This window comes from Bacteroides finegoldii DSM 17565 (assembly GCF_000156195.1).
Taxonomy (GTDB): domain Bacteria; phylum Bacteroidota; class Bacteroidia; order Bacteroidales; family Bacteroidaceae; genus Bacteroides; species Bacteroides finegoldii.
Genome location: NZ_GG688323.1, coordinates 148,527 through 206,197, shown reverse-complemented (window position 1 = coordinate 206,197; position 57,671 = coordinate 148,527). Strand labels below are relative to the sequence as shown.

The following is a 57,671-nucleotide window of genomic DNA, read 5'->3' as shown; positions in this document are numbered from 1 at the left end:
GGTTGCGGCGGGCGTAGAGCAGGCGGTTGCGGGTCAGATAATAGGTACGCAGCCGACTGAGTTGTCCGGTACTCTGGCTTTCTTTGTGGAAGACCGTGCAACGGGGCTCGTACCATAGCTCGTAGCCGACACGTGTCATGCTTGTGCTCCAGTCCAGCTCTTCGTAGTACAGGAAAAAGATCTCAGGCATCATCCCCGCTTTCTCGACTACCTCACGTTTGATCATCATGGCTGCGCCATGCAGGTAGGGAGTGGGGTGGGGAGTGTCGTATTTCCCGTCATCGGGACAGCCGAACCCCAACATATGGTTACGTAACGTGATTCGCGACAAGGGGGTGAAGCCTGCGAACTGTATGTGCTGCGGCGGGAAAGCGAAACGTATTTTCGGCGATACGCCTCCGATTTCGGGACGGCTTTCCAGCCGTTCTACCAGGCAGGAGATTGCGTCTGACTCGATATAGGTGTCGTTGTTAATGAAGAAGAGGTATTTTCCTCTTGCCGCACGGATTCCGATGTTATTGCCGCCGGAGAATCCTCTGTTTACCTCGCTGCGGATGGCGATGACTGAGGGGTATAGTCTGGATATCTTGGCAGCCTCGTCCTCGTGCGAGGCGTTGTCTACCACAATGATCTCGTAGGTTACGGAATGCAGTTTCTCCTGTAACGATTCTATCAGCTCGCAAGTGTCTTTGAAACCATTGTAGCAGATCGTGATAAATGATATGTCCGTCCGGTGGCTGTCTGTCATTTTTTTATTCGTTTGGTTCTTTAATCAGGTGCGGTTCTTGTTTCTCACTTTCCTCCGGATTTTTACTTTCCTCCGGCTCCTCACCGATGTGTTTGTCTATATAAGGTGCGGCGAGGCAGAGGGCGAAGCCTGTGTATACAGTCAGTTGGTTGGGATATTGCATCACGTCGTTGACGTAGGCGGCAATGAAGAGTCCGGCATTCATGCAAAGCCATGCCGCCGCCAGTCCTCGTAGATTCTTATTGCGTACTTTGAACATCAGGAGCCATGAACACCAGGCGAAGAGAGTGCCGTGTATGGCAAGATAAAGTATCAGCCCTACAATTCCGGTTTCCACCCAGACGGCAATCAGCCACGAGTCGGGTGGATAAGGCATTTGTTCTTTCGAATCGAAGTTTCCCGCTTTGGCCAGCCCGATTCCATAGCCTATCGGTTTCCTTGCCATCAGCTCCTTCATCCGCTGGCGGTTTTCGACACGCACGAGGTAGGAGGCGTCTTCGGTGGGATGGAAGGAGGAGCGCATCTTATGGATATACTGGTTGCCGCTCCCGATATTGGTGTAATAGAAAAATACGAAAATGCCGATAGATATGAATATTCCCCCTAGCAACGCTTTCCAGTTCTTGGCTATGATAGTAATCATCAGCATACCGCCCATGAGCACTCCCATAGCGGAACGGGTTCCGGAAATACCCATGCCGTAGATACCGCACAAGGCTATAAAAAGGAAATAGAGGCGCTTCCATCTGGAGTCGACAAAGAATGCGGAGATGGAGAAGGTGACGGCTGCCATCGCTGAGTGCACACCGTAGTTTGCCGCGTCCGAAAAACAGGAAAAGTATCGTATGCCCGACCAGATGATGTGGGTTCGCGCACCGCCGAGAACGTGCAGGAAGTAAAGGTCTTTGGTGCTGAAACCGTGATTTTTCTGCCAGTATCCTTTGAGGGTGAAGATGATGACGAACACGGACCATACGAGCAATAGCAGTTCTATGTCTTTCCTGGTACGTATGACGACCGGAACGACAAATGCGCATATCAGGGGAATGAGCGCGTAGGGCGTGATGTTGATGTTCCATGCCTCCAACACGCAGTTGGGGTTCATGATCTCCATGATATAGTACAACAGCCAGACGATGAACAGCCAGGTCATGATGTTTTGCCCGCGCTTCCATTCGGTGGACTTGCCGTTACTGAGCTGTATCAGGCAAACGGTAGTGAGCAACAAGATAAGAACCATTGAGAACAGTCCTGTCTTGACGTTTACAAGCATACTTACCGCTATTAGCGCGAATTGTGCGGCAAGCAGGATATGGAAAGTAGTGTTCCTATTCGTCATCGTCCTCGTCTTCTGCTTCCTTTGCTTTTCTTCTGAGGTTGAATATGATTTTTTCTGTCAATGACAACTGGCTGAAGTGATAACTGAACCTGCGCAACAGGGTATATGGCGGCAACTGTCCGGTGAAGTCTTCGGCGGCTTCACGGCTGGCGTTGGTCAGGCAGATACGGAAAGGCACATTGCTCTTGCCCAACTGCAACATGAGCTGCTCGCATAGTTGCTTGTCTATCGTTTTCCATCCGCGATTGGCCGGAGTCACCAGTATATTGGCGTTGGTGTCATGCAACAGGGCACTCGATATGCTGCTCTTTGACAGAGGAGGATAGGCGACGATCAGTACGTCTTCTCCTTGCGGCGTATAGAAATCCGTGACGCTCCTTGCAAGCAGGTATTGGGTGGATGCAATGTCAAAATCTTTATTGTAGCAGATGAACTTCGTGTTCAGTTTGCGGCTTTGCATGAATCCGCAGATCAGTGTCCCGATTATGTCTTCTCCGGAATCCTCGCTAGTGCTGAACAGGTTGATGATAAACACACCGGGGGATTTCCGCTTGGTCAGGAAGCGGAGCAGGGAGTTGGTCAGCTCTCTTACGGAAAGTTGTATGTACGTTCTGGTCAGTCCTCCGTAGCGGGCGGTCGAAAGGCTGGGAACGGCACCTATCACCTTATATCCCGTCACCCGCAGGGTGCGGCTGGCGTCACGCAGTGTTCTGTCAAGCAATTCTACCAATACCAGCAAAGCTATGATAATCACGAAGATGGCAATACAGGCTGCTATGACGATCTGTTTCCGGTTGGTTGAGTTGGCTCCGATCGGATAGGTAGGCTCATTGAGGACTTTCAGCGTGGCGGAGGTCATCTCCAGATTCTTTTTCCTCAATAAAGCTTCGTTGTAACTTTGCAGGACGGTCAGGTAGCTGCGTTCCGTGAAGTTGATGCTACGTTCTTTCTGCTTGATGGTGGTACCCACAGGTGCGAAGAATACGTAACGGTTGTTCAAGTCGCGACGGGCGCTTTGTACGATTTTCAGTTCGGCTTTCGCCTTCTCGTAGAGCAATGTCTGTTCCAGCCATTGGTCGATGATATTGGTGCGCGACGCACCTTCTTTGGTATATTTGTGACCTACGTATGAGGTAGTCAGGGCGTTCAGTTCTTGTTTAAGCTCGTTCAACCGCTTTTTGTCTCCTTCCAGCGAATGGAGGTCTTTCTTGCTGGAATCGGTCATTGCTTCGGCTTCCGATATCTTGCCGGTGATGTTGGAGGCTTCGCGCAGCTTGTCTACGAATTCCATGTTTTTCAGTACTTGCCTGGCGTTGTTGTCCATGTGTTTTTCCAACTCTTTGAGCATGGACGCGGTGCTGTTGAATGCGAAAAGCGCATCCTGTTCTCTCAGCTCGAATTCCTTGCTGATGGCGGCTATTTCCTTGGTCTCGTCGAGGTAGTTGATAATGCGTTTTTGTACATTATACTTCGTCAGGTCTTCTTCTTCCGCTCTCAGTTGCTTGCCGATACGTTTCAGCTCTTCTTCGAAATACTTGATCACTTTGTCCGTCTCTCCGTAACGGATACGGCGGTATTCCTCGACAAACTCGTGCATCAGGATACTTACGGTGTTGTAGGCGATACCCGGATCACCGGAAGTATAGCTGATGTCCAGCAGGTCACTGGTGAGGCGGCGCTGTACCTTTACGTTTTTCAGAGCACCGTAGCTGTAATAGGGATGGGAATAATAAAAGAGCCCGTAGATGTAATTGTCCTTGTGCGGGCGCATATATGCTTCCAGATTGGCTACTGTCTTATCTTCGCTCGATTTGTCGATCAGTTTCAGTATCTCGTCTCCCGGAGGGCTGTTTTTCAGATGGTTGTATGTGTAGTTGTAGCTGGCAGGGGTGATTCCGTCATTCTCTTTTTCAGGATTCCCTTTGATCAGTATGCGGGCGAACAATCGCAGACTGACTCTTTTCAGCGTACTTTCGGCCTGCATGATACTGATGAGGTTGTCCATGGAGTTCTGCACGGTTGCCCAATCGGTGCGTTTGTCACTTTCGAGGTTGTAGCCCGAAGCAACTCCTGTGTAAAGGGTTGCTTTCACATCATACCCGCCTCGCATATGGCGTGTGTAATAAATGACCAGTAATGTGAAGAGAGTGGTCCCTATCAGTATCAGCCAACGATGCCGAAATAGGGTCCGTATGATGGAAATGATGAGATTCATATCTTAGTCTTTTATTTTCGTATAATGGGCGTGCGTGAAATAATTTCAAGCATCATGAGACTCTTGGTTAACTCGAACTTGCTCTTTTCATATGCTTCACGGGCTTGCGACTGCCTTTCCTTGTCTGTCGCCAAGTCGATGGATTCGATGGTTCCGTTAGCAAAATTCTTTTCGGAAATCTCATATTGCACGTTCGCCAGCACCAGACCCTCGCTTCGCATCTGAAGGACTTTGATCTGTGATGTAGCCATCGCGTACATTTCGATTATGTTCTTCTTGATCTCATCGTATTTGATTTCCCGCTCAAGCTCCGCGCTTTTCAGATTGAGCTTCTGACGACTGACACGCGCTTTGAGGTCAAACAGGTCGTCCAATGGGATGCTGACTCCCGCTCCTACCGTATATCCGTTCTGGGCTTGGGTGGAGTAGGTGGGGTATGGCTCTACGTAAACGTCCGTATAGGTGGATTCATTGCCGAAAGTACCGTATTGGTAGCTTCCCCGCAGACTGAAGAATCCGAGAAATGCACGCTTTTCTTTCGCCAGCAGTTTGCGCTCTACCGCCGCTTTGACATCTGCCATCTCATAGATGGGATTGTCTTTGGCATTCTCAAACAGGACGGAGAGTGGGGGAAGAGTGATATTGCTGTAATCTTCTTCGCTTAATTGAGTATAATCACTGACCTCTTGCGCAACAATCGGTGTGTTGGAGGTGAATAGAAGGAGTAATCCTAAACAGATATATATAATTTGTTTCATAAAATAACCCTGTTATTTGCTTCTGCTGTGTTTTGTTGTGACATAGCTTGCGCAAATATAAGGATTAATTTCATTTATGAACAGTCTTTTGTTGTCTATTTTGCATTCTTTCTTGCTAATTTGTGCTAGAAGGGCCCTGACATTGGAACTAGAAGGCCTCTGTTACGTTGAACTAGAAGGCCTCCGTCATGTTGAAATAGAATAAATTCTGCTTGTTCACCATGTCTCTTCCCAAGTCGAGACGAACGTTCATGCGGGGCTGGACTTCAATACGCAGGCCGACTCCGAGATTAGGCAGGACGCCTTCTATCTTTCCCGGTGTGGGTCCCATGAATCCGCAGCCTCCCCAGGCCACATATCCTATGTGGCTCAACATCTTTTTGATCCATGTGCTTTTGTCTGTATTTATCATCTGGCGGTATTCAGCCATCATTACATGAGAGGACTTGTCGCGGAACTGTCCCATGTAATAGCCGCGAAGGTCGAAAGGGGTTCCGCTCAATACATATTTCGTCAAAGGAACGTCTCCGAATGCGTTTTTGCTTTGTACGGTCCAGGCGAGAACTTTCCGTTTTCCGACCGTTTTGTATTGACGGTAGTCTATCTCCAGACGGTAAAAATTGTCGTCACCTCCGAAAGCTTTGCTGTACATCATCCCCCGAAAGTCGAGGTAAGTGCCCTGATAGGCATTGGCGGGCACATCGCGTGTGTCGTAGGTCAGCAGGAATCCGAGTCCCGAACTGAAATTGGTGTATCCATGCTCCGTACCCCCTGCTGCGATATATGACGGTTGCTCAATCATTCCCGCCGCAGGTTTGGTAATCTTGTCGTAGTTCAAGTCAACCTGAGGACCTGCGAAGAGATCGCTTTCCCCCAACCGGAACAGAAACCACGGATTCACCTGAATACCGCTATATCGGTATTCACTCGTATCTTCCCCTCGCGGATAGTCCTTGTTTGTGTTATATCCGATACCGTAGAAGTTTTCGATGGTGTTTTTGTAGGAGAAAGTGCCGAATATGCGGAAACGGTCGCCTTTGAAGAAGAGTTGCGGCTTTGTCATGAGATTGAGCCCTCCTTTGAATATCAACGCGATGGACATGGGTACGACGGAACGTCTCTGGGTGGTGTCGCTCGGATTCATCCGGAACGTCATCAACGCGCTACCACCCACCAGAAAACCGAAATCGGGTGTGTAGCTGGGACCTCCCAGAATGTTGTAATGCAAATTCCGCTTCGCCACACGCTGGCGGCGTAACTCGCGTTTGGTATCTTTTACCGTCCTTGTACTGTCTGTCTGTGCCAGCATGACACCGATAGGCAACAACGCCATCCATATACCTATTATATATTTCTTCATCTTGTAGAGCTTCGGCTGTTTCATATTCTTTCTTAATTTCAGGATACAAAGAAAACGCTTTTATTCTGATTAGTTTTCATATTCATAGATAATAAATGTAAATTCGCTCTTTTTCTTTGCTTTCGGGAGAAAAGAAAGATGGGGTACGTGTGCGAGCACGAAGATAATTACGGAAAAATCTCCGTAATTACTCCCTTTTTTCCTCCCGAATCCCAATCTTATTTATTACTTTTGCGGCAAATTTATGAAACCATTATTTTATATAGCATGGCAAATGTAATAAAGTTACGCAAAGGCCTTGACATAAACCTGAAAGGTAAAGCTGCTGAAACGTACACAACAGTGAAGGAGCCGGGTTTTTACGCCCTCGTGCCCGATGATTTTCCTGGTGTGACACCGAAGGTGCTTGTAAAGGAACAGGAATATGTGATGGCCGGTGGACCCTTGTTTATCGACAAGTATCATCCTGAAATTAAATTTGTTTCGCCCGTGAGCGGCGTAGTGACGAGTGTAGAGCGTGGAGCTCGTCGTAAGGTGTTGAACATCGTGGTAGAAGCTGCTACTGAGCAGGACTACGAGGAATTTGGCAAGAAGAATGTGGCAACGATGGATGCGGAGGCTGTAAAGAACGCTTTGCTGGAAGCCGGTCTTTTCGCATTTATCAGACAACGTCCTTATGACATTATCGCAGATCCGACGGTGACTCCGAAAGGTATCTTCGTTTCTGCTTTCGATACCAATCCGCTGGCACCCGATTTTGAGTTTGCGCTGAAAGGTGAAGAAGCAAATTTCCAGACAGGACTCGATGCGCTCGCCAAACTGGCAAAAACTTATCTGAGTATCAGCGTGAAACAGAATGCTGCCGCTCTGACGCAGGCCAAGAACGTTACAATCACCGCATTCGACGGACCGAACCCCGCCGGTAACGTGGGCGTTCAGATCAACCATCTCGACCCTGTCTCTAAAGGAGAAACGGTATGGACTATTGATCCGCAAGCTGTTATCTTCATCGGCCGTCTTTTCAATACCGGTCGTGTGAATTTCACCCGTACGGTGGCAGTGACAGGTTCCGAAGTGCTGAAACCTGCTTACTGCAAACTTCAGGTAGGGGCGCTGCTCACCAACGTGTTTGCCGACAATGTCACCAAGGACAAGGACTTGCGCTATATCAGCGGTAATGTGCTGACTGGAAAGCAAGTGTCTCCGAACGGATTCTTGGGAGCGTTCCACAGCCAGTTGACGGTGATTCCCGAAGGGGATGATATTCATGAAATGCTCGGATGGATCATGCCGCGTTTCAATCAGTTCAGTGCCAACCGCTCATACTTCAGTTGGCTGATGGGCAAGAAGGAGTATACATTGGATGCCCGCGTGAAAGGTGGCGAACGCCATATGATCATGTCCGGTGAGTACGACAAGGTATTACCGATGGATATCCTGCCCGAATTTCTGATTAAGGCTATCATCGCCGGTGATATCGACCGTATGGAAGCGCTTGGTATCTACGAAGTCGCACCCGAAGATTTCGCCCTCTGCGAATTCGTCTGCTCTTCGAAGATGGAACTGCAACGCATCGTTCGTGCCGGACTCGATATGCTGCGAGCTGAAATGGCATAATCGCCCGACTGTCGGCAAATAGTAAATTGTAAATAGTAAAATAGTAAATATATTAATGAAAGCGTTAAGAAATTATCTCGATAAGATAAAGCCGAACTTTGAAGAAGGCGGCAAATTCCACGCATTCCAGTCGGTGTTCGACGGCTTCGAAACATTCCTGTTCGTGCCCAGCAAGACTGCGAAAACGGGAACGCACATACACGACGCAATCGATAGCAAACGCATCATGTCGATTGTGGTTATTTCGTTAATACCGGCTCTCTTGTTCGGTATGTACAACGTAGGTTATCAGCATTTCACTCACACGGGCGCTACCGGTAGTTTCTTTGAGATGTTTATCTACGGATTCCTGGCAGTGTTGCCGAAAATTATCGTATCATACGTGGTAGGTCTGGGTATTGAGTTCGTTGTGGCTCAATGGAAGAAGGAGGAAATTCAGGAAGGATTCCTCGTTTCCGGTATCCTGATCCCGATGATCGTTCCGGTAGACTGTCCGCTGTGGATTCTTGCCGTAGCTACCGCATTCTCTGTGATCTTCGCAAAAGAGGTTTTCGGCGGTACAGGTATGAATATCTTTAATGTGGCATTGATCACTCGCGCATTCCTGTTCTTCGCATATCCGACCAAGATGTCCGGTGATGCCGTTTGGGTGTCGGGCGACAGTATCTTCGGTTTGGGACAGACGGTGGATGGATTGACGGTTGCCACTCCGCTCGGTGTGGCCGCTACGACAGGCGCTGCTCCTGAGTTCAGTATGGACATGGTGACAGGGCTGATTCCCGGTTCGATCGGTGAAACCAGTGTGATCGCTATTCTGATTGGTGCGGTTATCTTGCTTTGGACAGGCGTTGCTAGTTGGAAGACAATGATTTCCGTATTTGTAGGTGGCGCGTTCATGGCATGGGTATTCAACGCGATCGGCATGGAAGGCAATGCTATGGCAAATATGCCGTGGTACGAACATCTTGTGCTCGGCGGTTTCTGTTTCGGCGCCGTATTTATGGCTACCGACCCCGTAACGTCCGCACGTACTGAAAAAGGCAAGTATATCTTCGGATTCCTCATCGGTGTGATGGCTGTTGTCATCCGTGTGCTGAACCCGGGTTATCCGGAAGGTATGATGCTCGCCATCCTGTTGATGAACATCTTCGCTCCGTTGATCGACTACTGTGTGGTACAGGGCAATATCAGCCGTCGTGAAAAACGTGCTATCAAGTCTAACCAATAAATACCGAATGAAAATGAATACAAATAGTAACAGTTATACTATCATTTATGCTTCGGTAATGGTTATTATCGTTGCATTCCTTCTGGCATTCGTCAGCTCTTCACTGAAAGCTACGCAAGACAAGAATGTACAGTTGGATACGAAGAAGCAGATTCTTGCCGCATTGAATATTAAGAATGTGGAGGATGCGGATGCTGAATATAAGAAATATGTGAAAGGCGATATGCTGATGAACGCTGACGGTACGTTGACCGAAAACACAGGAGACTTTGCTACGAACTATGAGAAAGAAGCGAAAGAGAAAAAACGTCTTCATGTGTTTGTCTGCGAAGTGGACGGACAGACGAAATACGTAGTTCCTGTTTACGGTGTAGGTCTTTGGGGCGCTATCTGGGGATATGTCGCACTGAATGAGGACAAAGATACTGTATACGGTACTTATTTCTCTCATGCGAGTGAAACTCCGGGGTTGGGTGCTGAGATCGCAACTGACTGGTTCCAACAGGAATTTGTGGGCAAGAAAACATTGGCGAATGATAGTGTTGCCTTGAGTGTGGTGAAACATGGTAAGGTGGAGAAAGCTGATTATCAGGTGGATGGTATCTCCGGTGGTACAATCACTTCGGTAGGCGTGGACACTATGCTGAAAAAGTGTTTGAAAGAATACGTGAAATTTTTAACTAAATAATGAGGAGGAGAAAAATAGAATATGGGACAATTGTTTTCGAAGAAGAATAAAGAAGTATTCTCTGCTCCGTTGGGAATAGACAATCCGGTAACCGTACAGGTGCTCGGTATCTGTTCCGCACTTGCCGTTACCGCAAAACTGGAGCCTGCTATCGTGATGGGACTTTCGGTTACGGTTATTACGGCGTTTTCTAACGTGGTGATTTCATTGTTGCGCAAAACCATTCCTAACCGTATCCGTATCATCGTTCAGTTGGTTGTGGTAGCTGCGTTGGTGACTATCGTAAGTGAGATTCTGAAAGCATTTGCATACGATGTAAGCGTGCAGCTTTCTGTATATGTAGGTCTGATCATTACCAACTGTATCCTGATGGGACGCCTGGAAGCATTTGCCATGCAGAACGGCCCGTGGGAATCTTTCCTGGATGGTGTAGGTAACGGATTGGGTTACGCCAAGATTCTTGTTATCGTTGCGTTCTTCCGCGAACTGCTGGGTTCGGGAACATTGCTCGGTTTCAACATCTTGAACTACGAGCCTATTCAGAAAATCGGATACGTGAACAACGGTCTGATGTTGATGCCTCCGATGGCGCTGATTATCGTCGCTTGCATTATCTGGTACCAACGTTCACGTCACAAAGAACTGCAGGAAGAAAGTAATTAATTCTTCATTCTTAATTCTTAATTAAAAGATATGGAACATTTATTAAGCTTATTCGTCCGCTCTATCTTTGTGGACAACATGATATTCGCGTTCTTCTTGGGTATGTGTTCATACCTGGCTGTATCGAAGAATGTGAAGACTGCCGTAGGACTGGGTATCGCCGTGACTTTCGTGTTGCTGGTGACGCTTCCGGTCAACTATCTGTTGCAGACTAAGGTGCTGGCTGCCAACGCTATTATCGAAGGTGTCGACCTTAGTTTCTTGAGTTTTATTCTTTTCATTGCCGTTATTGCCGGTATCGTGCAATTGGTGGAGATGGTGGTGGAACGTTTCAGCCCTTCGCTCTACGCTTCATTGGGTATCTTCCTTCCGCTGATTGCCGTTAACTGTGCTATCATGGGTGCTTCTCTGTTTATGCAACAACGTATCAACCTAGGTCCGAGCGATCCGAAATATATCGGTGACATCTGGGATGCTATCTCATACGCGCTGGGTTCGGGTATCGGTTGGTTGCTGGCTATCGTTGGTCTGGCTGCTATCCGTGAGAAGATGGCTTACTCTGATGTGCCTGCTCCGTTGAAGGGTTTGGGTATCACATTTATCACAGTAGGTCTGATGGCAATCGCATTTATGTGTTTCTCTGGTTTGAACATCTAAAAAGAAAGGAATAAGACAATGGATATGAATTTAATATTAGCGAGCATTGGGGTATTCCTTGTGGTTATTCTCTTGCTTGTGGTTATCCTGTTGGTTGCCAAGAACTTCCTGGTGCCTTCAGGTGACGTGAAACTGACAATTAATGGCGAAAAGGAACTGGAGGTGGCTTCCGGCTCTACTTTGCTGAATACGCTGTCTGTGAATGGTATATTCCTGTCATCCGCTTGTGGTGGTAAGGGGTCTTGCGGACAGTGCAAATGCCAGGTGCTCGAAGGTGGTGGAGAGATCCTTCCTTCGGAAATTCCTCATTTCAGCCGCAAACAGCAACAAGATCATTGGCGTCTGGGCTGCCAGGTGAAAGTGAAAGGGGATATGTCTATCAAGATTGATGAGTCTATACTTGGCGTAAAAGAGTGGGAGTGCGAGGTTATCTCCAACAAGAACGTAGCTACATTTATCAAAGAGTTTATCGTTGCTTTGCCTAAGGGCGAACACATGGACTTTATTCCGGGTTCTTACGCGCAGATCAAGATTCCTAAATTCTCAATGGACTATGACAAGGATATTGATAAGAGTCTGATCGGTGACGAATACTTGCCTGCATGGGAGAAATTCGGCCTGATGGGATTGAAATGTAGAAATGACGAAGAGACGATTCGTGCCTATTCTATGGCGAACTATCCTGCCGAAGGTGACCGTATCATGTTGACAGTACGTATCGCTACTCCTCCGTTCAAACCGAAAGATCAGGGACCTGGATTTATGGATGTGATGCCGGGTATCGCTTCTTCTTATATCTTTACCCTGAAACCGGGTGACAAGGTAATCATGAGTGGTCCTTACGGAGACTTCCACCCGATCTTCAATTCCGACAAGGAAATGATGTGGATCGGTGGTGGTGCCGGTATGGCTCCGTTGCGTGCGCAAATCATGCACTTGACGAAGACGTTGCATACTACCAACCGCAAGATGTCTTACTTCTATGGTGCCCGTGCCTTGAACGAAGTGTTCTACTTGGAAGACTTCCTGCAAATCGAAAAGGATTTCCCGAACTTCTCATTCCATCTGGCACTTGACCGTCCGGATCCTGCTGCCGACGCCGCAGGTGTGAAGTATACCCCGGGATTCGTTCATAATGTGATTTATGAAACTTACTTGAAGAATCACGAAGCTCCTGAAGATATTGAATACTATATGTGTGGTCCTGGCCCGATGTCGAAAGCCGTTGAGAAAATGCTCGACGATCTCGGTGTTCCGGCACAGAACTTGATGTTCGATAACTTCGGAGGATAGTATCTGAGAAGTGTCAAACCGGTCGGTAGGACGATCGGCGGATAATATAAGACAGAGCGGGAAATCTGAAAAAGCCGATGTGCTTCTCAGATTTCCCGCTTCTTTTTGCTATCTTTGTCGCCATGTTAGAGAAAAATGAAATTATACAGTCAGCCCTTCACAACCTGAAGATTGAAGAGTTGAATCCGATGCAGGAAGCGTCACTGGAACAGGCTACCGGAAGGAAAGACGTTATCTTGTTGTCGCCGACCGGGTCGGGAAAGACACTTGCCTATTTGTTGCCTTTATTGCTCACGCTGAAACCTGGCAATGACAATGTACAGGTTTTGATTCTGGTTCCTTCACGTGAGCTGGCTCTGCAAATTGATAGTGTATTTAAGGCAATGGGAACTGCTTGGAAGACCTGTTGTTGCTATGGCGGACATCCTATCGCGGAAGAAAAGAAGAGTATATCAGGCAATCATCCCGCTATTATTATTGGTACTCCGGGACGTATTACCGACCATCTATCTAAAGGAAATTTCAATCCCGAAACGATTGAAACTTTGATCATCGATGAATTTGATAAATCATTAGAATTCGGTTTCCATGATGAGATGGCAGAGATTATCACGCAACTGCCCGGACTGAAAAAGCGGATGTTGCTTTCTGCAACCGACGCAGAAGAGATCCCGGAATTTACAGGGCTGAACCGTACAGTCAGACTGAACTTCTTGCCGGATGCTGCCGACGAACAGGAGTCCCGTTTGAAATTGATGAAAGTATTTTCTCCGGCAAAAGATAAAGTTGATACTTTATACAATCTGCTTTGCACATTGGGAAGCAGTTCGAGCATTGTTTTCTGCAATCATCGGGATGCGGTGGATCGTGTGCAAAAACTGCTGGCGGATAAGAAACTGTTTGCCGAACGTTTTCATGGCGGTATGGAACAGCCGGATCGTGAGCGGGCATTATATAAGTTCCGTAACGGCAGTTGCCACGTGTTGATATCTACCGACTTGGCTGCCCGTGGACTGGATATTCCGGAGATTGAGCACATCATCCACTATCACTTGCCCGTGAATGAGGAAGCCTTTACGCATCGGAACGGGCGTACGGCACGTTGGGACGCTACCGGAACTTCTTATTTGATTCTTCATGCCGAGGAGAAACTCCCTGCCTATATCCCGGAAGATATGGAAACCGTCGCATTGCCTGAAAATCCACCCCGTCCGCCCAAATCTGTTTGGAGTACTATATATATAGGTAAGGGCAAGAAGGAAAAACTAAGCAAAATGGACATTGCCGGATTCTTGTATAAGAAAGGTAATCTGACTCGTGAAGATGTAGGAGCGATAGATGTGAAAGAGCATTATGCTTTTGTCGCTGTCCGGCGTGCAAAGGTCAAACAACTCCTGAATCTGATTCAAGGCGAGAAGATAAAAGGTATGAAAACCATTATTGAGGAGGCAAAGTAGGATAGGTTGACATCTACGGATAACAATATGGTGTATATATCCTGTATAAACCAATAAAAAGAAAGGAAAATCTGCTTTAAAACAGTATTTTTATAAGGAAAGATTTGTGCGGCGGAAATAAATTCGTAAATTCGCAAGGTCAAAAGACAAAAGTAACGAAATTGTTAAACCAAAAACAAACTTCAAATGAAAAAGCATAATTTCAATGCAGGACCTTCCATTCTTCCGCGTGAGGTGATAGAGGATACAGCGAAGGCTATTTTAGATTTCAACGGCTCTGGTCTCTCTTTGATGGAAATCAGCCACCGCGCCAAAGACTTCCAACCTGTGGTTGACGAAGCAGAGGCATTATTCAAGGAATTACTTAATATCCCCGAAGGCTATTCGGTACTGTTCCTGGGTGGAGGTGCTAGTATGGAGTTCTGCATGGTTCCTTATAACTTCCTGGAAAAAAAGGCTGCTTATCTGAACACAGGTGTATGGGCTAAAAAAGCGATGAAAGAAGCTAAAGGATTTGGTGAAGTTGTAGAAGTTGCTTCCTCTGCTGAAGCTACATATACTTATATCCCCAAAGACTATACAATCCCGGCAGATGCAGATTATTTCCACATTACTACTAACAACACCATTTACGGTACGGAATTAAAGAAAGATCTTGATTCTCCGGTTCCTATGGTTGCCGATATGTCTTCTGACATTTTCTCACGTCCGATCGACGTTTCCAAATATATCTGTATTTATGGTGGTGCACAGAAGAACCTGGCTCCTGCCGGTGTGACATTCGTAATTGTGAAGAATGACGCTGTGGGAAAAGTTTCCCGCTACATCCCGACAATGTTGAATTATCAGACTCACATTGATGGCGGTTCTATGTTCAATACTCCTCCTGTTGTGCCTATCTACGCTGCATTGCTGACTTTGCGCTGGATCAAAGCACAGGGTGGTGTGAAAGAAATGGAACGTCGTGCTATCGAAAAAGCTGATATGTTGTATGCAGAAATCGACCGTAACAAAATGTTCGTGGGTACTGCCGCTAAGGAAGACCGTTCACGCATGAATATCTGTTTCGTAATGGCTCCCGAATACAAAGACCTCGAAGCCGACTTCTTGAAGTTTGCTACTGAAAAAGGTATGGTAGGTATCAAGGGACACCGTTCGGTAGGTGGTTTCCGAGCATCTTGCTATAACGCTATGCCGAAAGAAAGCGTGCAGGCATTGATCGATTGTATGCAGGAATTTGAGAAACTTCATTAATATATTATTTTCACCACAGATTACACGGATTGGCACAGATTTCTAAGGTTCTATAATCTGTGGAAATCTGCGTAATCTGTGGTGAGCCTTTATAAATAGAATCAGAATATGAAAGTACTTGTAGCTACTGAGAAACCGTTTGCTAAAGTGGCAGTAGACGGTATTCGTAAAGAAATAGAAGCAGCCGGATACGAGCTTGCTTTACTTGAGAAATATACAGATAAAGCCCAGTTGCTGGATGCAGTGAAAGATGCGAATGCCATTATTATCCGTAGTGATATCATTGACGCGGAAGTGCTTGATGCCGCTAAAGAACTGAAGATTGTAGTTCGTGCCGGTGCTGGCTACGATAACGTGGATTTGGCCGCTGCCACTGCCCACAATGTATGTGTGATGAACACTCCGGGACAGAACTCGAATGCTGTTGCCGAACTGGCTTTGGGTATGATGGTATATGCTGTCCGCAACTTCTACAACGGTACTTCCGGTACAGAATTGATGGGTAAGAAACTGGGTATTCACGCTTATGGAAACGTAGGCCGTAACGTAGCCCGCATTGCCAAAGGTTTTGGAATGGAAGTGTATGCTTACGATGCATTCTGCCCGAAAGAAGTAATCGAGAAAGACGGTGTGAAAGCGCTGGATTCTGCAGAAGAACTCTATAAGACTTGCCAAGTAGTGTCATTGCATATCCCTGCAACTGCCGAAACGAAGAATTCTATCAATTATGCTCTGTTGAAGGACATGCCGAAAGGTGCGATGTTGGTCAATACAGCCCGTAAGGAAGTTATCAATGAGGCTGAGCTGATTAAATTGATGGAGGAACGTGCCGACTTCAAATATATCACAGATATTATGCCTGCCGCTAATGCGGAATTTGCAGAGAAGTTTGCCGGACGTTATTTCTCTACTCCGAAGAAGATGGGAGCGCAGACGGCCGAAGCCAATATCAATGCCGGTATTGCTGCCGCTAAACAGATTGTAGGCTTCTTGAAGGACGGTTGCGAAAAATTCCGTGTGAATAAATAATATTTCATAGAAATAAATAGTATATTTGAGCCACAGATTTTAAATAAGTCTGTGGCTTTTATTTTTTACATCTAAAATACTAATATCATGGCAATAATTAAACCTTTTAAGGGCATTCGTCCTCCGCAAGACCTGGTAGAGCAGGTCGCTTCACGTCCTTACGACGTATTGAACTCCGAAGAGGCCCGCGTAGAAGCGGAAGGTAACGAAAAGTCTCTTTATCATATCATTAAACCGGAGATTGATTTCCCGGTAGGTACAGACGAGCATGATGAGCGTGTGTATGCCAAAGCTGCAGAAAATTTCCAACTGTTTCAGGATAAAGGCTGGTTGGTGCAGGATGGCAAGGAAAACTATTATATTTACGCCCAGACCATGAACGGGAAAACCCAATACGGATTGGTAGTCGGCGCATACGTTCCCGATTATATGAATGGGGTGATTAAAAAGCATGAACTTACCCGCCGTGACAAAGAGGAAGACCGTATGAAGCACGTTCGTGTGAATAATGCCAACATCGAGCCTGTTTTCTTCGCTTATCCTGATGATGACAAGTTGGATGCAATCATCAAGAAGTATACGGCAGAAAAACCTGTCTACGACTTCATCGCTCCGGGTGATGGCTTCGGTCATACTTTCTGGATTGTTGACCGGGAGGAAGACATTGCCCTCATTACCGAAGAATTTGCTAAAATGCCGGCTCTTTATATTGCCGACGGTCATCATCGTTCTGCCGCCGCCGCATTGGTCGGTGCAGAAAAGGCGAAACAGAATCCTAACCATCGTGGCAACGAAGAGTACAACTACTTTATGGCTGTCTGTTTCCCTGCCAACCAACTGACCATTATCGATTACAATCGTGTAGTGAAAGATCTTAACGGGTTGACTCCCGGACAATTCCTTGATGCGTTAGGCAAAAACTTTATCGTAGAAGAAAAAGGGACAGATATCTACAAGCCTTCCGGTTTGCATAATTTCTCTCTTTATCTGGATAGCAAATGGTACAGCTTGACAGCTAAAGCAGGCACATATAATGACAATGATCCTATCGGTGTGCTGGACGTTACTATCTCTTCCAATTTGATTTTAGATGAGATTTTGGGAATCAAGGATTTACGCTCGGATAAACGCATCGACTTTGTGGGGGGTATCCGTGGTTTGGGAGAGCTCAAGAAGCGTGTGGATAGCGGTGAAATGAAAGTGGCTTTGGCTCTCTATCCCGTATCCATGAAACAGTTGATGGACATTGCCGATACTGGTAATATCATGCCGCCGAAAACCACTTGGTTTGAACCCAAACTCCGTTCGGGACTTGTGATTCATAAGTTGGATTAATAACCGTCATCTTATAACAAGAGCTGATATCTTATAAAATTGAGCGGTCGATCTGTTGCAATCATACGGTTAATTGCGTCAGATCGACCGCTTGTTTCGATGAAAAAGAGCGGTTGTTTATAGCGAAACGACTGCTCCTTTGTGCCACATCAACCGTATATTTGTGGCAAACGTATCATTTAATATTTCCAAACGACAGATGGTATTTTCCGTGTAAAGCCGTATCTTTGCAACATGACTGCTGAAGATACTTATAAAACCATCTCCGAACCCTCTGAAGGTATTTATACGGAAAAGCGAAGCAAGTTTATCGCTATCGCTCTTCCTGTGCGTAGCCTTGATGAAATAAAGGCGCATCTTGAAACGTATCAGAAGAAATACTATGATGCGCGCCATGTGTGTTATGCCTATATGCTCGGAGCAGCACGCAAGGATTTTCGGGCCAATGATAACGGAGAGCCTTCGGGCACTGCAGGAAAACCGATTCTCGGACAAATCAATTCGAACGAGTTGACAGATATATTGATCATTGTAGTCCGTTATTTCGGTGGAATCAAGTTGGGCACAAGCGGATTGATTGTAGCTTACAAGGCTGCTGCTGCCGAAGCCATTGCTGCCGCTACAATCATAGAAAAAACGGTGGACGAGGAAGTGACTGTTATGTTTGAGTATCCTTTTATGAATGATATAATGCGTATCGTGAAGGAAGAAGAACCGGAAATACTCAATCAGTCGTATGATATGGATTGCAGTATGACATTGCGCATTCGTCGTTCGATGATGGCGAAACTGCGTGCTCGGCTGGAAAAGGTAGAAACGGCTCGGATTTTGGATGAAGAAGAAAATCATTGAATGGAAAAGTGCCAGTTAATATACTGAAAGTAGAATAGGAGAGAAAGAGAAATTGAACCGGATGAGAAAGAAATACTACATGATATCGAGATTACTTTTGGTTTTTCTTGTGTGGAACGGTGTACAAGCCTGTGCACAGGAAGCTCAAAAGTTCGCTCCCAACAACATTCCTGTTCCTTGGTATTCGCAGAAAATAGCGGGATACCCTTATTCGCATTGTTCTCTGGCTTCCTCGTTAATGGTCTTTGATTATTTTAAAGGGATGACGGCTGATACGCAACGCACAGCTCAGGATGCAGAACAGAAACTGATTGAATATCAGCGGAATTACTTTCTGAAAAAGCGTGCTCCTTTCCGTCGTCGCACTTCGATAGGGCAAGGAGGATACTATTCTTTTGAAATTGATTCTTTGGCACGCTATTATGAAAACATGATAAGTGCCGAACATTTCCAGCAGAAAGATTATCGGATATTGAAAGATTATATCGATCGTGGTATACCTGTGCTTGTGAATGTGAGATATACAGGTGCGGTTCGTGGTTTGCGTCCCGGTCCGAGAGGACATTGGATGGTACTTCGCGGTATTGATGACAAATATGTGTGGGTGAATGATCCCGGACGTTCACCGGAGATGCGGAGCAAAGGGGAAAACATCTGTTATCCTATTAAGAAACAGCCGGGCAATCCTTCTTATTTTGATGGTTGCTGGACGGGACGATTTATCGTAGTCACTCCCGGAGAATGGATACGGAACTCCCTGTTTGCACAAGTCGGCAAGCTCCCTCCGTTGGAAGAGGTGACTCATATCCTTCCTCCGGTTGTGCCGTCTGCAATTTTGCCGCAGGTTATCAATCAGTAGGAGTTGCTTATAGCCTATATATAATAAGGAAGATAGCAGTCGCAGAGATAGGATAAAATTAGATTAAGATAAAAACAGTTGTAGCAAAATAAAGAAAAAATATATGGCATTCGAAGCAACTAAAAAAGAATGGTGTGAACTTTATACTTTCTTCCGTTTGTTGGCGGACGGGAGAGTAGCGTTAGGCACGGCGGAAGCAAAGGCAGGAGATATATTCTGGCCTGTTGCAATGATTCAGAGGGAAGAGCACGACGGGACACGTCGGTATTATATTGAGGAAGAGACGATTCGCATAGAAGGGGAAACAGGAGTTAAAACTATGTCTCGTGAAGATTTCGGTATCGTAGCGGACTTGATACTGAAAGCGGTTAAATCCTCTTCGGAAAACGATGTGACCTCTCCGGATGGAGTAGAGGAGTTTCTGGATGAAGCGGCTATCTTCGACTTGGAGGCAAAAACGGAGGATCGCACCGATTTCTCTATTGCATTCTGGCATTCGGAAGCGCCTTTGAGAGGATTTAATGTCCGTTCGCGGTTGAGTGCCATGAATCCATTGTTGGATGGAGGGCGTGCGGCGAATCTTAAGCTGGAGCAGACCGGGATTAAATTTGCTACTCCGACAGTAAACAAGATCAATGCTTTGCCGGAGAGCCCTAATGAAGTTGCCGAGCGTATGATGATGATCGAACGTTTGGGAGGAGTACTTAAATATTCGGATGTGGCCGACCGTGTATTTCGTAGCAATCTTTTGATGATTGATTTGCATTTCCCGCGTGTACTGACAGAGATGGTTCGTATTATGCACCTTGACGGCATATCGCGTGTGAGTGAGTTGACGGAGATTATCAAACAAATGAATCCGCTGAAGATCAAGGATGAGCTGATAAACAAGCATAAGTTCTATGAATTTAAAATAAAGCAATTTCTGATGGCACTGGCATTGGGAATGCGTCCTGCAAAGATTTATACCGGGCTGGATTCGGCAGTGGAAGGTATTCTGCTGGTAGATGGTAATGGAGATGTGCTTTGCTACCATAAATCCGAGAAACAAGTGATGGAAGATTTCTTGTTTCTGAATACTCGCTTCGAAAAAGGATCTTTGGAGAAGGATAAATACGGATTTTTGGAGAGGGAGAATGGGGTCTATTATTTCAAACTAAACGCAAAGATCGGATTGGTCAAACGGTAGGAAAAAGTACAAAGTATTGAGACTGTCAAACTAATAATGATGATATACTTATATAAAACACTTGTCGCCCATGAAAACAAATGAAGTTTTAGAAAACATCAAGGCGCGCCGTAGCGTGCGTGCTTATACGGAGCAACAAGTTCCGGAAGAAGATTTGCGGACAATCCTGGAGGCTGCAACGTATGCTCCGAGTGGAATGCATTTGGAAACATGGCATTTCACTGCTATCCAGAATGTCAGTAAACTGGCAGAACTAAATGAACGCATAAAAGGAGCTTTTGCTAAAAGTGATGATGTCCGTTTGCAGGAACGTGCCCGCAATAAGGCTTATTGCTGTTACTATCATGCCCCGACTTTGGTAATCGTTTCGAACGAACCTACTCAATGGTGGGCGGGTATGGATTGCGCTTGTGCAATAGAGAATATGTTTTTGGCTGCACAGTCTTTAGGTATCGGCTCTTGTTGGATCAATCAGTTAGGTACGACTTGTGATGATCCCGGAGTACGTGAATTTATCACTGCATTGGGAGTACCGGTTAGTCATAAAGTATATGGCTGTGTTGCGTTAGGATATGGCGATCCGAAGATTCCAATGAAAGAGAAGAAGGTAAAAGCGGATACTGTAACTATTGTTAAGTAGAAATCATACTTTCAGATTTACACTTGGACTTATCTTCTATGTCACAAAGCATAAGCCTTGGGGAAATCAATGTTTCTCCAAGGCTTCAGTTTGTTTGCCCCCTTGGCTTATAGAAATAAGCCCACACCTCAAGGAATGTGAGCCCCGGGCTTACTCAAAGGTATCATAGCGAGTGGGTAGCAACTTACGGTCTCCCAATGTGTTGTCTACACGTGCTACATTTGCCCAGAATTTATTATCGCGTACACTCTCTATCGGATAAGCTGCCTTCTCACGTGTGTAGGAATGTTCCCAACGGTCATTCACAACCTCGTATTCCGGATGCGGCGCGTTAGCCAATACATTATCGTTCTTGTCCGCTTCGCCATTCTTCACTTCCTGAATCTCTTTCCAGATATTCAGCATGACAGCTACGAAGTTATCCAATTCCGCCAAACTCTCGCTTTCCGTAGGTTCAATCATCAATGTGCCGTGAACAGGGAATGAGAGGGTAGGGGCATGATAACCGTAGTCCATCAAACGCTTGGCGATGTCATTTTCGGAGATACCGGTCTCTTCGTACACTTTGCGGCATTCCAGAATCATCTCATGACCAACAAAACCATTTGCTCCACGATAGACAATGCCGTATGTATCTTTCAGACAGGCAGCCAGATAGTTGGCGTTCAAGATCGCTATTTTTGTAGCTTGGGTGAGTCCTTCCGTACCCATCATCCGGATATATCCGTATGTAATGGGGAGAATACCCGCACTACCGAACGGAGCGGACGATACCTGATTCTGTGTATTGCCGAAGATACCGTGTCCGGGCAGGAAAGGAACCAGATGTTCCGCTACACAGATAGGACCTACTCCCGGACCTCCGCCACCGTGTGGTGAGGCGAATGTCTTATGAAGATTCAAGTGGCAGACATCCGCGCCGATGAATCCCGGATTAGTCAATCCCACTTGCGCGTTCATATTGGCTCCATCCATATATACTTGCGCTCCGCAAGCATGGATAATGTCGCAGATCTCTTTTATTTCCGTTTCAAATATACCGTGGGTGGAGGGATAAGTGATCATCAGCGCAGCCAATTCCTCCTTGTTCTCTTCGGCTTTGGTACGTAAGTCATCCATCTTCACATTTCCGTGCTCGTCGCACGCGCAGGTGATTGTTGTAAATCCCGCCTGGATAGCCGATGCAGGATTCGTTCCATGAGCCGATGCGGGTATCAATATCTTGTTCCGGTGTCCTTGACCTATACTTTCCAGATAGGCACGAATAACGCGAAGGCCCGTATATTCTCCCGCAGCCCCCGAATTCGGTTGTAGGCTGACACCGGCGAAGCCGGTAATAATCTTCAAGTCGTCACTCAAATTCCTTATAAGTTCACGATACCCTTCCGCCTGGTCTTCCGGAACTAACGGATGCATTCCCATAAACTCGGAACGGCTTAAAGGCAACATTTCTGCGGCTGCATTCAGCTTCATGGTGCATGATCCGAGAGAGATCATGGATTGCGCCAATGAGATATCCTTTCGATCCAAGCGTTTGATATAACGCATCATTTCCGTTTCCGTATGATATTTTCTGAACACTTCATGGGTAAGGAAAGGAGTCGTACGTTTCAAGGCTTTGCTGATCGTATTTCTTTCCGGGATGTCGTCTACCTTCTGATAGTCCTTTCCGGAGGCAATGGCGAAAATGGAAAGCAGCACATTAACGGCTGCAATGTCCGTTGTTTCGTCAATACTGAAACCTACGTCTCCGTTCTCGTAATACCTCAGATTAACTTCCTTGCTAAGAGCAATCGTGCGAATCTGTTGTGCGGAAACGTGTTCGGGCAATTCAAAACGCAGTGTGTCGAAATATTGTGCATTTACTTGCGTGTAACCGAATTTCTTCAGTTGCTTGTCGAGAAACACTGTGATACTGTGGATGCGGGAGGCAATGGTCGAAATTCCTTCCTGTCCGTGGTAGACTGCATAGAAGCCTGCCATTGTGGCCAACAGAGCCTGTGCCGTGCATATATTTGAGGTCGCTTTTTCACGTTTGATGTGCTGTTCGCGAGTCTGCAATGCCATCCGGTAACAGAGTTTTCCATATTTATCTTTAGACCATCCGATGATTCGTCCCGGCATATTCCGCTTATACTCATCCCGTGTGGCGAAGTAGGCTGCAGACGGACCGCCATAGAACATGGGCGTACCTAAACGTTGCGTTGTTCCAAACACGATGTCCGCTCCCCATTCTCCCGGAGGAGTCAGCAGGGCAAGGCTCAGAATATCGGCAGCAACAGCCACTTTGCATTCTGCCGTATGCGCTTTCTCTGTGAATGCGGCATAGTCTTCCACATTTCCGTTGGAATTGGGATATTGCAAGAGGCAGGCGAATATTTCCGGTGAAGGTTCGAACTCTTTATATTTGCCGACACGCAGTTCGATACCTTGAGGAACGGCACGTGTTGTCATAACAGCCAATGTCTGCGGGAAAATATTTTCGTCCACAAAGACTACATTGGCGCCGGACTTTTGCTGTGCGCGTGAGCGGAGGGCATACATCATACTTACGGCTTCGGCAGCGGCAGTACCTTCGTCGAGCAATGAGCAGTTGGCTAGCGGCATGGCGGTGAGGTCACATACGGCAGTCTGAAAGTTCATCAATGCTTCCAGACGTCCCTGTGATACTTCCGTCTGATAAGGAGTATAAGAGGTGTACCACACCGGATTCTCGAATACATTCCGTTGAATGACGGCAGGAGTAATCGTATTATACCAACCCAATCCAATATAGGTCGTATAAAGTTTGTTTTTACCAGCCAATGTGGCTATGTGTTTTCCAAATTCGTATTCCGTCAACGGACTAGTCAATGCAAGCGGTTCTTTCAGCCGGATATTGGCAGGAATTGTTTTGTCAATAAGTTCGTCTAATGATTCTACACCAATCTTGCGAAGCATTACGGCTGTGTCTTGTTCATTGATGCCGATGTGACGGCTAGCTAACAAATCGGTTTTCATAATTTGTGGGGGATTATATTTTATCTAAAAAAAGGGTTTTCTGCTTTTTCCATTCCGATGGTCGTAGGAGCACCGTGTCCCGGATATACGACGGTTTCGTTAGGGAGTACGAACAGACGGCTGCAAATGTGCTCTATCAGTTCGTCGAAGTTACCTCCTGTAAGGTCTGCACGTCCGATACTGCCTTGAAACAGGACATCACCGGAAAACATACAGTGCTCTTCTTTGCAATAGTACACCAGACTGCCGGGAGAATGGCCGGGCACATGGATTGCTTCCAGTTGGGTATGTCCGAAGGTGATAATATCTCCATCATGCAAGTATTTGCCCAATGGCACAGGGGCTTCCTGCAACTGAAAACCAAACATCCTACTTTGCTTCGGTGCTTCGTCGATCCAATATTCATCCGCTTTGTTTGCTTCTGCCGACAGACCGAACTCTTTGAGCATGAACGGGTTTCCGAAAATGTGATCCAAGTGTAGATGAGTATTCAGCAGATGTTTCACGTTCAGTTCATTTGATAGAATGTAATTTTTTTAGTACCTGCTTTTCTTCTTCGTAAAAGCAGCCCGGATCGATAACAACCGCTTCCTTTGTTTCATCCCATAAAACATAACAGTTTACGGGAAACATATTAAACTCAAATCTCTTTATTTTCATGGTTCTCTATGATTTATCTTATATATCAAGCATATAGTTTCTAAATCGGAACATATACCACTTTTTTGGTTTCAAAGAACTCTTCCTTAAAATTGTCACTTAGGTTGTGAATGACCGTCTTATGTTTGAAAGGCATTGTTTCGTGTTCCAGCTCACCGCCTTTAAGGCAGATCAATCCGTTTGGCAACGCATTCTGCTGTTTGGAAGAAATGTTTTTCTTGATGATCTTTATCAGATCCGCCAGAGGCATGACTGCACGGCTGACAACGAAATCGAACATTCTCTTCTCTTCTTCGGCACGGGCATGGCGGAAAGTGACATTTTTCAATCCGATGGCATTTGCCACTTCAGTGGCTACGCGCACTTTCTTACCGATACTGTCAACCAGATGAAATTGGGTTTCCGGAAATAATATTGCTAAAGGAATGCCCGGAAAACCTCCGCCCGTACCTAAATCCATAACACTGGTGCCGGGACGGAATTGAATTACTTTTGCAATGCCTAACGAATGGAGCACATGATGTTCATATAAATTCTCGATATCCTTACGGGAGATAACGTTGATTTTTGAGTTCCAGTCGATGTAGAGGTCATATAGAGCTGCAAATTGTTTACGCTGCTCTTCTGTCAGATCAGGAAAATATTTCAGTATGATTTCCACTGCTGTTTCGTTTTTTATGAAGTTTAATCTTTTAGTTCTCCCAGAATCGGGTTACTGCCTAATAAATGCTCCATCATCGGGAACGGCACGGTCACTTTCACAGGACCCATAGCGTATGGAGTGATATCGTAGACATTGTAATAGAAAGTTACCCCTTCTTTGCTTAAATAGAAATTTTCGGTTGGAGTGATGTCTCCGGTAGAAGCATAGCCCATGTCTTCCAATGCTTCGTGAGTCGTCACTTTATTATCAGCCATGAGCTGGTTCCATATTAAGTCGGTCAGCGCATCTTTATATTCTCCTACGAAGATGTCATCGAGACGGAGCGGACGCATCAGTGTGAGGTCCATATTCAGATAGGTAGTCATGTAAATGCCGTGTGCGCCTCCGGTATATTCGTTATAGTCGATGCGATATACAAGCAAGTCCTTTTCATATAGTTGTACATGGCTTTCTATACCTTTATAATATGAATACCAGGCACCGATGGAGGATTCGTCCTCTTTGTCTTTTTCGTCTTCGGCATACATCGGTTCCAGATCACGGCGATATTCGTTGACATAATTCTCTGTATATTGCTTTATAACCTCCTCCGGCTTTTCTCCGATATACTTGTCGCCGAAACAAGCGGATATGAAATAGGCATTCAGACTGTCTTTCAGCATATCATCCGTTGACTTGTCGGAATAGGTGAAATTGATGATGATGTTACATGCCGGTTTGGCTGTATCATTAAAGAGGTGTACCGTCTCATTTACCCGGATACTATCGAACTGTAACGCACCAGTGTTTTTGTTCATCTTGTCATGACAAGAAAAGAAAAAGCCGCTTACTGAAAGTATAATAGCAAGCAAACTGACATATTGTTTTTTCATACTCGTTTTTTCTATAAATTCTACATTTGTTCTATCATTCACTATTGACAAATATAGATGAAATTCATGAATCGGACGAATAAAAACAGAAAAATATTCAGGTATTCGCTCTTTCGGTAAGCTGCTTTTCTTGTAGAGTGCGGGAATTAGGCTTAGTGGTTGCAGACTTTACTTATGTCTACTGTAAACCCATTTTCTACCGGCATGAATTTTCCTTTCTTCTTCAGAAATTCGATGAGGGTATCCACATCCATATCTTCTGCCGAACAGGCATAGAAATGCTGTTGTTTACCGAATTTTTGAATGATTGCTTCCCGTAATGATGCTTCCGAGTAGCTATTGCCTTCCATCATTTTTTCTGCAAAGATAAGGCAGAGATTGCCCGGAGGTTGTAACATATGTGACAATGTTATATTAATATTCATTGAAAATTGAAAATAACCATTTCGCCATGTGTCCCTATTCTGAAGGGTGGTCCCCATAGAGACAATCCGGAAGATACATATATATGTGTGTTTCCCCATTGGCGATAACCGTGGCTTTGCATATATAATCAGTCACCCAATTGATAGGCCATGTTTGTCCGTGGTGTGTATGCCCTCTGAATTGCAAGTCGATGTCGGCAGCTTCCGTTTCTTTCAGGGTAAAAGGTTGATGATCCAATAATATACCGGTACACGGGGCAAAAGGATATATCGGAATACGTTTTAATTTAGCTAGGAATAGTGAGTAAAAACAGGAAATAGCGAACAAAGAAACTTGAAAAAGAAAAAAAGAAAGGTAATCAAAAGACTGATAAGAAGTAATTGAACAAATACCTGTGTTAGCTTGTTTCTATTAATAAACAATGGTTCTTTCCCGACTCCTTTTAAGGAGTCGGGAAAGGCGTAAACTATAATTATATGGGTAACACAATAAAGAAGGCATTTCCTGTGCTTAATATGCACTGTGCAGGATGTGCTAATAATGTAGAAAAAACAGTGAAAAAAATGCCGGGAGTTATCGAGGCTTCCGTTAATTTTGCTACCAATACGTTGACTGTTTCTTATGAGAAGGATCAACTGACTCCCGGAGAAATCCGTGCGGCTGTGCTTGCGGCAGGTTATGACCTGATTGTGGAAGAAGCCCACAGGGAGGAACGCCGGGAAGAGGAGCAGCATAAGCGGTACACTCGTTTGACGTGGAAAGTGGTTGGGGCTTGGATTTTGATAGTACCGTTGCTGGTGTTTTCCATGATACTGATGCATGTACCATACTCTAATGAGATTCAGATGGTACTTGCTATCCCTGTCATGGTCTTTTTCGGAGGTGGTTTCTTTACCGGGGCTTGGAAACAGGCTAAACTGGGACGGAGCAATATGGATACACTGGTTGCACTTAGTACTTCCATTGCTTTTCTGTTCAGTCTGTTCAATACGTTCTTCCCCGAATTTTGGTATGCTCGTGGATTGGAACCGCACGTCTATTATGAGGCTTCTGCAGTGATTATCGCTTTCGTTCTTACCGGAAAATTGATGGAGGAGCGTGCTAAAGGCAATACCTCGACTGCTATTCGCAAGTTGATGGGAATGCAGCCTAAAGTTGCCCGGGTTCTGCGCAATGGAGCGGAAGAGGAGATTCTGATCGAGAACCTCCAGATAGGTGATATGGTTGTTGTACGCCCGGGAGAACAGATACCGGTGGACGGTCAGCTTTCCGAAGGCGATTCGTATGTTGACGAAAGTATGATTAGTGGTGAACCGGTTCCGGTAGAAAAGAAGAAAGGCGATAAAGTCTTGGCAGGAACGATCAACCAGCGTGGCTCGTTCATCATATATGCCACACAGGTAGGTAGTGAAACGGTGCTTGCCCGCATCATTTCCATGGTGCAGGAAGCACAGGGCAGCAAAGCTCCCGTACAACGTATTGTCGACCGCATTACCGGAATTTTCGTACCTGTCGTATTGGGGATTGCTATCCTGACATTTGTTTTATGGGTTGCCATCGGTGGCAGTGAATATATCTCTTATGGTATTCTGTCGGCTGTTTCTGTCCTTGTCATTGCTTGTCCGTGTGCTTTGGGACTTGCTACGCCTACTGCATTGATGGTGGGAATAGGCAAAGCTGCCAGCCAGCATATTCTGATTAAAGACGCGGTAGCTTTGGAACAAATGCGTAAAGTGGATGTCGTTGTACTGGATAAAACCGGGACATTGACCGAAGGACACCCTACTGCTACCGGATGGTTATGGGCACAATCGCAGGAACCTTATTTCAAAGATGTGCTTTTAGCTGCGGAAATGAGATCGGAACATCCGCTTGCCGGTGCTATCGTGTCTGCTCTTCAAAACGAGGAGAAGGTAAAACCCGCTGCATTGGACAGCTTCGAGAGTATTACGGGAAAAGGAATCAAGGTCTCTTATGAGGGAGATACCTATTGGGTAGGTAGTCATAAACTCCTAAAAGATTTCAGTGCGACAGTAAATGATGTGATGGCTGAAATGCTGGTTCGCTATGAATCGGATGGCAATGGTATCATCTACTTTGGACGTGAAAATGAATTATTGGCTATCATTGCTGTTTCTGACCCGATAAAGGCTACTTCTGCCGAAGCGGTAAAAGAACTGAAACGTCAAGGTATTGACATCTGTATGTTGACGGGTGACGGGCAACGGACGGCATTAGCTGTTTCTTCCCGTTTAGGGATTGAACGTTTTGTCGCTGACGCTCTGCCGGACGATAAGGCCGAGTTTGTGCGTGAGCTTCAAATGCAGGGAAAGAAAGTCGCTATGGTAGGAGATGGTGTCAACGATTCGCAGGCTTTGGCACTGGCTGACGTGAGCATTGCCATGGGGAAAGGAACTGATATTGCTATGGACGTAGCTATGGTAACTTTGATGACATCGGATTTATTGCTGCTTCCTAAAGCTTTTCAGTTGTCAAAGCAGACAGTTAAACTGATTCATCAGAATCTTTTCTGGGCGTTTATTTATAATCTGATCGGCATTCCTATTGCTGCCGGTATCTTGTTTCCATTGAACGGTTTGTTATTGAATCCGATGTTGGCAAGTGCTGCAATGGCCTTCTCCAGTGTGAGCGTAGTGCTCAATTCATTGAGCTTGGGAAGAAAATGAGTAAGCGACTGTAAAAAGAAAACAAACTGTAAGTAAATAATAAACGGTGAATACTTTGCGGATTATGCGCAACTTGTTCACCGTTCGTTTTTTTGGGGTCGTTATTTATAATTTTATCCTCTATCGCTCTTCACAGGAATTATCTGTTCCTGAATTCCAATGGTGTCATTCCTGCGTACCGTCTAAAATACTTACCAAAGAATGAGGCACTGGGGAAATTTAGAGAATAAGCTATCTCTTGAATAGTCATATTAGTTCCTTTCAGTTTCGCTTTGGCGTCCATGACCACAATATACGCAATGGTATCCAACACACTTTTGCCTGTCACTTGTTTTACGGTTGTACTTAGATGTTGAAGCGATATTCCTAGTTTATCTGCGTAGAATTGTGCACGACGTTCATCTCTATAATTCTCGGTGATGGCTTGAATCAATTCCCGGCAAATTTCCTTTTTACGGTTCGAACTATTGTTTTCACCCGGAAATTTACGATATATCAACCGTATGCTTGTCAAGATAGTCTGAAGAGATAATTCAACCAATTCAGAATCCATTTCAAAGTTCTCATTACAACTGACACGCGATAATAGAGCAAAATAGTCTTTCAGATAGCTGGCTACTTCTTCATTGAGAGGGATTACCGGCTGTTCTATCAGTTTTGGATATTCATTACCGATGTTTTTCATCAGATTGATTCGTTCGGCACAATAGGCGGAGAAACCGGCAAAGCAGAGGCATACTTTTTCTGTTTTCTCCCGAAATTGGATGATTGTTCCCGGTAACAATGTTATCAGGTCATTAGGACGAATTTCATAATCAAGCAGATTGATGGAGGCTTTCATCGAGCCTTCGGTGCAGATGGCAACAATACATGCCTGCAACCGACACGATTGCTTATAAATATTGAGAATGTCTTCCGTAACATTCGTCCATGCTAATACTTCGGTAGGCAAGTCTACCTGTGGGAAGTCCATTTTCATAGTTGTGTTTGTTATATTTACAGTGCAAAAGTACATATTTTCTTTTTATTTCTTACCTTTGTTTTTATGAAAACAACTTTTATCGATTGGAATTTAATACCGTATGCCGAAGCATGGCAACGGCAGGCGGAGTGGTTTGACGGTGTAGTTCGGGCAAAAGCCCAGAGTGAAGTCTATGAGAACCTCATTATTATGTGTGAGCATCCGCACGTTTATACATTGGGGCGCAGTGGAAAAGAAAATAATATGTTGCTGAGTGATGAGCAGCTGAAGGCGATTGGCGCTACTCTTTATCATATAGATCGGGGAGGGGACATCACTTATCATGGTCCCGGACAGTTGGTGTGTTATCCGATATTGAATTTGGATGAATTTGCATTAGGACTAAAGGAATATGTTCATTTGTTGGAAGAAGCGGTGATACGTGTATGTGCTTCTTATGACATTGAAGCGGGGAGGTTGGAGAAAGCTACAGGCGTATGGTTGGAAGGTGATACCCCTCGTGCCCGTAAGATTTGTGCGATAGGAGTAAGGAGCAGTCATTATGTTACAATGCACGGGTTGGCATTGAATGTAAATACGGATTTACGGTATTTCAGTTATATTCACCCTTGCGGGTTTATTGATAAAGGCGTCACTTCTCTTCGTCAGGAATTGAAACGTGAGATACCTATGGACGAAGTGAAGCAGCGCCTTGAAAATGAATTTAGAAAACTACTCCGAATCCCAGTTGCCAAGTTTGGTGCATAAGGCAATCCTTATCGGCCAGTGCATAAGAGAAATCGACGCGCATTGGCCAGAAATTAATTCCACAACCCAGCGCACCATAGTTACCTATTCCTTTATCATTGTCTCCGAAATGATATCCTGCGCGGACTACTCCATATTTCAGGAAGTTATATTCGGCTCCTATTCCTGCTTGCAAATGCCGGATTTCGGAAGGAAGAAGATAGTTGAAGTCAAGTGCTACTTGCAAACGATTCTCCACGCTGAATGGAAGGTCGACACTACCTCCCAATCCCAATCGTGCAGGCAATTTCTGACCATCCAGCTTTTTGCCCAAGTTGGCGGCTTGGAAACCGATAGACCAAGAAGCCATTCCATCCAGAAGATCCGTATTCCGATAATAGGTGGCACCAAAGTCAAGAGCAACACTGCTCTTGCTATCTGCTTCCTTTGCTACTTTTTCTTGCAGATATCTGAATGTCAATGACAGTGATAAGTTCTTGGCTACATTCCTGAAGTAGGCAGCTTCCAAATCCCATATACGGGGACGGTAATCCATTATTTTAGGATCCTTGAAGTGGCGGAATCCCAAAGCAAATCCATGAATACCTTCTCTTCCGATCCGATAGAAAAGAGATGCGCTGTGCAGCGCACAGTCCTTGTTGATATCAGCGTATGAATAACTAGCGCCCATTGCTTCCTGTGAGAAAGCGATTGTAGAGGCGTTATGAAAGATAGCTGTGCTACCGTTATCGGTGATAGCTAATCCTGTACCTGCCATACCTGCCGATTGGGCATCCGGAGTAAGTTCCAGAAAGTTGGCATTTGCCATTTCTTGTGCTCCCAGCAAAGCGGGGAATAAGCACGAGGCTAGAAGGAAATGTTTAACTCGTTTCATAATTCGTTATTTTTTTAGTGAGACATTCGGACAACACGTATACCTGTCCACGATTTATTATTGTTAAGCATATGATTGAGGGGCTTATCACTGACAACTACTTTTCCCAGTGTAGAGGAAGCATGTAGCAGATGCAGTTTCCCTTTTATATATTGCGCTATCCCAACGTGAGCAATGTCCAGCCCGGGAAGTTTCGTTGTGATGGCGATAATATCTCCGTCCATAATCCAGGATAATCCATTTTCCGGTAATTCGCTTTTCGGCAGCCAATGTACGATTTTCCCGGATAATGCTTTCTCGTATTCGGTCATTCGGGTTACGTTTTCCGGAGAATTGGCTAGCTTTTTATATAGTTTTGGGTGAGCGGACATATAAGAGAGGCTTAATTGAAGAGTTTGTACGCTGTTCTCTGCCGTCACATCCGTAAGGAATCCTTGACGGATACCATTCTCGATCCAATCGGAGGTGTAATGCAAACGGGAAGGATATCCGTCGATAATTCCATCTCTGTAGCGTATCTTTTGCAGGTTCTCAGTAAAAGAAGATCCGAGAGCTTGCGCCAGTGTGTATTCTACAAAAGTGAGGCAATCCACTGCATCGGTCCGGATAACCAGCTCTTCTTCTCCATCCCGGTCTAGCGTATTGGCCACATATTGGGTTCCCAAATAAGACTTTCCGATTTGCAGCATCGTTCGAGAGTCCTGCGGAGTAAGCTCCGCAGGCTGTTGTTGGGCAAAAGTCATTGCACTTATAAACGATACTATGACGGATAAAAGTCTCCTCATGTTTGCTTATTTAATTTTCATTGAGGCTTTGATAAAATAGAGAATCAGTAGGGCGTATGCCCCTAATGCCAACACTTCCGACCAAGTATTGTTCAGCCATGCTTCGTTCACCAAGTTGATTCCACCGAAGCGCATTGCGGCACTGATAACCCCCATTAACGCGCCACCGGCAATGAAACCGGAAGCCAGCAATGTTCCTTTTTCTCCTCTTTCCGTATTGATAGTCGAATCTTTGCTGCGGCTGGTCACAAACCAATTGACAGCTCCGCCTACAACCAACGGCACATTCAGTTCCAATGGAATAAACATACCTAGTGCGAAAGCTAATGCAGGAATCTTGCAAAGAGTCAGAATAATCGCTAAGACAGCACCGATGCCATATAATAACCAGGGTGCGCCTACACCACTCATCAACGGTTCGATAACAGCAGCCATCGCATTTGCCTGTGGAGCAGCTAATGCTCCGCTCGTAAATCCATATGTCTTATTCAGGATAATCATTACACCGCCTACAGTTGCAGCCGATACAATTGTTCCCAAGAACTTCCAGGTCTCCTGTTTGGCAGGGGTACTTCCCAGCCAATAACCGATTTTCAAGTCGGTAATGAAACCTCCGGCCATTGAAAGTGCGGTACATACCACACCGCCCATCACTAATGCTGCAACCATGCCTGAAGGGCCTTTCAGTCCTACGGCTACCATTACTACAGAGGCCAGAATCAGTGTCATCAATGTCATACCCGATACGGGATTTGTACCGACAATTGCAATCGCATTGGCGGCTACCGTAGTGAACAGGAAAGAAATGCCGGCAACTAGAAGAATCGCTACCAATGTGTGTAGCAGATTTCCTTGCATTACATCAAAGTAGAAAAACAGTACGATGAGTATCAAAGTGATGATAGAACCGATTGCAATAATCTTCATCGAGAGATCCCGTTGTGTACGGATGATGTTTTTCTCTACATTGCCTTTACCGCCCATCTCTTTGGCAGCTAGCCCAACTGCACTTTTAATGATTCCCCATGAACGGATGATACCAATGACACCTGCCATAGCAATACCGCCGATACCAATGCTCTTAGCGTAATATTTGAATATTTCTTCCGGACTCATCATTCCTACAGTGGATGTAATCTCCGGATTCCATGCATTCAGCACACTGTCTCCCCAAATAGCGGACATGCCCGGAATGATAATCCACCATACAGCCAATGAACCGGCGCAGATGATGGAAGCATATTTTAATCCGACTATATAACCTAATCCCAATACGGCAGCTCCGGTATTTACCTTGAATATCAGTTTGGCTTTTTCCGCCAGCATTTCTCCGGCACTGCACACACGGGTCGTAAAATTCTCATTCCACCAACCGAATGTGGCTACGATAAAGTCATATAGTCCACCAATCATTCCCGCTATCAGCAAGGGTTTGGCTTGGCTTCCGCCTTTTTCTCCGGAGATCAATACCTGTGTGGTAGCTGTCGCTTCAGGGAAAGGGTATTTGCCATGCATATCACTTACGAAATATTTCCGGAAAGGAATCAGGAACAGAATTCCCAGTACACCACCCAGCAGGGAACTGATGAATACCTGCATGAAAGTAACTGTCATCTCTGGATATTTTGCCTGAAGGATATAAAGAGCAGGAAGTGTGAAGATCGCTCCGGCCACAATCACTCCGGAACAAGCTCCGATAGACTGGATAATAACATTTTCTCCTAACGCATTTTTTCTTTTGGCAGCTCCGGAGACTCCTACAGCAATAATGGCGATAGGAATAGCCGCCTCGAATACTTGGCCTACCTTTAATCCCAGATAGGCTGCGGCGGCTGAGAAGAGGATTGCCATAGCAATACCCCATGCTACCGACCAGAAGTTAACTTCCGGATAATTTTTTGAGGGACCCATCAACGGGTTGTATACTTCCCCCGGTTTCAATTCTCTAAACGCATTCTCGGGCAACCCGGTGAATTTGTCTTCTTCTTGTTTCATAGTTTTATAATTTGCTAATGTGTCAATTTACGTTTCCGTCTTCAAAGTAAACAAAAAAAAAGGAGAACCGAAAGATTCTCCTTTATGTAATAGCCTAAAATTTTTTATTTAGCGTCTTTTGCTACCATATCGCCCTCAATATACAATCTTACCATCTCTGTTTTGGCGTTGGTACGCAAAGTGATTGATTTCTTGAAATGTCCCGGATATTTGCCTGTTCCGTTATAAGTCACTTTGATTGTACCTTTTTTGCCCGGCATGATAGGTTCTTTCGTATATTCGGGTACAGTACATCCGCATGAAGCTACCGCCTGGTGGATTACCAAAGGAGCGTCACCGATATTAGTAAAGGTAAATGTACAACTAACTACCGGACTGTTTTCTGAGAGCTTGCCGAAGTCGTGAGTTGTTTTGTCAAACTTAATATCTGCATTTGGTTTGAGCAAATGACTAAAACTTCGCCCCCATTACTGAACAAAGTCATAAAAAAAAGTATCTTTTTCATTTTTCCTTCTCTTTTTTGATTACAAGTGCCAAAGGTAATGCTTTTTCCCTTAAAATATACTTTATAGAGTGCGAAATAGTATTAAACGGATTGTATTTGCTATTTGGCAAGCTCGAATCCAAGCATCATTCCGTCATAGTTATCGGCCAGAGAACTAACGGTTTTGAGTGCGGTACTGTTGCTTTTACTACCGATAAACGCCATTAATTTTAGCAATTTATCCGAGTTGAATAACAATTCCAGTGAATTAGAACTGCAATTCACTTTAGCGTGCAGGTTCAGCAATCGCAAATATTTCAAGTCCACTTGTTTGGTGGAAGCATTGTAGGAGTAAGTTCCTTTCAATGTTTTCTTTCCCACTGTGCTGGTGAAAGTACTGTCTGCATTGAACGTGAAACTCATTTGCCCGTCCTTAATGCCAATCTTGCTCAACTGCTCGTTCAACTTGTTTTCCGCCATTGTCGCTGCGGCTGCACCTCCTGCTTTCATCAGCAGATTATCCGATTCGAACTCGACGGCTGAGCTTTTGTAACTCCATGTTCCAGTCATGTCGATCGTTTCAGTGTTTCCTGTAATGGCGTTCACAACTTTTGAGATGTTGTCCTTATTCAACAAGTCCGCCCATGATTGTGCCTGGCTGTTAGTTGCCGTCAGCATAAATACCACCATCAAGGTAGCAGATAAAAAATTCTTCTTCATTTTCATTTTATATTGAGATCTTTGTTTATGCTTTCTATATAATCAAGTATTTCTGTCCGTCCGGTGCGGTTTTCCGAAGAAGAAATAAAGTAGGGAGGGAGTTCTTCCCATTGTTTGCTCAGTTCACGGAGATAAGCATTGATATTCATCTTCAATCGTCCGCTTTTCAGTTTATCGGCTTTGGTGAAAATGATAGAAAAAGGAATGCCGTTTTCCCCCAGCCATTCCATGAATTCGAGATCAATCTTTTGAGGTTCCAAGCGACTGTCTATTAATAAAAAAAGGTTTGTCATCTGCTCCCGTTCAAGAATATAATCCTCGATTATCGTGCGTATCTGGTCTTTCCCTTTCTGACCGCGACGGGCATAGCCATATCCCGGAAGATCGACAAGATACCAGTTTTTATTAATCAGGAAATGGTTGATAAGCATAGTTTTTCCCGGAGTGGCAGAAGTCATAGCCAATCCCTTGCGGGCGGTCAACATATTGATAAGACTCGATTTTCCTACATTAGAACGACCGATGAAAGCATATTCGGGAAAAGTGCCTGCCGGACATTTCTTCACGTCTGTGTTGCTAATCACAAATTCTGCGCTTGTTATTTCCATTTTCTAGTCATTTGTTTCTTTGACATCAATATTAGCCCTGCAAAGGTAAGTGTTCCATTTAACATTAGCAATTCATAACCGAATTTATATCCGGTTTCTTTTCCAATCCACCAATCGGCGAGGTAACAGAGTAGGGGTGAAAGGATAGCTATCAACGGAACCCACCGATCGTTGGTTTGTCTGCGGGTAAAAAGTCCGAAAGCAAACATTCCTAATAAGGGACCGTAAGTATAAGAGGCGATGATATAGATCGCGTCAATTACACTTTTATTGTTTAGAGTTTCTACGAGGCAGATGAAGAAAGTCAGTAAGACTGAAAGGGATAAATGTACCTTATTCCTTTTGCGGCGTGCCGTTTCTTCACTGTCTTTTTCCGTATTCAGCAAATCCACGCATACGCTGGTTGTCATGGCCGTCAGTGCGGAGTCCGAGTTGCTGAAAGCGGCTGCGATAATACCGATTGTAAAAAGTATCAGAACGGGTTGTCCCAGATAGCCTTGCGCTGCAAACATGGGTAAAATATCATCATTCATAGCAGGTAATGCCAATTGCATTTGTCCGGCTAATGTAATCAGTAATATTCCCAGACACAAGAATAGAAAGTTTAGCGGAATAAATGAGAATCCGTAACAATACATATTCTTCTGTGCTTCGCGAAGATTACGGCAAGACAGATTCTTTTGCATCATGTCTTGGTCGAGTCCGGTCATTACAATCACGATGAAGATACCGCTAAAGAACTGTTTAAAGAAATTTTGCCGGGATACCCAATCATCCATGACAAAAATTCTGCTGTGTTCATTGTGCTGAATGGTCTGGATAATGCCGTTAAAATCCAGTCCTAATTCTTGAATTGTAAAATAGATAATAAAAATCAGTGCTGCTATCAGACAGAAAGTCTGCAAAGTGTCTGTCCATACAATCGTTTTTATTCCGCTTTTGTGGGTATACACCCATACTAAGGCAACCGATCCGACAGCGATTATCCAAAAGGGAATATGCATCTCCTGAAATACATAAGTGTGGAGAATGAGACAAACCAGATAGAGTTTGGCTGCCGTTCCCAACATACGCGACAATAAAAAGAAAAACGAGCCGGTACGATAGGCACGCGTTCCGATGCGTGTGCCGAGATAGCCGTATATACTTGTCAAGTTGAGTTTATAGTATAAGGGAAGCAATATATGCGCTACCACCATATATCCGAAGAAAAAGCCGAATACCGTCTGCATATATGTCATATCCATGCCACGCACCATGCCGGGAACAGAAACGAAGGTCACTCCGGAAATAGAGGCGCCGATCATGCCAAAAGAAACCACATACCAAGGAGATTTATTCTCTCCCTTGAAGAACGCTGCATTCGATCCGCCTTTATATCCGGTGATACGGGCTATTAATAATAATACCGCAAAGTAGCATATTATAGTGACAAGTATCATCATATCGACTGCAAAGGTAGTGTTTTTTGTAGGTATTATAACAATAATCTGTATCTTTGCGCCAAAATATCGATAGAACCGTAATTATTATCTATGAATCAACAATATCCTTCCATATTACTCGAAAAGGCGGTCGGTGAATTTTCCAAGTTGCCGGGTATAGGACGTAAAACGGCCATGAGGCTTGTTTTGCATCTGCTTCGTCAGGATACGGCCACCGTAGAGGCTTTCGGAAATTCCATCATGACATTGAAACGAGAGGTGAAGTACTGTAAGGTATGTCATAACATATCTGATACTGAAATTTGCCAGATCTGCGCCAATCCACAACGGGATGCTTCCACTATTTGCGTAGTAGAGAATATCCGCGACGTGATGGCGGTAGAAGCAACCCAGCAATATCGGGGGCTCTATCATGTTTTAGGAGGAGTCATTTCTCCAATGGACGGAGTGGGACCGAGCGACCTTCAGATTGAAAGTCTGGTGCGGCGGGTATCCGAAGGAGGAATTAAGGAGGTAATTCTGGCTTTGAGCACAACGATGGAAGGAGATACTACCAATTTCTATATCTATCGTAAATTGGATAGACTAGGGGTTAAACTGAGTGTGATTGCGCGTGGCATATCCGTTGGAGATGAATTGGAATATGCCGATGAAGTAACTTTGGGGCGTAGTATTGTGAACCGGACTCTTTTCACCGGAACTGTATAATTTAATATTTAGAAGTTTAGAACGAACATGGAAGAACAGATAAAACGTGCTGTCAGGAATTTGAATATAGGTTATGTTTTCTTTTGGGTATTTCCGGCTTTTCTGCTTGGAGCAGGGGAGTTCGATCTCTTGCCCGTAGGAAATCTGGTAGATAATGTACAGGCTACTTATTATTTTGAGACTATCGGCATTCTGTTGACGGCACTTTGCGTACCTCTTTCTTTGAAGCTATTCAGCTTGGTGCTCAAAAAGAAAATAGACAATATGACTATCACGCTAGCACTGAAACGTTATGTGCAATGGAGCATTGTCCGATTGGGAATACTTGAAGTTGCCATTGTAGCCAACATCCTATGTTACTATTTGACATTAAGCAGTACCGGCAATCTTTGTATGCTCATTGGCTTGACGGCTTCTCTTTTCTGTCTGCCCAGTGAGAAAAGATTGCGTAACGAACTTCACATCACAAAAGACTAAAGCGCATGAAACAATCTTATCTGACAAACGAGCGCATCTATCTTCGTGCAGTAGAGCCGGAAGATATGGATATTATGTACGAGATGGAGAATGATCCTTCTATGTGGGATATCAGCAATTTCACAGTCCCTTATTCCCGTTATGTACTGCGCCAATATATCGAAGGCTCACAATGTGATGTCTTTGCAGACAAGCAATTACGCTTGATGATTGTGAGTAAATCCGATCATGACATACTAGGCACTATTGATATTACTGATTTTGTTCCGCTCCATTCGCGTGGAGAGGTCGGTATTGCCGTGCATAAAAACTATCGTCGGCAAGGCTATGCAACCGATGCGCTGAAGCTACTTTGCGAATATGCTTTCGGTTTTCTGTCCTTGAAGCAGCTCTATGCACACGTGGCAGTGGACAACGAGGTCTGTCTGAAACTATTTGCATCGTGTGGCTTTACCCAATGCGGACTCTTAAAGAACTGGTTACAGGTAGAGGGATGCTATAAAGATGCCGTACTTCTTCAATGTCTGAATCCCCGAAAATAACTGAATTCCTATAAGATAGGTAATGAAAGCCTAAATGTCAGTTCAGCGTAGGCACTTGTGGAAAACGTGACCACGTTTCATACTTGCTGCCTAGCTTTTCCAAAGCCTCTTTCCACATATCTTTGGTGTCGTTTCTCATCAGATATGAGTTCTCTTCTTTGGATACCAGCCATGTGTTTTCCTTTATCTCACTATGTAACTGATTGCTTTCCCAACCGGAATATCCCAAGAAAAAGCGGATACATTCATTCACTTTATTCCCTTGCAATATATATTTCTTTATTTCTTCAAAATCACCGTTTAGGAAAAGCCCCTTACTGACAGGGATAGAGCCGGGAATTTTCTCTAGAGTATGGAGGTAGAATAAAGTATCAGTCGCTACAGGACCACCCTTGTAGAGAGGTATTTCATCCAAATACTTAAATTCCATGACAACATCATTGAGAAGCAGTGGCAATTGTTTATTGATGACCAATCCCATAGTTCCTTCCTCCGTATGATCGACCAGTAGAATTACGGATCTGCCAAACGTTGCATCGCGTAAAAAAGGTTCGGATATCAAAATCTTTCCTCTTGACGGCAATACATTATTCGATTGAATCTTAAATATGTCCAGGTTGATATTCATGCCCCTAAATTAATAAAAAAACGGAATAATTATCGTTATTTCCGTTTTTTTTGATTTAGCAGGGTGCTTTTATGGATGTCTTACCGCAAACGTCAGGCTACCGGATGATTTTCTGCAAATAATCTCATTCTTTCATCAAGTTGTGCATATTGATGGTCTTTAATAAAAGAGGTACACGCGCGCAAACCTTCCTGATGGCTTCCGGTAGTCACTAATGAGATAGCGCTTACACCGTAGTACATCAGCTCCTTGGCAAGCTCACCGCTAGTCATTCCCGGATATCCGATTGTGAAATAAAATCCGTCTGCAATAGGATCACCCAAGTCATTGTCATATACCAGATGGAACCCGTGATGCAGGAAGATATCTTTCAACTTCTTCGCTCTTTCACCATATATTTTCACTTCATTGAGGAAATTGTATTGTCCTTCATTAGCTGCTTTCAGCATGGCAGCCATAGCGAACTGTGCAGAATGACTCGTTCCGGAAGAAAGTGCATAGAGCACCCGATGAATGAAGACGGTCCCGAAAGTTCCGCCGCCGTACCGTTTTGTCAGTCCCGGATAACTTCTGTGATATAACTTGTCGGAAATACAACTTACACCGATACGTTGTCCGGCATAGCTGAACGCTTTCGAACCGGAAATCAACAAGACATAATTATCCGTATAATGAGCTACCGACGGCTGGTAAGGAGCCTGATACGGCTTGCTCAAATCCTGACGGAAGTCCATTGCGAAATAGGCCAGATCTTCCAGTACAATCACATCATATTGCGTAGCCAGTTCACCGATAATCCTCAACTCTTCATCTTTCAAGCAGATCCAACTAGGATTATTGGGGTTTGAGTAGATGATTGCAGATATATTGCCTTTCTTCAAATAACTCTCCAATTTTTCTTTCAATTTGTCGCCTCGGTAATCGTATACATCGAATGTCTCGTATTTCTGCCCCATCACAACCAACTGCTGCTTCTGCACCGGAAAACCGGGATCGATAAACAGAATCGTATCTTTCTTTTCATCACATTGGCTGCAAGTGAGGAAAGAAGCGAATGTGCCTTGCATAGAACCGGTAACAGGTACACAGCCTTCCGGGCTTAAATCCACATTAATAAATGCCTTGATAAAGTTAGAAGCCTCCTTTTTCAATTCGGGCAGTCCGTTAATGTCCGGATATAGGCTGGCTATCCCTTTTTGTAGCGCTTCAACCTCTGCTTTCACCCCAACGGCAGAAGGAGGAAGTCCCGGAACACCCATTTCCATCTTGATAAACTCAACCCCTGATGCGGCTTCCGCTTTTGAAGCAATAGCTTTCACTTCACGAATGGTTGCTTTAGAAAAATCGACAATTTGAAACTCATTTATGGTTTCATCAATCAGATGTCGTTCAATTGGTGTATTTTTCATTCTATTTTCTATTTTATGTAATAGCTGCAAATGTACACGATAATTCTTAATAAACCCACTTTTTCAGAAAAAAGATATGAAAGCTATTGTAGGTTTCAAAAAAATATCTACCTTTGCATCCGCAATCAAGAAGATTGTGATTGTCAAATGATATTTTGGTGCGTTAGTTCAGTTGGTTAGAATACATGCCTGTCACGCATGGGGTCACGGGTTCGAGTCCCGTACGCACCGCTTCTCAACCAAGAAAAAATAAAAAATCCCTCTGATTCATTGAGAATCAAAGGGATTTTTTATTACTCTCTTCTATTATTCTTTATTTCCGTTGTACCCCCATTTTACATAAATGGCTCCCCAAGCGAATCCGGCTCCAAATGCTGTGAAAATCAGGTTATCTCCCTTTTTGAACTTATTCTCAAAGTCCCAGAGGCAGAGCGGAAGTGTACCGGCACTTGTGTTGCCATACCGTTCGATGTTCACCATGACTTTCTCCGGCGGTATTCCCAACCGTTGTGTGACTGCCGCGATAATGCGTTGATTAGCTTGATGGGGAATTACCCAATCGATCTTCTCCTTGCTAAGATGATTCCTTTCGATCAGAGCCTCGCAAGCATCGGACATATTGGCTACTGCATATTTGAACACGGTGCGTCCTTCCTGATAAATATAATGCATCTTGTTATCCAACGTATAGTAGGAGGGAGGACATACCGAACCGCCTGCTTTTATATGTAAGAAAGGCAACCCTTTACCATCCGTTCTCAATACCGCGTCCATAATCCCCACATTCTCCGTTGTTGCCTCCAGCATGACAGCACCACCACCGTCACCGAAGATAGGACAAGTAGCACGATCTGTATAATCTATGATGGACGACATCTTCTCGGCTCCTATTACGATTACCTTCTTATAGTTTCCCGAACGGATAAAATTAGCCCCCGTCTCCAATGCATATAAGAATCCGCTGCACACAGCCTGCATATCGAAGGCAAAAGCATTTTTCAATCCCAACCTTTCGCATACGATTGAGGCGGTTGAAGGGAAACGATAGTCGGGTGTGGTGGTAGCGACGATAACCAGATCGATGTCGTCCGGATTGGTTTTTGTGCGTTGTATCAACTGTTTGGCCGCTTTACGCGCTATGTATGAAGTACCGAGTCCCTCTTCTTTTAAGATACGCCTTTCCTTAATGCCGATACGTCCCATAATCCATTCGTCGGTGGTATCCACCATCTTGGAAATTTCATCATTGGTCAGGATGTAATCGGGCACATATCCCCCGACTCCTGTAATTACTGCGTTTATACTCTCCATTGTTTTAAATTGATTTTGCTGTTTTTTTAGAATGAGGTAATTAATCCCAAATGATAAATGCGGGCGCAAATATATAGAAAAGAGAATAAAATCCAATGACTGTCTATGTCACAGCCACCTTTTTAAATAATAAAAAGGAATATTATGCCAAATTTTTCCAAAAGCGTTAATCGTTTTCTTGTGTTTGCAGGAAGATGTGCGTGGACGGTTTTTAGTAATAAGTAAAAAGTTTTTTGAATTCTTTATTGAGTCTGTATTTTTTTATTTATCTTTGCGGCAAAATTATCCGGTAGCTCTTTGGGCGACGGGGTGATCTTTATAAATAATGAAACTTACTTCTGAACGCGTAACGACTAAGGTTTTACCTGCACATGTGACAGGTAACGGCGTAGCCTTGTCTAAAAAGCGTTGGTTGGTTGCTCAAGTTCGTATTTATCACGAGAAAAAGACAAGCGAGCGGCTAACAAAAATGGGCATAGAAAACTATGTTCCGGTTCAAAGAAAGACCCATCTGTGGAGTGATCGTCGCAAGCAGATCGATCACATCGTAATTCCGATGAAAATATTTGTACGTGTTGATGCACAAGAACAGAAAGACGTTCTTATGCTATCGGCCGTCAGCCGTTATATGGTGCTTCATGGTGAGAGCGCTCCGGCTGTTATACCCGATACCCAAATGGAGAAGTTCAAATTCATGTTAGACTATTCGGAGGAAGCAGTCAATATGAGTAATACTCCATTGAGTCCGGGTGAGAAAGTACGTGTCATAAAAGGCCCGTTGAGAGGACTGGAAGGTGAGCTGGTTACTTTGAACGGGAAGACAAAAATTGCCGTCCGGCTGGATATGCTCGGATGTGCCAGTGTCGATATGCCTGTGGGATATATCGAACGGGTGGTGTAGTAATTTATTAATTGGGGTATATATGAAGAACTTATGTGAGCGCTCTGCCGCATAAGTTTGTAACAATCAATGTAATTTTATTGGGGAAATCATGATTATTGCTTATCTAGCAGGCATATTCTTACTATCCATACTGCTTGCCACTGTAATTATTCCGCGTATTTTATTCATCTCCTACAAGAAACGTCTTTTTGATGTTCCTGATAGCCGGAAAGTCCATAAAACTCCGATTCCTCGTCTGGGCGGTCTTTCTTTTCTTCCTGTCATCCTGATAGCCTTATGTTCTGTCACGGGGATCCGTTATTATACCAATCATCCGGTCGATATGCTATGGGCTTCCGATCTGTTCATACAATATTTATTCTTAATAGTAGGCCTCACCCTTTTGTACCTGGTAGGAGTTGCCGACGACCTTGTCGGAGTAGGCTATCGTTATAAGTTTGTCATACAGATTCTGGCAGCTCTTCTTTTCCCGTTGTCCGGTTTGTGGATTAATGATTTGGGCGGATTGCTGGGGCTGCATGAGATACCGGCTTATATCGGAATGCCGTTGACAGTCTTTCTTACTGTATACATCACGAATGCCATCAATCTGATTGACGGTATCGACGGTCTGGCTTCTGGTCTGAGCTGCATTGCACTGGGACTGCTTATTATCGTTTGTGCGCTCGTCGGCCAATGGACTCATGCTTTTCTGGCGGCAGCGACATTGGGAGTCGTCATTACCTTCTATTATTATAATGTATTCAGCGTTTCCGGCAGGAAACTATTCATGGGCGATGCAGGAAGTCTGACGTTAGGTTATATACTCAGCTTTCTAGTCCTGCATTTCTGGCAGAAGACACAGCTTTGGGACCCGTTTACGATGAACCTGAATATGGTGACCGTCTCCACACTGCTGATTCCCCTGCTCGATGTCGTGCGTGTGTTCTATTCCCGTGTCAGTGAGGGACGCAATCCCTTTACACCGGACAAGAACCACATCCACCATCGCCTGTTGCGTACAGGCATGAAAGTACGTACCGTGATGATAACCCTGCTCATGCTGTCACTGTTTTTCGTTGTCTCCAACTTTATATTATCATTCTATATCAATACCACTTTCATGCTTTTACTGGATTTGGCTTTCTGGCTGACTACTCATTTCATCATCCGTTATTTCATCATGAAACATGAAACTGCCACAGGCAGGAAATGGTATAAGACATATCGGAATTTCTTTTGGTAATCAAACACATACTTACTTTATACATACATCAACAAATAATGAAAAAGATAAACTTCGGACTTTTATTATTTATCCTACTGACAGGAACTTCCTGCATCTCTTCCAAGAAGATGATCTACCTGCAAGGAGTTGATTCATTGGCAAATCCCGCTCAGGTGATACAGCAGGACTATGAATTACGTATCAAACCGGACGACCAGCTCTATATCATGGTGAGCAGTAAGGAGCCGGAACTGCTTGCTCCCTTTGCCAATACGCAGATACTAGGCTCATCCACATCCGGTGGAGGCACGAATATCCAGGAAACCACCGGAGTCCAGGTAGACAAGAACGGAAAGATAGACGTACCTGTCTTGGGTGAGATACAGGCAGCGGGACTGACCCGCCTCCAACTGGCGGACGAAATCAAAAAACGTCTGGAAGAAGGACAATATATCAAAGCCCCCGCTGTGAGTGTCCGCATCAAAGGACTGAAAATATCGGTAATGGGCGAGGTAAGCAATCCCGGCGTGCATGAGATGGCTGGCGACCGCATCACACTGCTCGAAGCGCTTAGCATGGCAGGCGACCTGACACCCACGGCCAAACGTACCAATATCCTCGTACTTCGTGAAGAAGAAGGGAAAAGACACACCTATACGGTCGATCTTACTTCCGGTCGGGATGTACTTGAGTCTCCCTGCTATTATCTTCAGCAGAACGATGTGGTATATGTAGAACCCAACAAATCCATCAACGTGAAAGGAAGCTCCGCATTGTCATATTTGGGAGCGGGAGCAAGTATCATTTCCGTATTAGCCTCCATTGTATCCCTGATTGTCGTACTAAGCAAGTAAAAAGAAAATATGGAATATATTCAGGAAAACGAGAGAACACCCAAGAAAGACGAAGGAGGAATCAATCTTCGTGATGTCGTCGAACTGATCATAGCCAACTGGTACTGGTTTGTCCTGTCCGTTTTAGTATGCGTGGGATCAGCTTATTTTTATGTACTGACCATTCAGCCGGTCTATCAGCGCCAGGCAGTGATGCTGGTGAAAGATAAAGAAAAATCCGCTTCGGACATGTCCGCCATGCTCGAAGTGAGCGGAGGCATAACAGGAACCAGTGTCGATAATGAAATCTATATCCTGCGTTCCCACCAGTTGCTTCGTGAAGTAGTCAATCGCCTTCATCTGGATGTGGGTTATGCCAAAGACGGCATACTGCGTGATGCTCCCCTTTATGCGGAATCACCGGTAGAAGTTCATTTTATCGACCCTTACAATCAGCCAGTGTCATTCAATATTACTCCCCTCAACACGACAAAGTTCCGTATATCCGACTGGAAAGTGGCGGGAGAAAAGGGCCGAATGCAGGAGCAGGACCTAACGTACAATGACACCATCCGGACAGAAGCGGGAAGAATCGTCGTGCAGTTGCGTCCGGAAAACTTGTCCGCCTATCTTTCCCAACCGATATCAGTCAGCCGTATCAGTCCGGAGATAGCAACAAACATTTACCAGTCCAAGATAGCGACCTCATTGGCAGGCGAACGCACCACGTTGGTACAGATAACCTGTTCCGATACCAATATATCCCGTGCCGACGCTATTCTGGCCGCTTTGGTGAAAGTATACAGCGAGACGATCATAGAAGATAAAAACCGCATTGCGGCCAACACAGCTAAATTCATTGACGAACGTATCTCTATTATCAGCCGTGAACTAAGTGACGTAGAAGAAGACCTCACCGATTTCAAGCAACGCAATCAGATTGTAGATATGAGTGCCAATGCCACGCAATACTTGGCTGAGAGCAGTAAAGTAAAGGAAGAAAGCGCACAATTGGAGACAGAGTTGTCTATTGCGCGGTCCATCAAGACCTACCTGGCGGATGTTACCCGCAAAGACCAGCTGATTCCGAACGTGACAGGAGTGGGAGATGTCAGTATGCAGAGCCAGATTACCGCCTATAACGAACTTATGTTGCAACGCAACCGCCTGAAAGAAAGTTCGGGCGAGAAGAATCCCGTAGTTCAGGCAGCGGATAAGAATCTGGAAGGAATGCGTGCGACAATTTCAGGCTCTATGGACAATTATATGAAAACCTTGCGTCTTCGTCTGGATAAGGCAAAAGCAGTGGAGAACCGCCTGGCGTCAAGCATTCAGGCAGTACCCAAGCAGGAAAAGATGGCGTTGAGCATTATGCGCCAGCAATCTATTAAAGAGACCCTCTATACCTTCCTGCTCAACAAACGTGAAGAGAACGCCTTGCAACTGGCCATTACCGAAGCCAATATCCGGGTGGTTGAAGAACCTTTCGGCTCCTATTCACCGGTATCTCCCGCACGTTCTTCCATACTGGCTGCTGCCTTTATAGTAGGGCTGCTGATACCATTGGGAGTACAGGTCATCATCCTGCTGTTGAACACATCCGTCCGCGGACGTAAGGATATTGAAGAATACACTACCATTCCGATTGTCGGTGAGATTCCGGCACGCAAAGATTCGGAAGGAGACGATGCGATTGTAGTAAGTGATAGCAGAAACGACCGTATCTCCGAAGCTTTCCGTATGCTCCGTGTCGATCTGAACTTCATAGCGAAAGAAGCCCGTGTCCTGATGTTCACCTCTACCTTGTCCGGCGAAGGAAAATCATTTGTCTCCCGCAATCTGGCGGTTGCTTTAGCTATTTCCGGAAAGAAAGTCATATTACTCGACACAGACCTGCGCAAACACACTCAAAGTAAATTGGCGGGAGTAAACAGGAAAGAAGGATTAAGTACCTATCTGTCCGGTCTGAATTCAAATCCGGACACTCTGATAACCGTCGGAGCTTTCCATCCTCAAGTCGATACCATCTTTGCGGGAATCATTCCTCCCAATCCGGCAGAACTGCTGATGAATGAACGTTTTGATCAGCTGATCGACGAACTGAAGAAACGGTATGATTACATCATCTTGGATAATGTCCCCGCTTTGGTGGTGGCAGATGCGGCCATCGTCAGCCGTGTGACAGATCTCACAATCTATGTTATTCGTGACGGAGTGTTAGACCGCCGTTACTTGCCCGAACTGGAACGCTTGCATCAGGACGGCAAATTCAAGAATATGTGTATCGTGTTGAATGACAGTCAGGTAGAAAAGAAGAAGTACGGCTACGGTTACGGGCAAGGTTATGGATATGGCTACGGATACGGGCATGTAAATGGGTATTATTCAGAAAAAGAATAATTTAATTACAATTTATGTCACAAGAATCTCGCGTAAGGAAATCCTTGCTTAACGCGCGTGTCAATCTTATTTTTTATTTCCTGACTCTAGCATTATCTTTCTTTTCTCGAAAGATATTTCTTGATACGTTAGGAGCGGATTTTGTCGGATTGACAGGCACATTGCAAAATCTGTTAGGTTTCCTCAATCTGGCAGAATTGGGTATTGGCAGTGCTATTGGTTACGTACTTTATAAGCCGTTATTCGATCACGATGAAACAAAGATCAATGAGATTATTTCTGTATTTGGCTACTTATACCGTTGGATAGGAAAAATTATATTGATAGCCGGATGTATATTGGCTTGTTTTCTTCCGCTTATATTCCCCAATACAGAGTTTGATTTAGGACTTATTTTCTTTGCTTATTTTTCTTTTCTCGCTTCTTCTTTAATTGGTTACTTTGCTAACTATAAACAGACTTTGTTGGGAGCTGACCAGAAGAATTATGTAGTTACTGCTTATTTTCAGACGGCCACTATTATAAAAACAATCATTCAAATGGCTTTAGCCTATTATACAGGAAACTACTATTTGTGGGTGATTGTTGAACTCTCTTTTGGTATTATCTATTCCTTTATATTGAATTGGAAAATAAATCAGGTATATCCGTGGTTGAGATCAGAAGTCAGTCAGGGAAGGATTCTTTTTAAGAAGTATCCGGAGGTGATGAAATACACGAAGCAATTGTTTGTACATCAAATTGCAAACTTTGTGCAATTTCAATTATCACCATTTTTTGTTTACGCATTTACTTCATTACAAATCGTAACATATTATGGAAATTATACTTTAGTAATAGATAAATTGAGTTTGTTAATGAATAGCTTCTTAAACAGTACAAGTGCTGGGATTGGAAATCTTATTGCAGAAGGTAATAGGAAAAAGATAATTGAAGTTTTTTGGGAATTAACGTCTATTCGTTTTTGGTTTGCCGGATTAATTGTAATTCCTATTTTTTATTTAATGGATTCATTTATAATTATATGGTTAGGGGAACAGTATGTGCTTAGTAGGATAACTCTTTATCTAATCCTTTTTAATATTTTTATTAGATTGACACAAGGTACAATAGGACAATTTTTATATGGATATGGATTATTTCGTGATGTATGGTCCTCAATTATTCAAACAATTATATTTATTATAGTAGCAATTATAGGGGGATATTATTGGTCTTTAAACGGTATTATATTTGCAAATTGTTTTAGTTTAATTGTTATTTTATGTGGATGGAAACCTTACTATCTGTATAAGAAAGGATTTGACGCTTCTTTATTACAATATTGGATTAAATGGCTTAAGTGTTGTTTTCCTTTAATGATTGCATTTTTGGGCATTAGATCTGTAAGAATAGGACTAAGTGTTAACAATCCGAAGAGCATATTAGATTGGTCTCTTGACGGATTTATGATAGTAATAACTTATTCACTATTGTCAACAGTTGCCATGACTCTAATTTTTAAAGAATTTAGATTTTTTCTTTTCCGTATTTTAAAAATAAAAAAATAATGAAAGCTATTTTAATTTTGAAAGAAATAATATATTTGCTCTTCAATCGAATACCTCGGTATTTTGTTGGAAAGTATTTATTTCACAATTTAGTAAAAGTTCATTGGGGCAGAGGTTTAAATAATTTTGGTGATTGCCTATCTCCATATATATTGAAACACTATGGATTGATGCCAGTTTATGTTACATCTTATGTAAAATCAGATATAATTTTAGCAGGATCTATATTGCAATGGATTCCCAATAATTTTTCAGGGTATATTATCGGTACAGGCGGAGATGAAAAAAAATACGATTTTCCTAATGCTACAATTTTGGCAGTAAGAGGAAAGATGACTCTATCCAATTTGAAACAAAGAAAAGAAGATATTAGATTAGGAGATCCTGGAATTTTAATGCCTTTAATTTTTAATGAAGATGTTAACCGCATTTATCGTCTTGGGGTTATAGCTCATTTTGTTGATATGGATTCACCTAAATTGACCTTATGGCAACAAAAATTCAGTAATGATACTCTATTTATAAATGTTTTAAAAGATCCTAAAGATGTAATTACCAATATAAGAAAATGTGATGCAATTGCATCATCTTCATTGCATGGATTGATAATCGCTGATTCTTATGGCATACCCAATATCCGATTTGTTGATCGTAATACAATGCCAACAACTTTTTATGACTATAAGTTTAAAGATTATTATTCTTCTCTTGGGATTAATGAAGAGTTTATAGAAATAACAGGTTTGGAAGATGAGGACTTTTTAATTGCTAAAACGACATTAAAGCCCATTGAAAAAATTCGCGATATGCAAGAAAATCTTAACCGATTAATGTTGAAAGTAGCAGCAAAGTTTAATTGTTAGAAATTCACTTAAATAATAGAAATGCATATTCTTCAAATAGCTTCCGGTAATTTCTTTTCTACTTATGGAGGTGGGCAGGTTTATGTTAGAAATATTATTGATGAAATGAATAAGCAACAATGCTTGCTTACTATATTTTCTTTTCTCAATAATTCTATTGGCATAAGCAAGAAATCTTATAAGGCTATTGATTTGTATGAAATTGGCAATATAGAGAAAGAAGAACTACAACAATTGATACAAGCTATCCAACCTGATATCATTCATGCTCATAGTCAGAAAGCTTTAATGTGTACCATTGGACAGGCCTTACATATACCTGTTGTTGTAACGTCCCATCATGGTGGAATAGTTTGTCCTGCGGGAACATTGTTAAACTTCAAGGACGAAATTTGTAATGTTTCAGTATCTCATACAAACTGCCTGCCATGTGTATTACGGAATGTTCGGAGTGGGAAGTATTGGTATCCATTTATGAAACAGTTATCAATGGAGCAATATATTTCTTTAGGGGAGAAATTGCAGGCTAAGCCTTTTATCCCTTTTATTACTCCTATTGGACAGTCTGCGTTATATATAAATTGTAAACAAAAAGAATGGCAAAGCATTGTAGAAGGATGTACCCGCATGATAGCTCCTTGTCATGCGATTAAAGAAGCGATGATACGCAATGGGTTGGATGAAAAAAAGATTATAGTAATTCCACATGGTATTCCTCTACCTTCCAATGTCTCTTCTCTCTCTTCTATCGGAAATGAGTGTGTTAAGTTTTTCTATGTAGGACGTATTTGTTATGTAAAAGGTATTCATGTCTTGCTGCAAGCTTTTAACAGCTTGGCAGAAGGTAATGTGGAATTACATTTGATAGGTGGTGCGGGTAATAAGGGAGAACGCAGATATATGGCTCAATTACAGAGAAAATATAAAAAAGATTCCCGTATTATTTGGCATGGAAAAGTTGAACCAGAACAAGTGTTTGATGAGATAAAAAATCTGCATGTTTTAGTATTACCCTCTATTTGTTTAGAAATCTTTGGGTTAAATATCTCCGAAGCATTAGCTATGGGAAAATCTGTGTTAGCAACAAGATGCGGAGGTGCGGAAATGCAAATTGAAAATGGAGTGAACGGATGGTTGGTGGAGCCTAATGATGCGAAAGCCTTAAAAGCTAAGATGGAAGATATCATCAATGACGTTTCAATTATTCCTTCAATGGAGATGTCAGGAAGAAAAAGTGTAATATCTATTGAAGAACATTGCAAGACTTTAGTAAACTTATATAAAGAGAGTAAATTGTGAAAAAGAAGAAACTTCTCATTGATGTAAATTCCATAGTTCCTTATTATGTGTCAGGCAAGGTAAATGGCATAGGGCGTACTACATTGGAATTGCTACAAGCATTGGCAGATATAGATAATTTACCTTTTGAGATAGAATTGTATTCACAAAACATGAAAGGCATTGGTGGACGTAATACAGGATTACCTTTCAGTTATTCACATCTATATTTGCCGTATCGGGAGAAATGGAATAAGATACTATCAAAATTTCCAATACGTGAATGGTTTACCGGATATGATATAATGCACATACCTCATAACTTTGAATATGTACATCGTCCGGAAAAATGTATAGTAACGATTCATGATGCTATGTTTTTTTCTTATCCGGAAGATTTTTTAGGTCATGGCTATGCTCGTAAACATTATCCTTTGCTTGCACAAAAAAGTAAGGCTGTCATAACATGCAGTGAAAACTCCAAAAAAGAAATCGTGGAATATATGCATGTAGATGAAAACAAGGTTTATGTTTGTCCTTGGGGAGTTGATCATCAATTGTTCAGACCTCGAACGAATATATCTAATAAATATACACAAAATAGACCTTTCTTTTTATCTGTATCATGTGACATTGGACGTAAAAATACAATTTCAGTGTTGAGGGCTTATGAAATCTTCTTAAAACATCATCCTGAACATGATTTGATTCTAGTATGGAGAAACCCGCCTATGGATATTGTCGAAAGATTCAGTAAGGATGAAATGAAGAATAAAATTCATTTCATTTCAGACATTGAAAATAAAGAATTGGGTGAACTATATTCAAGTGCTAGCGCAACATTTTTTCCTTCTAAGTATGAAGGATTTGGATTACCGATATTAGAATCTATGGCGTCAGGAACTCCAGTTATTACTTGCCGTAACAGTTCCTTATCTGAAGTGGGGGGAGAAGCAGCTATCTATGTTTCTCCGGAAGATATACAATCTATGAGTGAATGGATGGAGCGATTTGAAAACAAATCTATAGATATTTTGTCATTAAAAGAATTAAGCACGGCACAAGCTTCCAATTTTACATGGGAGATATGTGCAAATAAAACATTGGAGGTATATAAACAATGTTTGGAATTGTAAAAGATGTAATTAGACTACTACGAATAGGAATAATTCGTATGATGGCTTCAGTGAGGTCCGATATATTTACAATTTTATCAGGTTCTAAAGTTTTGATTGTGGCTCCTCATCCTGATGATGAAATAATCGGTTGTGCCGGATTGATGCAGTCTTTGTTAAAAGCGGGTAAAGAAGTTCATATAGTAATACTTACAGGTGGTGAAGGCTCCCATAAGGGATGTTGTTCCAAATCAAATTCAGAACTAATAGAAGCTCGTAGAGATTTGGCTGCTAAAGCAAACAAACAAATAGGAATTACTAAAGAAAACCTCTATTTTTTGCATTATCAAGATGGAAACATCCATTATGAGTATCAGGAAACAGAAAAATTGGCTGATTTAATAAAAGGTGTTCAACCTAATTCAATTTTTGTTCCTCATAAGGGAGAGGGATGGAATGATCATTTACAAGTTAGAAATATGATACAAAAGCTAATAAAGAATAACAGTGATATTCGACTTTATGAATACTGTGTGTGGTTTTGGTATTATAACACTTGGAATATAGATTGGAAGAATGCTTTTACCCTTTCTATGACAAAAGCAGAGCATTTGCTAAAGAACCAAGCTATTGATACATATATATTACCTAAAGCTCCTTGTGGAAATCCGTGGAGTGGTGTATTACCGAAAGTTTTTATTAAAGCTGCCCGTTGGAATAAAGAACTATATTTCAGGATAAGATGAGAATGAAGAAGACATCTAATAGTGCCATAATTATAGGTGATTCCACCAATAATACATTAAGTATTGTCCGTAGTTTGGGTGAGGCTAATATCGAACAGACTTTAATCCTTAAATGTGATGAAGATGTTTGTTTTGTAGCTGAAAGCAAGTACCTTAAAAACAGTTCTGTATATCGTATAACTGTGATTGAAGATTGCATGCCGATATTAGAACAATTGAAGAAAGATACGGGCAAAAAAAGATATTTGATTTGTAGCTTTGACGAAGCGGCGGTTTTCATTGATGAAAATGAGCCTATACTAGCTTCTTTCTTTTATACGCCAGCACGAGGGAAACAGATTGGGGATTTATTTAATAAAGATAAGCAATGTAAGCTTGCGAATGAATGCGGATTAGTTGTTCCTAAATCACAAAATTTTCATAGAACAGAACATCTTGATGATTTGGTATTGGATTATCCCATTTTGCTGAAACCTTTAAATAGTACCAAAGGTGAGAAAAGTGACATTCATATTTGCAACAATAAAATAGAGATGGAGAAAGCTCTGTTGGCGGAGAGTCATTGTTCTGATTTTATTTTGCAAGAGTTTATAGAAAAAGAATATGAAATAGATTGTATTGGAGTAAGAACTGAAAGAGAAATGTATTTGGCAGGAGGAATAAGAAAAATTAGACATTATCCTGAATTAATAGGAGCGGGTGCGTATGGCTTGTTCCAACCTATTAAAGAATATGATATTAATATTTCAGGCGTAGAGAAATTCTTAGAACGAGCTAATTATTATGGTCCTTTTAGTGTGGAATTCCTTCATAAAGGAAATAAAAACTATTTCATGGAAATAAATTTCAGGAATGAAGGTCTAGCTTATGCTGCAACAGCTTCTGGAGCCAACCTTCATGCTTTGTATGTAAATCCGGATATGGAGATTGATAGAAAACAAATCCGTAAGGTGTATATGATGAATTATTCCATTGATTTTCTTTATGTTAAGAATGGAGCGTTATCACTGTCGACGTGGATCCGTGATTTATTGAGGACACGTTGTTTCATAAATATTAATTTAAAAGATCTGAATCCTACAATTTGTTATTATAGAAACAAAATAAGAACGAAAATTCAGGCTTTTAGGGAACGTCGGTAGATATTAATATTACATGGATTCTATCCGCAAAATATGTTAAAATACAACGCTTGCTATATTTTCTTGCTATATTCGCACAATAGTTTATCTAAAGACTAAGTGATGGCAACAATACAGATTAAAAATATAGGTCCGATTACTGATACAGGGATAATACCTTTGACTTCAGTTATGTTAGTGATTGGTAAACAAAGTTCCGGTAAAAGTACATTTCTGAAGATTTTATGTTTTTGTAGATGGATGGAAAAACTGATTATGGTATCTGATGAAGAAGCTATATCTCAATATACACATAATCTGAAATTCCTGAAAAGCATGAAACAGTTTCATCGGTTTAATGACTCTTATTTTTCATCTGCAAGTTCTATCCGTTATGAAGGCGATACAATCACAATCACGATGGAGAATATTCTCAGTGATGTGAAGATTCTGCGGAAACCGGAGTTTGAAACAGTCAGGTATAATACTAAACTAAGTTTCATTCCTTCGGAACGTAATTTGGTGTCTGTAATTAGAAATATAGATCAATCGTATCGGTCTGCGGAAAGTGATGTGCTGTTCAATTATATTTTTGAATGGGGGGAAGCGAAAGATTCCTATACGGCAGAACATCCTAAGCGATTGTCGTTTACAGACAATATAGAATATATCAATGATGGTGGAAACGATTTGGTCCGACTGATTAATGAGAATAAGATGATACCGGCTTATTATGCTTCCAGTGGCGTGCAGTCTGCCATGCCGTTAGATGTAATGGTTGATTATTTCACCGGTCTTGTGGGTAAAAATGCAAGTGTCAGTAAACACGACTTGGCAAACACATTGGCAAGGTATTTGGGCAAAGATAAGGAACTGACTAATGAAATGCTTAAAAGCATATCAAATAAGATGAAATATCAGTCGGTTCAATTATTTATTGAAGAACCGGAGCAGAATCTTTATCCGGATTCGCAGAGGAATCTTACTATCAATCTGGTTTGTGCTTTGAAACAGGCCATGCCTAAAGGTAGGGGAGATAGTATGTTGGTTATGACTACACACAGCCCTTATATACTTTCCACTTTGAATGTTCTTATAGCCGAGGCGTATGCGATGGACGCGAAGCCAAAGTCTGACAAATTGCGGAATATAGTAAATAAAGAGTGTCTATTCCCTTTATCTGCTTATTCTGCCTATTATATTCAGGAAGATGGCAAGTTTGCGGATATTATAGACAAGGATATTACGATGATTAGCGGAAATGAATTGGACGGGGTTTCCGATTGGGTGGATGACAAGATAGCTCGGATAAATGCAGTGCTTTATGGCGAAGATTAAAATGAAGCAACATGCCAACACTTATGAGGTACTGACTAATGCCGGTTTTACTCCCTCGCAACCTTTGCAATACCGTAAAGTTTTAGCTACATCTGAACAAGGACGTAAATATACGCTTGAAGTATCAAATAATCAAAAAACGACTTTGTTTAATGTGGATGGTTATATCATTACGAAAGGACAGAAATGCGATAAACTGATTCTGGTCGATAAAAATGAAGAAGGTGATGATGAAACCTGGAACGAAATATTTGTTGAATTGAAAGGGAAAGATGTTTCTCATGCGATAGACCAAATACGTGAGACCTTAAAAAATCCTTTGTTTGCTCATCCGAGTAATAAAATTATAAAAGCAAGAATTGTAGCGGCTTCCTTTCCTGCTAATAAGTCAAATCCTATTATGGAAAAAGCAAAAAAAGAATTTGCAGCGTCTCCCTATTTTTGCGAATTACGGGGAATGAAGAACGGTCAAAAAGATAAAATATAACTTCATATAATAATCTTATTTTTTTAGGATAGCGTTCCTGCATTTAATTATTCATCTTCTGTGAAAATTTTAATAACTATACCGTGCCTTCTTACCGGAGGCACGGAGATACAAACACTGAATCTTGTGCGTGCATTAGTACAAGGAGGACATCAGGTTATAGTAGCCTGTTACTTTGAATATACTCTGGCAATGGTACAATGCTATCAGGATAATGGTAGCAAAGTAATTTGTTTAAGCCCGGATGGTACACGAATAGGAGGCTGGAAAGGTATCCTGTTTTTATTTAAGGGCCTAAGGGAAGTCTTAAAAAATGAGAGACCGGATATTGCCCATGTACAATATATGGCTCCGGGAGCTATCCCCATTTTTCTTTTACGGTTGTTGGGCATGAAGAATATTATTGCCACCACACATACGGCAGCAGATATTTATCCAAATCTTCGTTTGATACACTTTGTTCAGAAGTACTGTGTGCGTGTGTTCACCTGTATCACTATGCGTGCGGAAAAGTCTTTTTTCGGGAGTGCAGAACTCTATAACTCAAGCACAATATTGAAAAAACGAAATCATTTCACCATTTACAATGCCTTGCCACCTTATATTCATATTCGCGAGGAACAG

At 43.2% G+C, this 57,671-nt stretch carries 51 protein-coding genes, 1 tRNA gene and 3 pseudogenes (2 of these 55 cut by a window edge); 33 read left to right on the top strand and 22 right to left on the bottom strand.

The features are described from left to right. The 5 genes from BACFIN_RS09990 to BACFIN_RS10010 form a co-directional block, all read right to left on the bottom strand. Positions 1–748: the 5' portion of a glycosyltransferase family 2 protein gene (locus BACFIN_RS09990; protein WP_007753225.1), read on the bottom strand. 197 nt of this gene lie to the left of the window's left edge; 748 of the gene's 945 nt are visible here — the first part of the coding sequence; it begins with the start codon at positions 746–748; its stop codon lies off the left edge, out of view. 4 nt (positions 749–752) lie between these two features. Further along, positions 753–2,087, bottom strand: a complete 1,335-nt coding sequence (locus BACFIN_RS09995; RefSeq protein ID WP_007753224.1) for an O-antigen ligase family protein — start codon at positions 2,085–2,087, stop codon at positions 753–755. Then, positions 2,077–4,302: a GumC family protein gene (locus tag BACFIN_RS10000; protein WP_032839570.1), complete on the bottom strand. Its 2,226-nt coding sequence runs from the start codon at positions 4,300–4,302 to the stop codon at positions 2,077–2,079. The genes BACFIN_RS09995 and BACFIN_RS10000 overlap by 11 nt, the downstream gene beginning before the upstream one ends. Positions 4,303–4,313: 11 nt before the next feature. Continuing rightward, positions 4,314–5,060 (bottom strand): TolC family protein, encoded by a 747-nt coding sequence (locus BACFIN_RS10005; protein WP_007753221.1) that lies wholly within the window; start codon positions 5,058–5,060, stop codon positions 4,314–4,316. 172 nt (positions 5,061–5,232) lie between these two features. Further along, on the bottom strand, positions 5,233–6,420 hold the full coding sequence (locus BACFIN_RS10010) for a BamA/TamA family outer membrane protein (protein WP_032839589.1): 1,188 nt from the start codon (positions 6,418–6,420) through the stop codon (positions 5,233–5,235). Between the two features lie 267 nt (positions 6,421–6,687). Here BACFIN_RS10010 and BACFIN_RS10015 point away from each other — a divergent pair, with 267 nt between their 5' ends. The 14 genes from BACFIN_RS10015 to BACFIN_RS10080 all read left to right on the top strand — a co-directional run bounded on the left by BACFIN_RS10015 (position 6,688) and on the right by BACFIN_RS10080 (position 21,181). Then, a complete protein-coding gene (locus BACFIN_RS10015) occupies positions 6,688–8,037 on the top strand; it encodes a Na(+)-translocating NADH-quinone reductase subunit A (RefSeq protein ID WP_032839588.1) in 1,350 nt (449 codons plus the stop codon). A gap of 55 nt (positions 8,038–8,092) precedes the next feature. Beyond that, entirely contained in the window at positions 8,093–9,265 is a 1,173-nt protein-coding gene (locus BACFIN_RS10020; protein WP_007753214.1) for an NADH:ubiquinone reductase (Na(+)-transporting) subunit B, read from the top strand. A gap of 13 nt (positions 9,266–9,278) precedes the next feature. After that, positions 9,279–9,953, top strand: a complete 675-nt coding sequence (locus BACFIN_RS10025; protein ID WP_032839587.1) for a Na(+)-translocating NADH-quinone reductase subunit C — start codon at positions 9,279–9,281, stop codon at positions 9,951–9,953. Positions 9,954–9,974: 21 nt separating this feature from the next. Then, complete coding sequence (locus tag BACFIN_RS10030) at positions 9,975–10,616, top strand: NADH:ubiquinone reductase (Na(+)-transporting) subunit D (RefSeq protein ID WP_007753212.1); 642 nt, start codon at positions 9,975–9,977, stop codon at positions 10,614–10,616. Positions 10,617–10,646: 30 nt separating this feature from the next. After that, entirely contained in the window at positions 10,647–11,273 is a 627-nt protein-coding gene (gene nqrE, locus BACFIN_RS10035) for an NADH:ubiquinone reductase (Na(+)-transporting) subunit E (protein WP_007753211.1), read from the top strand. Positions 11,274–11,291: 18 nt separating this feature from the next. Continuing rightward, positions 11,292–12,566, top strand: a complete 1,275-nt coding sequence (gene nqrF / locus BACFIN_RS10040; protein ID WP_007753209.1) for an NADH:ubiquinone reductase (Na(+)-transporting) subunit F — start codon at positions 11,292–11,294, stop codon at positions 12,564–12,566. Between the two features lie 122 nt (positions 12,567–12,688). Then, entirely contained in the window at positions 12,689–14,023 is a 1,335-nt protein-coding gene (locus BACFIN_RS10045; RefSeq protein WP_032839586.1) for a DEAD/DEAH box helicase, read from the top strand. 186 nt (positions 14,024–14,209) lie between these two features. Beyond that, entirely contained in the window at positions 14,210–15,277 is a 1,068-nt protein-coding gene (gene serC / locus BACFIN_RS10050) for a 3-phosphoserine/phosphohydroxythreonine transaminase (protein ID WP_007753195.1), read from the top strand. 108 nt (positions 15,278–15,385) lie between these two features. Next, the gene (locus BACFIN_RS10055; protein ID WP_007753186.1) at positions 15,386–16,306 is read left to right on the top strand and encodes an NAD(P)-dependent oxidoreductase; all 921 of its coding nucleotides are present in this window, start codon (positions 15,386–15,388) and stop codon (positions 16,304–16,306) included. Between the two features lie 87 nt (positions 16,307–16,393). Continuing rightward, positions 16,394–17,641 (top strand): DUF1015 domain-containing protein, encoded by a 1,248-nt coding sequence (locus BACFIN_RS10060; protein ID WP_007753185.1) that lies wholly within the window; start codon positions 16,394–16,396, stop codon positions 17,639–17,641. 234 nt (positions 17,642–17,875) lie between these two features. Next, entirely contained in the window at positions 17,876–18,493 is a 618-nt protein-coding gene (locus tag BACFIN_RS10065; protein ID WP_007753183.1) for an IMPACT family protein, read from the top strand. 79 nt (positions 18,494–18,572) lie between these two features. Beyond that, on the top strand, positions 18,573–19,352 hold the full coding sequence (locus BACFIN_RS10070) for a C39 family peptidase (protein ID WP_374728455.1): 780 nt from the start codon (positions 18,573–18,575) through the stop codon (positions 19,350–19,352). Between the two features lie 103 nt (positions 19,353–19,455). Continuing rightward, on the top strand, positions 19,456–20,541 hold the full coding sequence (locus tag BACFIN_RS10075) for an HpaII family restriction endonuclease (protein ID WP_007753179.1): 1,086 nt from the start codon (positions 19,456–19,458) through the stop codon (positions 20,539–20,541). Between the two features lie 70 nt (positions 20,542–20,611). Next, complete coding sequence (locus tag BACFIN_RS10080) at positions 20,612–21,181, top strand: nitroreductase family protein (RefSeq protein WP_007753177.1); 570 nt, start codon at positions 20,612–20,614, stop codon at positions 21,179–21,181. Between the two features lie 150 nt (positions 21,182–21,331). Here the strand turns inward: BACFIN_RS10080 and gcvP are convergent, their stop codons facing one another. The 6 genes and pseudogenes from gcvP to BACFIN_RS21750 all read right to left on the bottom strand — a co-directional run. Next, positions 21,332–24,181 (bottom strand): aminomethyl-transferring glycine dehydrogenase, encoded by a 2,850-nt coding sequence (gcvP, locus tag BACFIN_RS10085; RefSeq protein ID WP_007753175.1) that lies wholly within the window; start codon positions 24,179–24,181, stop codon positions 21,332–21,334. Between the two features lie 20 nt (positions 24,182–24,201). Continuing rightward, positions 24,202–24,841, bottom strand: a pseudogene (locus BACFIN_RS20770) (MBL fold metallo-hydrolase). Positions 24,842–24,881: 40 nt separating this feature from the next. Continuing rightward, complete coding sequence (gene rsmG, locus BACFIN_RS10090) at positions 24,882–25,502, bottom strand: 16S rRNA (guanine(527)-N(7))-methyltransferase RsmG (RefSeq protein ID WP_007753169.1); 621 nt, start codon at positions 25,500–25,502, stop codon at positions 24,882–24,884. Between the two features lie 23 nt (positions 25,503–25,525). Continuing rightward, the gene (locus BACFIN_RS10095) at positions 25,526–26,377 is read right to left on the bottom strand and encodes a DUF3298 and DUF4163 domain-containing protein (RefSeq protein WP_022276441.1); all 852 of its coding nucleotides are present in this window, start codon (positions 26,375–26,377) and stop codon (positions 25,526–25,528) included. 152 nt (positions 26,378–26,529) lie between these two features. Next, on the bottom strand, positions 26,530–26,775 hold the full coding sequence (locus tag BACFIN_RS0219860; RefSeq protein ID WP_230325585.1) for a YecH family metal-binding protein: 246 nt from the start codon (positions 26,773–26,775) through the stop codon (positions 26,530–26,532). A 23-nt stretch (positions 26,776–26,798) separates the two neighbouring features. After that, positions 26,799–27,046: pseudogene (locus BACFIN_RS21750) on the bottom strand (metallophosphoesterase); the annotation flags it as partial. A gap of 233 nt (positions 27,047–27,279) precedes the next feature. On the opposite strand from BACFIN_RS21750, the gene BACFIN_RS10100 reads away from it, so the two are divergent. After that, positions 27,280–29,490: a heavy metal translocating P-type ATPase gene (locus BACFIN_RS10100; protein WP_007753160.1), complete on the top strand. Its 2,211-nt coding sequence runs from the start codon at positions 27,280–27,282 to the stop codon at positions 29,488–29,490. Positions 29,491–29,629: 139 nt separating this feature from the next. Here BACFIN_RS10100 and BACFIN_RS10105 read toward each other — a convergent pair whose 3' ends face one another. Continuing rightward, positions 29,630–30,469 carry a helix-turn-helix domain-containing protein gene (locus BACFIN_RS10105; RefSeq protein WP_007753157.1) on the bottom strand — a complete coding sequence of 280 codons (840 nt, stop codon included), beginning with the start codon at positions 30,467–30,469 and terminating at the stop codon, positions 29,630–29,632. Between the two features lie 66 nt (positions 30,470–30,535). Between BACFIN_RS10105 and lipB the strand changes: the two genes are divergently transcribed. Beyond that, positions 30,536–31,219: a lipoyl(octanoyl) transferase LipB gene (gene lipB / locus BACFIN_RS10110; RefSeq protein ID WP_007753155.1), complete on the top strand. Its 684-nt coding sequence runs from the start codon at positions 30,536–30,538 to the stop codon at positions 31,217–31,219. Here lipB and BACFIN_RS10115 read toward each other — a convergent pair. The 7 genes and pseudogenes from BACFIN_RS10115 to BACFIN_RS10145 all read right to left on the bottom strand — a co-directional run bounded on the left by BACFIN_RS10115 (position 31,176) and on the right by BACFIN_RS10145 (position 38,130). Further along, positions 31,176–32,093: a PorV/PorQ family protein gene (locus BACFIN_RS10115; protein ID WP_007753153.1), complete on the bottom strand. Its 918-nt coding sequence runs from the start codon at positions 32,091–32,093 to the stop codon at positions 31,176–31,178. The genes lipB and BACFIN_RS10115 overlap by 44 nt on opposite strands. A gap of 14 nt (positions 32,094–32,107) precedes the next feature. Then, positions 32,108–32,836 carry an N-acetylmuramoyl-L-alanine amidase-like domain-containing protein gene (locus BACFIN_RS10120; protein WP_007753152.1) on the bottom strand — a complete coding sequence of 243 codons (729 nt, stop codon included), beginning with the start codon at positions 32,834–32,836 and terminating at the stop codon, positions 32,108–32,110. A 48-nt stretch (positions 32,837–32,884) separates the two neighbouring features. Then, entirely contained in the window at positions 32,885–34,873 is a 1,989-nt protein-coding gene (locus BACFIN_RS10125) for an OPT family oligopeptide transporter (RefSeq protein ID WP_007753150.1), read from the bottom strand. A 104-nt stretch (positions 34,874–34,977) separates the two neighbouring features. Then, a pseudogene (locus BACFIN_RS20765) lies at positions 34,978–35,378 on the bottom strand (DUF1573 domain-containing protein). A gap of 99 nt (positions 35,379–35,477) precedes the next feature. Continuing rightward, positions 35,478–36,077, bottom strand: coding sequence for a DUF4923 family protein (locus tag BACFIN_RS10135; RefSeq protein WP_032839582.1), 600 nt, complete (start codon positions 36,075–36,077; stop codon positions 35,478–35,480). Between the two features lie 2 nt (positions 36,078–36,079). Beyond that, entirely contained in the window at positions 36,080–36,685 is a 606-nt protein-coding gene (gene yihA / locus BACFIN_RS10140) for a ribosome biogenesis GTP-binding protein YihA/YsxC (protein ID WP_007753144.1), read from the bottom strand. Further along, on the bottom strand, positions 36,676–38,130 hold the full coding sequence (locus BACFIN_RS10145; protein WP_007753137.1) for a sodium:solute symporter: 1,455 nt from the start codon (positions 38,128–38,130) through the stop codon (positions 36,676–36,678). Before BACFIN_RS10145 ends, yihA begins: the two co-directional genes overlap by 10 nt. Before the next feature lie 90 nt (positions 38,131–38,220). Here BACFIN_RS10145 and recR point away from each other — a divergent pair, with 90 nt between their 5' ends. Genes recR through BACFIN_RS10160 form a run of 3 tightly spaced genes read left to right on the top strand, consistent with a single transcriptional unit; the run spans position 38,221 to position 39,857 of the window. Beyond that, the gene (gene recR / locus BACFIN_RS10150) at positions 38,221–38,838 is read left to right on the top strand and encodes a recombination mediator RecR (RefSeq protein WP_007753134.1); all 618 of its coding nucleotides are present in this window, start codon (positions 38,221–38,223) and stop codon (positions 38,836–38,838) included. Positions 38,839–38,865: 27 nt separating this feature from the next. Then, complete coding sequence (locus tag BACFIN_RS10155; RefSeq protein ID WP_007753131.1) at positions 38,866–39,315, top strand: hypothetical protein; 450 nt, start codon at positions 38,866–38,868, stop codon at positions 39,313–39,315. A 5-nt stretch (positions 39,316–39,320) separates the two neighbouring features. Beyond that, entirely contained in the window at positions 39,321–39,857 is a 537-nt protein-coding gene (locus BACFIN_RS10160) for a GNAT family N-acetyltransferase (RefSeq protein ID WP_007753130.1), read from the top strand. A gap of 37 nt (positions 39,858–39,894) precedes the next feature. Here the strand turns inward: BACFIN_RS10160 and BACFIN_RS10165 are convergent, their stop codons facing one another. Further along, positions 39,895–40,485: a YqgE/AlgH family protein gene (locus BACFIN_RS10165; RefSeq protein ID WP_007753129.1), complete on the bottom strand. Its 591-nt coding sequence runs from the start codon at positions 40,483–40,485 to the stop codon at positions 39,895–39,897. Between the two features lie 92 nt (positions 40,486–40,577). Beyond that, a complete protein-coding gene (locus tag BACFIN_RS10170; protein ID WP_007753128.1) occupies positions 40,578–41,894 on the bottom strand; it encodes an aminotransferase class I/II-fold pyridoxal phosphate-dependent enzyme in 1,317 nt (438 codons plus the stop codon). Between the two features lie 157 nt (positions 41,895–42,051). Here BACFIN_RS10170 and BACFIN_RS10175 point away from each other — a divergent pair. After that, positions 42,052–42,125, top strand: a tRNA-Asp gene (locus tag BACFIN_RS10175). Between the two features lie 75 nt (positions 42,126–42,200). On the opposite strand, the gene BACFIN_RS10180 is transcribed toward BACFIN_RS10175, so the two are convergent. After that, the gene (locus BACFIN_RS10180) at positions 42,201–43,205 is read right to left on the bottom strand and encodes a beta-ketoacyl-ACP synthase III (RefSeq protein WP_007753127.1); all 1,005 of its coding nucleotides are present in this window, start codon (positions 43,203–43,205) and stop codon (positions 42,201–42,203) included. A 325-nt stretch (positions 43,206–43,530) separates the two neighbouring features. On the opposite strand from BACFIN_RS10180, the gene BACFIN_RS10185 reads away from it, so the two are divergent. The 13 genes from BACFIN_RS10185 to BACFIN_RS10245 form a co-directional block, all read left to right on the top strand. Next, positions 43,531–44,106, top strand: coding sequence for a UpxY family transcription antiterminator (locus BACFIN_RS10185; protein WP_007753125.1), 576 nt, complete (start codon positions 43,531–43,533; stop codon positions 44,104–44,106). Between the two features lie 91 nt (positions 44,107–44,197). Further along, positions 44,198–45,334, top strand: coding sequence for an MraY family glycosyltransferase (locus BACFIN_RS10190; protein WP_007753124.1), 1,137 nt, complete (start codon positions 44,198–44,200; stop codon positions 45,332–45,334). Positions 45,335–45,372: 38 nt separating this feature from the next. Then, positions 45,373–46,170: a polysaccharide biosynthesis/export family protein gene (locus BACFIN_RS10195; protein ID WP_007753122.1), complete on the top strand. Its 798-nt coding sequence runs from the start codon at positions 45,373–45,375 to the stop codon at positions 46,168–46,170. 9 nt (positions 46,171–46,179) lie between these two features. After that, entirely contained in the window at positions 46,180–48,549 is a 2,370-nt protein-coding gene (locus tag BACFIN_RS10200; RefSeq protein WP_007753120.1) for a GumC family protein, read from the top strand. Between the two features lie 14 nt (positions 48,550–48,563). After that, the gene (locus BACFIN_RS10205) at positions 48,564–50,099 is read left to right on the top strand and encodes a lipopolysaccharide biosynthesis protein (RefSeq protein WP_007753119.1); all 1,536 of its coding nucleotides are present in this window, start codon (positions 48,564–48,566) and stop codon (positions 50,097–50,099) included. After that, the gene (locus BACFIN_RS10210) at positions 50,099–50,962 is read left to right on the top strand and encodes a polysaccharide pyruvyl transferase family protein (protein ID WP_007753117.1); all 864 of its coding nucleotides are present in this window, start codon (positions 50,099–50,101) and stop codon (positions 50,960–50,962) included. Before BACFIN_RS10205 ends, BACFIN_RS10210 begins: the two co-directional genes overlap by 1 nt. 21 nt (positions 50,963–50,983) lie before the next feature. Next, positions 50,984–52,261, top strand: a complete 1,278-nt coding sequence (locus BACFIN_RS10215; RefSeq protein WP_007753108.1) for a glycosyltransferase — start codon at positions 50,984–50,986, stop codon at positions 52,259–52,261. Next, positions 52,258–53,376, top strand: a complete 1,119-nt coding sequence (locus BACFIN_RS10220; protein ID WP_007753106.1) for a glycosyltransferase family 4 protein — start codon at positions 52,258–52,260, stop codon at positions 53,374–53,376. The genes BACFIN_RS10215 and BACFIN_RS10220 overlap by 4 nt, the downstream gene beginning before the upstream one ends. Further along, positions 53,361–54,101, top strand: coding sequence for a PIG-L deacetylase family protein (locus tag BACFIN_RS10225; RefSeq protein WP_007753103.1), 741 nt, complete (start codon positions 53,361–53,363; stop codon positions 54,099–54,101). The genes BACFIN_RS10220 and BACFIN_RS10225 overlap by 16 nt, the downstream gene beginning before the upstream one ends. Before the next feature lie 2 nt (positions 54,102–54,103). Next, positions 54,104–55,243 carry an ATP-grasp domain-containing protein gene (locus BACFIN_RS10230; RefSeq protein WP_007759963.1) on the top strand — a complete coding sequence of 380 codons (1,140 nt, stop codon included), beginning with the start codon at positions 54,104–54,106 and terminating at the stop codon, positions 55,241–55,243. A 240-nt stretch (positions 55,244–55,483) separates the two neighbouring features. Then, positions 55,484–56,560: an ATP-binding protein gene (locus BACFIN_RS10235; RefSeq protein ID WP_230325626.1), complete on the top strand. Its 1,077-nt coding sequence runs from the start codon at positions 55,484–55,486 to the stop codon at positions 56,558–56,560. Then, the gene (locus BACFIN_RS10240) at positions 56,547–57,047 is read left to right on the top strand and encodes a hypothetical protein (RefSeq protein WP_007753096.1); all 501 of its coding nucleotides are present in this window, start codon (positions 56,547–56,549) and stop codon (positions 57,045–57,047) included. Before BACFIN_RS10235 ends, BACFIN_RS10240 begins: the two co-directional genes overlap by 14 nt. 60 nt (positions 57,048–57,107) lie before the next feature. Beyond that, positions 57,108–57,671 carry the 5' end (the start) of a glycosyltransferase family 4 protein gene (locus BACFIN_RS10245; protein WP_007753094.1) on the top strand. 564 nt of this gene lie beyond the right edge of the window, so only the first 564 of its 1,128 coding nucleotides appear in the window; the start codon lies at positions 57,108–57,110; its stop codon lies beyond the right edge, outside the window.

Coding starts and splice junctions, on each gene's coding strand:
- BACFIN_RS10055 (WP_007753186.1), top strand. CDS start 15,386: ATGAAAGTACTTGTAGCTACTGAGAAACCGTTTGCTAAAGTGGCAGTA.
- BACFIN_RS10010 (WP_032839589.1), bottom strand. CDS start 6,420: ATGAAGAAATATATAATAGGTATATGGATGGCGTTGTTGCCTATCGGT.
- yihA (WP_007753144.1), bottom strand. CDS start 36,685: ATGGAAATAACAAGCGCAGAATTTGTGATTAGCAACACAGACGTGAAG.
- BACFIN_RS10205 (WP_007753119.1), top strand. CDS start 48,564: ATGTCACAAGAATCTCGCGTAAGGAAATCCTTGCTTAACGCGCGTGTC.
- BACFIN_RS10025 (WP_032839587.1), top strand. CDS start 9,279: ATGAATACAAATAGTAACAGTTATACTATCATTTATGCTTCGGTAATG.
- BACFIN_RS10215 (WP_007753108.1), top strand. CDS start 50,984: ATGCATATTCTTCAAATAGCTTCCGGTAATTTCTTTTCTACTTATGGA.
- nqrE (WP_007753211.1), top strand. CDS start 10,647: ATGGAACATTTATTAAGCTTATTCGTCCGCTCTATCTTTGTGGACAAC.
- BACFIN_RS10005 (WP_007753221.1), bottom strand. CDS start 5,060: ATGAAACAAATTATATATATCTGTTTAGGATTACTCCTTCTATTCACC.
- BACFIN_RS10000 (WP_032839570.1), bottom strand. CDS start 4,302: ATGAATCTCATCATTTCCATCATACGGACCCTATTTCGGCATCGTTGG.
- BACFIN_RS10160 (WP_007753130.1), top strand. CDS start 39,321: ATGAAACAATCTTATCTGACAAACGAGCGCATCTATCTTCGTGCAGTA.
- BACFIN_RS10015 (WP_032839588.1), top strand. CDS start 6,688: ATGGCAAATGTAATAAAGTTACGCAAAGGCCTTGACATAAACCTGAAA.
- BACFIN_RS10230 (WP_007759963.1), top strand. CDS start 54,104: ATGAAGAAGACATCTAATAGTGCCATAATTATAGGTGATTCCACCAAT.
- BACFIN_RS10115 (WP_007753153.1), bottom strand. CDS start 32,093: ATGAAACGAGTTAAACATTTCCTTCTAGCCTCGTGCTTATTCCCCGCT.
- BACFIN_RS10105 (WP_007753157.1), bottom strand. CDS start 30,469: ATGAAAATGGACTTCCCACAGGTAGACTTGCCTACCGAAGTATTAGCA.
- serC (WP_007753195.1), top strand. CDS start 14,210: ATGAAAAAGCATAATTTCAATGCAGGACCTTCCATTCTTCCGCGTGAG.
- BACFIN_RS10060 (WP_007753185.1), top strand. CDS start 16,394: ATGGCAATAATTAAACCTTTTAAGGGCATTCGTCCTCCGCAAGACCTG.
- BACFIN_RS10100 (WP_007753160.1), top strand. CDS start 27,280: ATGGGTAACACAATAAAGAAGGCATTTCCTGTGCTTAATATGCACTGT.
- BACFIN_RS10030 (WP_007753212.1), top strand. CDS start 9,975: ATGGGACAATTGTTTTCGAAGAAGAATAAAGAAGTATTCTCTGCTCCG.
- gcvP (WP_007753175.1), bottom strand. CDS start 24,181: ATGAAAACCGATTTGTTAGCTAGCCGTCACATCGGCATCAATGAACAA.
- BACFIN_RS10045 (WP_032839586.1), top strand. CDS start 12,689: ATGTTAGAGAAAAATGAAATTATACAGTCAGCCCTTCACAACCTGAAG.
- BACFIN_RS10235 (WP_230325626.1), top strand. CDS start 55,484: ATGGAAAAACTGATTATGGTATCTGATGAAGAAGCTATATCTCAATAT.
- BACFIN_RS10185 (WP_007753125.1), top strand. CDS start 43,531: ATGAAACTTACTTCTGAACGCGTAACGACTAAGGTTTTACCTGCACAT.
- BACFIN_RS10165 (WP_007753129.1), bottom strand. CDS start 40,485: ATGAATATCAACCTGGACATATTTAAGATTCAATCGAATAATGTATTG.
- BACFIN_RS10070 (WP_374728455.1), top strand. CDS start 18,573: ATGATATCGAGATTACTTTTGGTTTTTCTTGTGTGGAACGGTGTACAA.
- BACFIN_RS09995 (WP_007753224.1), bottom strand. CDS start 2,087: ATGACGAATAGGAACACTACTTTCCATATCCTGCTTGCCGCACAATTC.
- BACFIN_RS10095 (WP_022276441.1), bottom strand. CDS start 26,377: ATGAAAAAACAATATGTCAGTTTGCTTGCTATTATACTTTCAGTAAGC.
- BACFIN_RS10195 (WP_007753122.1), top strand. CDS start 45,373: ATGAAAAAGATAAACTTCGGACTTTTATTATTTATCCTACTGACAGGA.
- BACFIN_RS0219860 (WP_230325585.1), bottom strand. CDS start 26,775: ATGTTACAACCTCCGGGCAATCTCTGCCTTATCTTTGCAGAAAAAATG.
- BACFIN_RS10200 (WP_007753120.1), top strand. CDS start 46,180: ATGGAATATATTCAGGAAAACGAGAGAACACCCAAGAAAGACGAAGGA.
- BACFIN_RS10075 (WP_007753179.1), top strand. CDS start 19,456: ATGGCATTCGAAGCAACTAAAAAAGAATGGTGTGAACTTTATACTTTC.
- BACFIN_RS10180 (WP_007753127.1), bottom strand. CDS start 43,205: ATGGAGAGTATAAACGCAGTAATTACAGGAGTCGGGGGATATGTGCCC.
- BACFIN_RS10145 (WP_007753137.1), bottom strand. CDS start 38,130: ATGATGATACTTGTCACTATAATATGCTACTTTGCGGTATTATTATTA.
- BACFIN_RS10135 (WP_032839582.1), bottom strand. CDS start 36,077: ATGAAGAAGAATTTTTTATCTGCTACCTTGATGGTGGTATTTATGCTG.
- nqrF (WP_007753209.1), top strand. CDS start 11,292: ATGGATATGAATTTAATATTAGCGAGCATTGGGGTATTCCTTGTGGTT.
- BACFIN_RS10120 (WP_007753152.1), bottom strand. CDS start 32,836: ATGACTTTTGCCCAACAACAGCCTGCGGAGCTTACTCCGCAGGACTCT.
- BACFIN_RS10155 (WP_007753131.1), top strand. CDS start 38,866: ATGGAAGAACAGATAAAACGTGCTGTCAGGAATTTGAATATAGGTTAT.
- lipB (WP_007753155.1), top strand. CDS start 30,536: ATGAAAACAACTTTTATCGATTGGAATTTAATACCGTATGCCGAAGCA.
- BACFIN_RS10020 (WP_007753214.1), top strand. CDS start 8,093: ATGAAAGCGTTAAGAAATTATCTCGATAAGATAAAGCCGAACTTTGAA.
- BACFIN_RS10125 (WP_007753150.1), bottom strand. CDS start 34,873: ATGAAACAAGAAGAAGACAAATTCACCGGGTTGCCCGAGAATGCGTTT.
- recR (WP_007753134.1), top strand. CDS start 38,221: ATGAATCAACAATATCCTTCCATATTACTCGAAAAGGCGGTCGGTGAA.
- BACFIN_RS10170 (WP_007753128.1), bottom strand. CDS start 41,894: ATGAAAAATACACCAATTGAACGACATCTGATTGATGAAACCATAAAT.
- BACFIN_RS10240 (WP_007753096.1), top strand. CDS start 56,547: ATGGCGAAGATTAAAATGAAGCAACATGCCAACACTTATGAGGTACTG.
- BACFIN_RS10210 (WP_007753117.1), top strand. CDS start 50,099: ATGAAAGCTATTTTAATTTTGAAAGAAATAATATATTTGCTCTTCAAT.
- BACFIN_RS10225 (WP_007753103.1), top strand. CDS start 53,361: ATGTTTGGAATTGTAAAAGATGTAATTAGACTACTACGAATAGGAATA.
- BACFIN_RS10065 (WP_007753183.1), top strand. CDS start 17,876: ATGACTGCTGAAGATACTTATAAAACCATCTCCGAACCCTCTGAAGGT.
- BACFIN_RS10190 (WP_007753124.1), top strand. CDS start 44,198: ATGATTATTGCTTATCTAGCAGGCATATTCTTACTATCCATACTGCTT.
- BACFIN_RS10080 (WP_007753177.1), top strand. CDS start 20,612: ATGAAAACAAATGAAGTTTTAGAAAACATCAAGGCGCGCCGTAGCGTG.